This is a genomic window from Mesorhizobium sp. MC2-1-1 (assembly GCF_057597255.1).
Map to the genome: position 1 here is coordinate 4,348,506 of NZ_CP195205.1, position 54,952 is coordinate 4,403,457.

Annotated in this window: 59 protein-coding genes and 1 pseudogene (2 of these 60 only partly in view); 31 read left to right on the plus strand and 29 right to left on the minus strand. The window is 64.3% G+C overall.

Going from position 1 to position 54,952, the window contains the following annotated elements:
- From ACR64R_RS21510 to ccmA, 4 genes are all read right to left on the minus strand, one after another.
- On the minus strand, window positions 1-54 hold the 5' end (the start) of the coding sequence (locus tag ACR64R_RS21510; RefSeq protein WP_487358280.1) for a DsbE family thiol:disulfide interchange protein. The gene continues 525 nt to the left of window position 1, outside the view; 54 of the gene's 579 nt are visible here — the first part of the coding sequence; its start codon is at window positions 52-54; its stop codon lies beyond the left edge, outside the window.
- Entirely contained in the window at window positions 51-218 is a 168-nt protein-coding gene (ccmD, locus tag ACR64R_RS21515; protein ID WP_487358281.1) for a heme exporter protein CcmD, read from the minus strand. The genes ACR64R_RS21510 and ccmD overlap by 4 nt, the downstream gene beginning before the upstream one ends.
- 214 nt (window positions 219-432) lie before the next feature.
- Window positions 433-1,098, minus strand: coding sequence for a heme exporter protein CcmB (gene ccmB / locus ACR64R_RS21520; RefSeq protein ID WP_487358282.1), 666 nt, complete (start codon window positions 1,096-1,098; stop codon window positions 433-435).
- A gap of 211 nt (window positions 1,099-1,309) precedes the next feature.
- Window positions 1,310-1,915 (minus strand): heme ABC exporter ATP-binding protein CcmA, encoded by a 606-nt coding sequence (gene ccmA, locus ACR64R_RS21525; protein WP_487358283.1) that lies wholly within the window; start codon window positions 1,913-1,915, stop codon window positions 1,310-1,312.
- A 284-nt stretch (window positions 1,916-2,199) separates the two neighbouring features.
- Here ccmA and acnA point away from each other — a divergent pair, with 284 nt between their 5' ends.
- Window positions 2,200-4,890, plus strand: coding sequence for an aconitate hydratase AcnA (gene acnA / locus ACR64R_RS21530; protein ID WP_487358284.1), 2,691 nt, complete (start codon window positions 2,200-2,202; stop codon window positions 4,888-4,890).
- Window positions 4,891-4,973: 83 nt separating this feature from the next.
- Here the strand turns inward: acnA and ACR64R_RS21535 are convergent, their stop codons facing one another.
- Window positions 4,974-5,666, minus strand: a complete 693-nt coding sequence (locus ACR64R_RS21535; RefSeq protein ID WP_487358285.1) for a ceramidase domain-containing protein — start codon at window positions 5,664-5,666, stop codon at window positions 4,974-4,976.
- Window positions 5,667-5,851: 185 nt separating this feature from the next.
- Here ACR64R_RS21535 and ACR64R_RS21540 point away from each other — a divergent pair, with 185 nt between their 5' ends.
- Together ACR64R_RS21540 and ACR64R_RS21545 are read left to right on the plus strand one after the other, a co-directional pair.
- Window positions 5,852-6,640 (plus strand): DUF1223 domain-containing protein, encoded by a 789-nt coding sequence (locus ACR64R_RS21540; RefSeq protein ID WP_487358286.1) that lies wholly within the window; start codon window positions 5,852-5,854, stop codon window positions 6,638-6,640.
- Window positions 6,641-7,073: 433 nt separating this feature from the next.
- Entirely contained in the window at window positions 7,074-7,460 is a 387-nt protein-coding gene (locus tag ACR64R_RS21545) for a DUF2794 domain-containing protein (RefSeq protein WP_487358287.1), read from the plus strand.
- Window positions 7,461-7,556: 96 nt separating this feature from the next.
- Here ACR64R_RS21545 and ACR64R_RS21550 read toward each other — a convergent pair whose 3' ends face one another.
- The 4 genes from ACR64R_RS21550 to ACR64R_RS21565 all read right to left on the minus strand — a co-directional run bounded on the left by ACR64R_RS21550 (window position 7,557) and on the right by ACR64R_RS21565 (window position 12,467).
- Entirely contained in the window at window positions 7,557-8,129 is a 573-nt protein-coding gene (locus ACR64R_RS21550) for an N-acetyltransferase family protein (RefSeq protein WP_487358288.1), read from the minus strand.
- Between the two features lie 118 nt (window positions 8,130-8,247).
- Window positions 8,248-8,988: a Bax inhibitor-1/YccA family protein gene (locus ACR64R_RS21555; protein ID WP_487358289.1), complete on the minus strand. Its 741-nt coding sequence runs from the start codon at window positions 8,986-8,988 to the stop codon at window positions 8,248-8,250.
- Window positions 8,989-9,228: 240 nt separating this feature from the next.
- Window positions 9,229-11,769: an ABC transporter permease gene (locus ACR64R_RS21560; RefSeq protein WP_487358290.1), complete on the minus strand. Its 2,541-nt coding sequence runs from the start codon at window positions 11,767-11,769 to the stop codon at window positions 9,229-9,231.
- Window positions 11,769-12,467, minus strand: a complete 699-nt coding sequence (locus ACR64R_RS21565; RefSeq protein WP_487358291.1) for an ABC transporter ATP-binding protein — start codon at window positions 12,465-12,467, stop codon at window positions 11,769-11,771. Before ACR64R_RS21565 ends, ACR64R_RS21560 begins: the two co-directional genes overlap by 1 nt.
- An 82-nt stretch (window positions 12,468-12,549) precedes the next feature.
- Between ACR64R_RS21565 and ACR64R_RS21570 the strand changes: the two genes are divergently transcribed.
- Entirely contained in the window at window positions 12,550-13,293 is a 744-nt protein-coding gene (locus ACR64R_RS21570) for an arylesterase (protein WP_487358292.1), read from the plus strand.
- Between the two features lie 36 nt (window positions 13,294-13,329).
- Window positions 13,330-13,923: an RNA 2',3'-cyclic phosphodiesterase gene (thpR, locus tag ACR64R_RS21575; RefSeq protein WP_487358293.1), complete on the plus strand. Its 594-nt coding sequence runs from the start codon at window positions 13,330-13,332 to the stop codon at window positions 13,921-13,923.
- On the opposite strand, the gene ACR64R_RS21580 is transcribed toward thpR, so the two are convergent.
- Window positions 13,830-14,339: a low molecular weight protein-tyrosine-phosphatase gene (locus ACR64R_RS21580; RefSeq protein ID WP_487358294.1), complete on the minus strand. Its 510-nt coding sequence runs from the start codon at window positions 14,337-14,339 to the stop codon at window positions 13,830-13,832. The genes thpR and ACR64R_RS21580 overlap by 94 nt on opposite strands.
- 110 nt (window positions 14,340-14,449) lie before the next feature.
- Here ACR64R_RS21580 and ACR64R_RS21585 point away from each other — a divergent pair, with 110 nt between their 5' ends.
- From ACR64R_RS21585 to ACR64R_RS21595, 3 genes are all read left to right on the plus strand, one after another.
- On the plus strand, window positions 14,450-14,743 hold the full coding sequence (locus ACR64R_RS21585) for a 4a-hydroxytetrahydrobiopterin dehydratase (protein WP_487358295.1): 294 nt from the start codon (window positions 14,450-14,452) through the stop codon (window positions 14,741-14,743).
- An 85-nt stretch (window positions 14,744-14,828) separates the two neighbouring features.
- Window positions 14,829-15,191: a YkvA family protein gene (locus ACR64R_RS21590; protein WP_487358296.1), complete on the plus strand. Its 363-nt coding sequence runs from the start codon at window positions 14,829-14,831 to the stop codon at window positions 15,189-15,191.
- 361 nt (window positions 15,192-15,552) lie between these two features.
- A complete protein-coding gene (locus ACR64R_RS21595) occupies window positions 15,553-16,059 on the plus strand; it encodes an invasion associated locus B family protein (RefSeq protein ID WP_487358297.1) in 507 nt (168 codons plus the stop codon).
- 65 nt (window positions 16,060-16,124) lie between these two features.
- On the opposite strand, the gene ACR64R_RS21600 is transcribed toward ACR64R_RS21595, so the two are convergent.
- Both ACR64R_RS21600 and ACR64R_RS21605 read right to left on the minus strand, forming a co-directional pair.
- Window positions 16,125-17,474 carry a chloride channel protein gene (locus tag ACR64R_RS21600; protein WP_487358298.1) on the minus strand — a complete coding sequence of 450 codons (1,350 nt, stop codon included), beginning with the start codon at window positions 17,472-17,474 and terminating at the stop codon, window positions 16,125-16,127.
- A gap of 176 nt (window positions 17,475-17,650) precedes the next feature.
- Window positions 17,651-17,950, minus strand: coding sequence for a hypothetical protein (locus tag ACR64R_RS21605; RefSeq protein ID WP_487358299.1), 300 nt, complete (start codon window positions 17,948-17,950; stop codon window positions 17,651-17,653).
- Between the two features lie 332 nt (window positions 17,951-18,282).
- Here ACR64R_RS21605 and ACR64R_RS21610 point away from each other — a divergent pair, with 332 nt between their 5' ends.
- From ACR64R_RS21610 to ACR64R_RS21635, 6 genes are all read left to right on the plus strand, one after another.
- Entirely contained in the window at window positions 18,283-19,713 is a 1,431-nt protein-coding gene (locus ACR64R_RS21610; RefSeq protein ID WP_487358300.1) for a DHA2 family efflux MFS transporter permease subunit, read from the plus strand.
- A 193-nt stretch (window positions 19,714-19,906) separates the two neighbouring features.
- A complete protein-coding gene (locus ACR64R_RS21615; protein WP_487358301.1) occupies window positions 19,907-21,316 on the plus strand; it encodes a glycosyl hydrolase in 1,410 nt (469 codons plus the stop codon).
- A gap of 192 nt (window positions 21,317-21,508) precedes the next feature.
- Window positions 21,509-22,741 carry a dual-specificity RNA methyltransferase RlmN gene (rlmN, locus tag ACR64R_RS21620; protein WP_487358302.1) on the plus strand — a complete coding sequence of 411 codons (1,233 nt, stop codon included), beginning with the start codon at window positions 21,509-21,511 and terminating at the stop codon, window positions 22,739-22,741.
- On the plus strand, window positions 22,738-23,205 hold the full coding sequence (locus ACR64R_RS21625) for a hypothetical protein (RefSeq protein WP_487358303.1): 468 nt from the start codon (window positions 22,738-22,740) through the stop codon (window positions 23,203-23,205). The genes rlmN and ACR64R_RS21625 overlap by 4 nt, the downstream gene beginning before the upstream one ends.
- A gap of 136 nt (window positions 23,206-23,341) precedes the next feature.
- Window positions 23,342-24,583 carry an MFS transporter gene (locus tag ACR64R_RS21630; RefSeq protein ID WP_487358304.1) on the plus strand — a complete coding sequence of 414 codons (1,242 nt, stop codon included), beginning with the start codon at window positions 23,342-23,344 and terminating at the stop codon, window positions 24,581-24,583.
- Window positions 24,584-24,813: 230 nt separating this feature from the next.
- Window positions 24,814-25,410 (plus strand): GNAT family N-acetyltransferase, encoded by a 597-nt coding sequence (locus ACR64R_RS21635; protein WP_487358305.1) that lies wholly within the window; start codon window positions 24,814-24,816, stop codon window positions 25,408-25,410.
- A 10-nt stretch (window positions 25,411-25,420) separates the two neighbouring features.
- On the opposite strand, the gene ACR64R_RS21640 is transcribed toward ACR64R_RS21635, so the two are convergent.
- Both ACR64R_RS21640 and ACR64R_RS21645 read right to left on the minus strand, forming a co-directional pair.
- A complete protein-coding gene (locus tag ACR64R_RS21640; RefSeq protein ID WP_487358306.1) occupies window positions 25,421-26,095 on the minus strand; it encodes an outer membrane protein in 675 nt (224 codons plus the stop codon).
- Window positions 26,096-26,198: 103 nt separating this feature from the next.
- Window positions 26,199-26,840 (minus strand): LysE family translocator, encoded by a 642-nt coding sequence (locus ACR64R_RS21645; protein ID WP_487358307.1) that lies wholly within the window; start codon window positions 26,838-26,840, stop codon window positions 26,199-26,201.
- A gap of 181 nt (window positions 26,841-27,021) precedes the next feature.
- Here ACR64R_RS21645 and ACR64R_RS21650 point away from each other — a divergent pair, with 181 nt between their 5' ends.
- Both ACR64R_RS21650 and ACR64R_RS21655 read left to right on the plus strand, forming a co-directional pair.
- On the plus strand, window positions 27,022-28,245 hold the full coding sequence (locus tag ACR64R_RS21650) for an argininosuccinate synthase (protein WP_487358308.1): 1,224 nt from the start codon (window positions 27,022-27,024) through the stop codon (window positions 28,243-28,245).
- Between the two features lie 172 nt (window positions 28,246-28,417).
- On the plus strand, window positions 28,418-28,882 hold the full coding sequence (locus ACR64R_RS21655; RefSeq protein WP_487358309.1) for a hypothetical protein: 465 nt from the start codon (window positions 28,418-28,420) through the stop codon (window positions 28,880-28,882).
- A gap of 92 nt (window positions 28,883-28,974) precedes the next feature.
- On the opposite strand, the gene ACR64R_RS21660 is transcribed toward ACR64R_RS21655, so the two are convergent.
- On the minus strand, window positions 28,975-29,772 hold the full coding sequence (locus ACR64R_RS21660; RefSeq protein ID WP_487358310.1) for a lytic murein transglycosylase: 798 nt from the start codon (window positions 29,770-29,772) through the stop codon (window positions 28,975-28,977).
- Between the two features lie 444 nt (window positions 29,773-30,216).
- Here ACR64R_RS21660 and ACR64R_RS21665 point away from each other — a divergent pair.
- From ACR64R_RS21665 to rpsP, 6 genes and pseudogenes are all read left to right on the plus strand, one after another.
- A pseudogene (locus tag ACR64R_RS21665) lies at window positions 30,217-31,315 on the plus strand (zinc-binding metallopeptidase family protein).
- Window positions 31,316-31,382: 67 nt separating this feature from the next.
- The gene (locus ACR64R_RS21670; protein ID WP_487358311.1) at window positions 31,383-31,988 is read left to right on the plus strand and encodes a DUF1236 domain-containing protein; all 606 of its coding nucleotides are present in this window, start codon (window positions 31,383-31,385) and stop codon (window positions 31,986-31,988) included.
- Between the two features lie 144 nt (window positions 31,989-32,132).
- Window positions 32,133-33,083 (plus strand): CPBP family intramembrane glutamic endopeptidase, encoded by a 951-nt coding sequence (locus tag ACR64R_RS21675; RefSeq protein WP_487358312.1) that lies wholly within the window; start codon window positions 32,133-32,135, stop codon window positions 33,081-33,083.
- Window positions 33,084-33,469: 386 nt separating this feature from the next.
- Complete coding sequence (ffh, locus tag ACR64R_RS21680; RefSeq protein ID WP_487358313.1) at window positions 33,470-35,062, plus strand: signal recognition particle protein; 1,593 nt, start codon at window positions 33,470-33,472, stop codon at window positions 35,060-35,062.
- Window positions 35,063-35,069: 7 nt separating this feature from the next.
- Window positions 35,070-35,396, plus strand: coding sequence for a chorismate mutase (locus tag ACR64R_RS21685; RefSeq protein ID WP_487358314.1), 327 nt, complete (start codon window positions 35,070-35,072; stop codon window positions 35,394-35,396).
- Between the two features lie 47 nt (window positions 35,397-35,443).
- Window positions 35,444-35,839 carry a 30S ribosomal protein S16 gene (gene rpsP / locus ACR64R_RS21690; RefSeq protein ID WP_487358315.1) on the plus strand — a complete coding sequence of 132 codons (396 nt, stop codon included), beginning with the start codon at window positions 35,444-35,446 and terminating at the stop codon, window positions 35,837-35,839.
- Window positions 35,840-35,906: 67 nt separating this feature from the next.
- On the opposite strand, the gene ACR64R_RS21695 is transcribed toward rpsP, so the two are convergent.
- From ACR64R_RS21695 to ACR64R_RS21705, 3 genes are all read right to left on the minus strand, one after another.
- Window positions 35,907-36,170, minus strand: a complete 264-nt coding sequence (locus ACR64R_RS21695; protein ID WP_487358316.1) for a YMGG-like glycine zipper-containing protein — start codon at window positions 36,168-36,170, stop codon at window positions 35,907-35,909.
- Between the two features lie 112 nt (window positions 36,171-36,282).
- On the minus strand, window positions 36,283-36,693 hold the full coding sequence (locus ACR64R_RS21700) for a DoxX family protein (RefSeq protein ID WP_487358317.1): 411 nt from the start codon (window positions 36,691-36,693) through the stop codon (window positions 36,283-36,285).
- Between the two features lie 127 nt (window positions 36,694-36,820).
- Entirely contained in the window at window positions 36,821-37,726 is a 906-nt protein-coding gene (locus tag ACR64R_RS21705) for a bestrophin family protein (RefSeq protein ID WP_487358318.1), read from the minus strand.
- A gap of 247 nt (window positions 37,727-37,973) precedes the next feature.
- Here ACR64R_RS21705 and ACR64R_RS21710 point away from each other — a divergent pair, with 247 nt between their 5' ends.
- On the plus strand, window positions 37,974-38,387 hold the full coding sequence (locus ACR64R_RS21710) for an ACT domain-containing protein (RefSeq protein WP_487358319.1): 414 nt from the start codon (window positions 37,974-37,976) through the stop codon (window positions 38,385-38,387).
- On the opposite strand, the gene ACR64R_RS21715 is transcribed toward ACR64R_RS21710, so the two are convergent.
- On the minus strand, window positions 38,384-38,836 hold the full coding sequence (locus ACR64R_RS21715) for an N-acetyltransferase family protein (protein ID WP_487358320.1): 453 nt from the start codon (window positions 38,834-38,836) through the stop codon (window positions 38,384-38,386). The genes ACR64R_RS21710 and ACR64R_RS21715 overlap by 4 nt on opposite strands.
- Before the next feature lie 270 nt (window positions 38,837-39,106).
- The gene (locus ACR64R_RS21720; protein ID WP_487358321.1) at window positions 39,107-40,141 is read right to left on the minus strand and encodes an aspartate-semialdehyde dehydrogenase; all 1,035 of its coding nucleotides are present in this window, start codon (window positions 40,139-40,141) and stop codon (window positions 39,107-39,109) included.
- Window positions 40,142-40,559: 418 nt separating this feature from the next.
- On the opposite strand from ACR64R_RS21720, the gene ACR64R_RS21725 reads away from it, so the two are divergent.
- Entirely contained in the window at window positions 40,560-42,434 is a 1,875-nt protein-coding gene (locus ACR64R_RS21725; RefSeq protein ID WP_487358322.1) for a DEAD/DEAH box helicase, read from the plus strand.
- Between the two features lie 147 nt (window positions 42,435-42,581).
- On the opposite strand, the gene leuB is transcribed toward ACR64R_RS21725, so the two are convergent.
- The 5 genes from leuB to leuD all read right to left on the minus strand — a co-directional run bounded on the left by leuB (window position 42,582) and on the right by leuD (window position 46,376).
- Window positions 42,582-43,685, minus strand: a complete 1,104-nt coding sequence (leuB, locus tag ACR64R_RS21730; protein WP_487358323.1) for a 3-isopropylmalate dehydrogenase — start codon at window positions 43,683-43,685, stop codon at window positions 42,582-42,584.
- A gap of 132 nt (window positions 43,686-43,817) precedes the next feature.
- Window positions 43,818-44,168 carry a VOC family protein gene (locus ACR64R_RS21735; RefSeq protein ID WP_487358324.1) on the minus strand — a complete coding sequence of 117 codons (351 nt, stop codon included), beginning with the start codon at window positions 44,166-44,168 and terminating at the stop codon, window positions 43,818-43,820.
- Between the two features lie 9 nt (window positions 44,169-44,177).
- Entirely contained in the window at window positions 44,178-44,561 is a 384-nt protein-coding gene (locus ACR64R_RS21740; protein WP_487358325.1) for a RidA family protein, read from the minus strand.
- Window positions 44,562-44,779: 218 nt separating this feature from the next.
- Window positions 44,780-45,700 (minus strand): Ivy family c-type lysozyme inhibitor, encoded by a 921-nt coding sequence (locus tag ACR64R_RS21745; RefSeq protein WP_487358326.1) that lies wholly within the window; start codon window positions 45,698-45,700, stop codon window positions 44,780-44,782.
- Window positions 45,701-45,770: 70 nt separating this feature from the next.
- Window positions 45,771-46,376, minus strand: a complete 606-nt coding sequence (gene leuD, locus ACR64R_RS21750; RefSeq protein WP_041009887.1) for a 3-isopropylmalate dehydratase small subunit — start codon at window positions 46,374-46,376, stop codon at window positions 45,771-45,773.
- A 162-nt stretch (window positions 46,377-46,538) separates the two neighbouring features.
- Here leuD and ACR64R_RS21755 point away from each other — a divergent pair, with 162 nt between their 5' ends.
- The 4 genes from ACR64R_RS21755 (at window position 46,539) to ACR64R_RS21770 (ending at window position 48,357) form a co-directional block, all read left to right on the plus strand.
- On the plus strand, window positions 46,539-46,964 hold the full coding sequence (locus ACR64R_RS21755) for a GNAT family N-acetyltransferase (protein ID WP_487358327.1): 426 nt from the start codon (window positions 46,539-46,541) through the stop codon (window positions 46,962-46,964).
- An 86-nt stretch (window positions 46,965-47,050) separates the two neighbouring features.
- The gene (locus ACR64R_RS21760; protein ID WP_487358328.1) at window positions 47,051-47,371 is read left to right on the plus strand and encodes an ArsR/SmtB family transcription factor; all 321 of its coding nucleotides are present in this window, start codon (window positions 47,051-47,053) and stop codon (window positions 47,369-47,371) included.
- Window positions 47,368-47,817: an SRPBCC family protein gene (locus ACR64R_RS21765; protein WP_487358329.1), complete on the plus strand. Its 450-nt coding sequence runs from the start codon at window positions 47,368-47,370 to the stop codon at window positions 47,815-47,817. The genes ACR64R_RS21760 and ACR64R_RS21765 overlap by 4 nt, the downstream gene beginning before the upstream one ends.
- Before the next feature lie 45 nt (window positions 47,818-47,862).
- Window positions 47,863-48,357: an SRPBCC family protein gene (locus ACR64R_RS21770; RefSeq protein WP_487358330.1), complete on the plus strand. Its 495-nt coding sequence runs from the start codon at window positions 47,863-47,865 to the stop codon at window positions 48,355-48,357.
- Window positions 48,358-48,415: 58 nt separating this feature from the next.
- Here ACR64R_RS21770 and ACR64R_RS21775 read toward each other — a convergent pair whose 3' ends face one another.
- On the minus strand, window positions 48,416-48,904 hold the full coding sequence (locus ACR64R_RS21775; protein WP_487358331.1) for a hypothetical protein: 489 nt from the start codon (window positions 48,902-48,904) through the stop codon (window positions 48,416-48,418).
- On the opposite strand from ACR64R_RS21775, the gene ACR64R_RS21780 reads away from it, so the two are divergent.
- Both ACR64R_RS21780 and ACR64R_RS21785 read left to right on the plus strand, forming a co-directional pair.
- Entirely contained in the window at window positions 48,903-49,169 is a 267-nt protein-coding gene (locus ACR64R_RS21780) for a hypothetical protein (protein ID WP_487358332.1), read from the plus strand. The genes ACR64R_RS21775 and ACR64R_RS21780 overlap by 2 nt on opposite strands.
- A 492-nt stretch (window positions 49,170-49,661) precedes the next feature.
- On the plus strand, window positions 49,662-50,441 hold the full coding sequence (locus ACR64R_RS21785) for a DUF72 domain-containing protein (protein ID WP_487358333.1): 780 nt from the start codon (window positions 49,662-49,664) through the stop codon (window positions 50,439-50,441).
- Here the strand turns inward: ACR64R_RS21785 and ACR64R_RS21790 are convergent.
- From ACR64R_RS21790 to ACR64R_RS21800, 3 genes are read right to left on the minus strand one after another with little or no spacing between them, the layout of a single operon-like run.
- Entirely contained in the window at window positions 50,390-51,556 is a 1,167-nt protein-coding gene (locus ACR64R_RS21790) for an NAD(P)/FAD-dependent oxidoreductase (RefSeq protein ID WP_487358334.1), read from the minus strand. The genes ACR64R_RS21785 and ACR64R_RS21790 overlap by 52 nt on opposite strands.
- A 23-nt stretch (window positions 51,557-51,579) precedes the next feature.
- Window positions 51,580-53,079, minus strand: coding sequence for a sensor histidine kinase (locus ACR64R_RS21795; protein WP_487362513.1), 1,500 nt, complete (start codon window positions 53,077-53,079; stop codon window positions 51,580-51,582).
- A 59-nt stretch (window positions 53,080-53,138) separates the two neighbouring features.
- Window positions 53,139-53,837 carry a response regulator gene (locus tag ACR64R_RS21800; protein WP_487358335.1) on the minus strand — a complete coding sequence of 233 codons (699 nt, stop codon included), beginning with the start codon at window positions 53,835-53,837 and terminating at the stop codon, window positions 53,139-53,141.
- Window positions 53,838-54,233: 396 nt separating this feature from the next.
- Here ACR64R_RS21800 and ACR64R_RS21805 point away from each other — a divergent pair, with 396 nt between their 5' ends.
- On the plus strand, window positions 54,234-54,952 hold the 5' portion of the coding sequence (locus ACR64R_RS21805; RefSeq protein ID WP_487358336.1) for an HpcH/HpaI aldolase/citrate lyase family protein. It continues 160 nt past the right edge of the window; 719 of the gene's 879 nt are visible here — the first part of the coding sequence; it begins with the start codon at window positions 54,234-54,236; its stop codon lies beyond the right edge, outside the window.

Consider the following 54,952-nt stretch of genomic DNA (forward strand, 5'->3'; position numbering starts at 1 on the left):
CAGAAGCACGAACAGGCGGCGGCGCGGTGCCGGAGCTTCGGTTTCGAGGCTCATGACTTGCCCCCCTTGTCGGAGCGTCGCCGCACCCCGGCCGCTTCCAGCGCCGCGAGCTCGCGCTTGCGTGCCCGCTGGTCGAGCAGGATCCACCCTATCAGCCCCGCGAGCACGAAGGCCGTGATGGCGTAGGCGGCGGTGACGAACAGGGCATGCACGCTCATGTCAGCCGCTCCTGCCCCGTGCCGATCGTTCCAATCATGTCTTCTCTCAAGGCGTTTCGCCGCTTCACAGAACCGGCGATCAGCTCCATTTCCTTGTCCTGACGCAATTCCGAATGGAAAAACCGCTCATGCTTTTCCTGGAATTGGTCTAGCTCCGCCGCGGCTCTCCCGCAATTTGCCGCGGCGCCGCGGCGAAATGAATGTCCTCGTCGCATCAATCCGTCCCATGCCGTAACGCCAGCGCCGCCGCCGCGGGTCCGATCACGGCAAGAAACAGCGTCAGCGCGGCAAGAATGAGGAAAGGCTGCAGGAACGGGGCCGGATCGGCCACGGCGCCATAGCTTGCCGAGACGCCGAAGATCAGCACCGGGATGGTGAGCGGCAGCACCAGAACGGAGATCAGCAGCCCGCCGCGCGGCAGGGCCACCGCGACCGCGGCGCCCGCGGCTCCGATGAAGGTGATGGCCGGCGTGCCGACGAGAAGGGTGAGCGCCGTGGCGCCGATGCCTACCGGCTCCATATTCATGAACAGACCGAGCAAGGGAGCGGCGACCACCAGCGGCAGCACGCTGCCGGTCCAGTGCGCCAGGCATTTGGTCAGTACCGTCAGCGCCAGCATGTGACGGTCGCTGTTGAGCACCAGGAGGTCGAGCGCGCCGTCCTCGCGATCGGCCTGGAACAGCCGGTCGAGGCCGAGCAGGCAGGCGAGCAAGGCCGCGATCCACAGAATCGCCGGGCCGATGCGCGACAGGAGGTTGAGGTCCGGTCCGACGCCGAACGGGATGGTGACGATGACGGCGAGGAAGAAGATGATCCCGATCAAGGCGCCGCCGCCGGCGCGAATGGAGAGGCGGATATCGCGCAGGAACAGGGCCCACATTATGAAGCGGCCCCCTGGTTAGGTGTGCGTTGCTTCGCGCCCCCCTGCGTCCTGCCGGACATCTCCCCCACAAGGGTGGAGATCGGCTGTTTCAACGCCTCGCCGAATCTTCCGACGTTGGCGGCTGGCGAAATCACCGGCGACGGCTGATCTCCCCCCTTGTGGGGGAGATGTCCGGCAGGCCAGAGGGGGGCGCCGTAGAGCAGCGACATCAGTGACCTACCCTCATTTGCAGCTCACGCGCCCCCGCCAGCCCCAGCGGCAGATGCGTCGCCGCCACCACGATCCCTCCATCCTCGAGATGCCCTCGCATCAATCCCGCGAATCGTTCCTCCGAGGCCTTGTCCAGCCCCGCCGTCGGCTCGTCGAGCAGCCAGACCGGCCGGCGGCTGACCAGGAGCTTGGCGATCGAAGCACGTCGCCTTTGCCCGGTCGAGAGATAGCCGAACGGCAGATGCCCGAGCCCGCCGAGCGCCACCGTTTCGAGCGCTTCTTCGACGCTCAATCCGGCCTCGTCCTGAAACGCGCGCCAGAAGCCGAGATTCTCCTCGACGCTGAGCGCCGTCTTCATCGCATTGGCATGGCCTAGATAATGCGAAGCGGAGGCGACCGTCGGGAAAGCCTCGCCGCCTTCGAATCGGACCTTCCCCTCGAAGGCCGGCAACAGGCCGGCGATTACCCTCAGTAGCGTCGATTTGCCCGACCCGTTCGGACCCGTGACGACAAGCGCTTCGCCACCGTCCAGCGCGAAGCCGATATTGGAAAAAACCGGCTCGCCGCCCCGCTCGCCGCCCAGATTTTCGGCGATCAGCCGCATTCCTTGCCCGTCCCGGAAGCACCGTTTAGCGGCCGTTTCCGGCTCACGCAAATTCGTCTTTCGACTGTCTAGAACTATTCCGGGAAATTCTCTATATGCGGTTCATCCGTGCCAGCGGTCAGCGCGGGATCAGAATTAGCGCCGAACCAGCGCACGCGCCGCCTTGAACGGCTCGGGTTGCTTGGGAGCGGACAGCGGAAATGGCCGTACCCGCACCTTTGCGCGTGATTGCATGCCAACGGCGTCCGTTCCCTTTCAGGCTGAACAGACAAGGACGGATCGCCGTGACGAAATCCCTCGATAGTTTCAATTGCCGCCGCACCCTGACCGCAGGTGGCGCGGATTATGTCTATTTCGACCTCGTCGAGGCCGAGAAGAACGGTCTCACCGGCATCGCCGCGCTGCCCTATTCGATGAAGGTGCTGCTGGAGAATCTGCTGCGCAACGAGGATGGCCGTTCGGTCACCAAGGAATCTATCCAGGCGGTCGCCGCCTGGCTGACCGACAAGGGCACCGCCGGCGTCGAGATCGCCTATCGCCCGGCCCGCGTGCTGATGCAGGATTTCACCGGCGTTCCGGCTGTTGTCGACCTCGCGGCCATGCGCGACGGCATCAAGGCGCTGGGCGGCGACCCGGAGAGGATCAACCCGCTGGTGCCGGTCGACCTGGTCATCGACCATTCCGTCATCGTCGACGAGTTCGGCACGCCGATGGCCTTCGCCCGCAACGTCGAGCTCGAATATGAGCGCAACGAGGAGCGCTACAAGTTCCTGAAATGGGGCCAGCAGGCCTTCCGCAACTTCCGCGTCGTGCCGCCCGGCACCGGCATCTGCCACCAGGTCAACCTCGAATATCTGGGACAGGTGGTGTGGACCAACGCCGAGGACGGTGAGACCGTCGCCTATCCGGACACCTGCGTCGGCACCGATTCGCACACCACCATGATCAACGGCCTCGGCGTCCTCGGCTGGGGCGTCGGCGGCATCGAGGCCGAGGCCGCGATGCTCGGCCAACCGGTCTCGATGCTTCTGCCCGAGGTCATCGGCTTCCGCCTCACCGGCAAGCTCAAGGAAGGCGTCACCGCCACCGACCTCGTGCTTACCGTCACCCAGATGCTGCGCAAGAAAGGCGTCGTCGGCAAGTTCGTCGAGTTCTTCGGCCCCGGCCTCTCCAACATGACGCTGGCCGACCGCGCCACCATCGGCAACATGGCGCCGGAATATGGCGCGACCTGCGGCTTCTTCCCGGTCGACGCCGAAACCATCCGCTATCTCACCATGTCGGGCCGCGAGGAAAAGCGCATCGCCCTGGTCGAGGCCTATTCGAAGGCACAAGGCATGTGGCGGGACACCGGCTCGGCCGATCCGGTCTTCACCGACCTGCTCGAGCTCGACCTCGGCGATGTCGTGCCGTCCATGGCGGGCCCCAAGCGCCCCGAGGGCCGCGTCGCCCTGCAGGACGTTTCGGCCGGCTTCGCCAAGGCGATGGAGACCGAATACAAGAAGGCCGCCGAGATTTCGAAGCGCTACGCCGTAGAGGGCACCGGCTATGATCTCGGCCATGGCGACGTCGTCATCGCCGCCATCACGTCGTGCACCAACACATCGAATCCGAGCGTACTGATCGGCGCCGGCCTGCTCGCCCGCAACGCCAACCGGCTCGGCCTGAAGCAGAAGCCCTGGGTCAAGACCTCGCTTGCCCCCGGCAGCCAGGTGGTGGCCGAGTATCTGGAAAAGTCCGGCCTGCAGAAGGAGCTCGACCAGATCGGCTTCAACCTGGTCGGCTTCGGCTGCACCACCTGCATCGGCAATTCCGGTCCGCTGCCGGCGCCGATCTCCAAGACGATCAACGACAAAGGCCTGATCGCCGCTGCGGTGCTCTCCGGCAACCGCAACTTCGAAGGCCGCGTCTCGCCGGACGTGCAGGCTAACTACCTCGCTTCGCCGCCGCTGGTGGTGGCGCACGCGCTGGCCGGCACGGTGACCAGGGACCTCACCACCGAACCGCTCGGCGAGGGCAGCGACGGCAAGCCGGTCTATCTCAAGGACATCTGGCCGACCTCGGCCGAGATCCAGGAGTTCATCGAGAAGAACGTCACGCGCGAGCTCTTCGCCCGCAAATACGCCGACGTGTTCAAGGGCGATGCTCATTGGCAGAAGGTCAAGGTGCCGGAAGGCCAGACCTATGCCTGGGACGACCACTCGACCTATGTGCAGAACCCGCCCTATTTCGCCGGCATGGGCCGCACCTTCGGCAAGGTCGGCGACATCAAGGGCGCGCGTGTGCTCGGCCTCTTCGGCGACAAGATCACCACCGACCACATCTCGCCGGCGGGTTCGATCAAGGCCGCCTCGCCGGCCGGCAAGTACCTCACCGAGCATGGCGTCGGCGTCGCCGACTTCAACCAGTACGGCACGCGGCGCGGCAACCACGAGGTGATGATGCGCGGCACCTTCGCCAACATCCGCATCCGCAACCACATGCTGGGCGAGAACGGCCGCGAGGGCGGCTACACGATCCACTATCCCTCGAAGGAGGAGATGTCGATCTACGACGCGGCGATGGAGTATAAGAAGGAAGGCGTGCCGCTGGTCATCTTCGCTGGCGTCGAATACGGCAACGGCTCCTCGCGCGACTGGGCGGCCAAGGGCACGAACCTGCTCGGCGTGCGCGCCGTCATCGCCCAGTCCTTCGAGCGTATCCATCGTTCGAACCTGGTCGGCATGGGCGTCATCCCCTTCGTCTTCGAGGATGGCACCTCATGGGCCTCCCTCAATCTGAAGGGCGACGAGCTGGTCGAGATCGACGGCCTGGACGCCATCAAGCCGCGTCAGAAGATGGTCGCGAAGGTCACTTATGGCGACGGCACGGTGAAGAATGTGCCGATCATCTGCCGTATCGATACGCTGGATGAGCTCGACTACTTCAAGAACGGCGGCATTTTGCAGTACGTGCTGCGGGATCTGGCTGCTTAGCGGCGAGGGAAAATGGCAATAGGCAGTAGGAACGGGACAGCCTACTGCCTACTGCCTACTGCCTACTGCCTACTGCCTACTGCCTACTGCCTACTGCCTATTGCCTGCTGCCTGGCCTTCGGCGCCCCGAACCGTGCTGTCGCCGCCAGCAGCACGGCCAGCATCAGCCCGTTGAAGACGTGCCAGAGGAAATGCGTGCCGAGCGGGAAGCTGGCGCAGACCAGCGGATCGATCATGCGGCAGATGACCGAGACGACGAAGATCGCCGACCCGATGAGATTGTACCAGCCGGCCCGGTTGCCGGTGGCCGCCACCCACGCGCCGAAGAAGGCGAGCGCCAGGAAGGGCGGCAGATAGCTCGTGGTTCCGTTGGAAGCCTGGCGCAGCCAGTCCGGCACTGCATAGGTGACCAGCCCCGCCACGACATAGAAGGCGACGAAGACGACGATCGCCTTGCCCCATTCCATGCCGAGGAAACGCCGCAGGTTGAACAGCGTGTAAGCGAGTGTGAAACCGGCGATCGGCAGGATGTCGAGCCAGATCGTGCCTTTGGTGGCGAAGGTGTGGAACAGGGTCGAACCGATGCCGATCGCCACCACCCACCAGGCCAGCACTTCGGCGAAGGTGCCGGTCTGGTATCGCCGCACCTGCCGGACGCCCCACAGTCCCGCCCCAATGAAAACCAGGTTGGTCAAAGCATTTGCCGGCTCTGCCCAAAGTCCAGGGCCGGTCCGTTCACAATAGAGATCGACAGGAGCCAGGAGAGTTTGCCACATGGTGAGGATGCTGCCTCCGAATCGAACCAAGCCGTGAAATGCAACGACCTATTCTAGTGCCCCCCTTACCTGAGGTTGCAACCGCAAAATTTCACCGCAACGTGACTTCCCGTTGACTGCCGCTTCTGCCACATATTTTAGCAATCAGAACAAGGCCGGCGTCACCGGCGGGAATTGGAAGAGTCATGGCATTTCGAGGACGATTGCGGCTTGCGGCAGTAGCGCTGGCCGTTACGGCGTTGGGCGGAGTGGCCCTTGCAGCCGAGCCTGAAAAGGCCGCGACCGGCAAGTCCCAAACCGACAGGCCGTTAGGCGTGGTCGAATTGTTCACCAGCCAGGGCTGCAGTTCCTGTCCGCCCGCCGACGAGTTCTTCGCCGAGCTTGCCGGCAAGGACGATATTGTCGCGCTCGCCTATCACGTCAATTACTGGGACTATCTCGGCTGGCAGGACACTCTGAGCACCAAGGAGAACACCGAGCGCCAGTATGATTACATGCGCGCCTTCGGCAGCCGCTCGGTCTACACGCCGCAAGCTGTCATCAATGGCCGCAGCCATGTCAACGGCGCCAGCCGCAAGGAAGTCAACGGGGCGCTGGCCCGGATGGACAGGGCAGGCGAAGGCATGCGCGTCCCCATCAAGGTAAGCCGCACCAGCGACCGTGTCATGATCGACGCGGGCGATGCCGGCAACGGCCCCAGCGACGCCCATCTGGTGATCGTCTATTTCGATGCGCCGCAGATGGTGAAGATCGGCCAGGGCGAAAACAGCGGCCGCAGCCTGACCTATTGGAACGCCGTCTCCGACATCCAGACCGCCGGCATGTGGCACGGCAAGGCGCAGCGTTACGAGCTGCCGATGACAGAAATCGCCAAGAAGGGGGGCTGCGCGGTGCTGTTGCAGTCCGTCGGCAAGGACGGCATCCCCGGGCCGATCCTCGGCGCCGCCTTTATCCGCAAGCCCGACGAACTTTAGCGGCCTTTTTTACCTTCTCTCGCAAGCGAGAAGGGAAAATAAAAAACCGGCGTCAGCTTGCTTCTGACGCCGGTCATTCAGGTTTTGGGATCGTCGCACCTGATTTTTCCAAGGAAAAACCGAGGTTGGTTCGATCCGACGCTGACCCGTGGGCGGGGGGCTTGGGGTTTACGAGCCGGTGCCGGACCGAACCGTCTCAGGCAACGCAGGTAAAATCGTCGGACATTGGGGCATGAGCGCGGATTATTTGTGGCGAGATTGCGGCGAAGCATCACCAATTCCAACATGCGTTTTGCAAACGTGACTGGACGTTTGGGAAATAGCCCGACCGCGCATCTGCCCGGCTGGCACCCGCAATTCCATCGTGCCCTTGCAATTCCATGACGAAAGCGCGAACCTTGGCCGGCGCATGATTCACTCGAAGGATCGAGGCATGACCGATCACAGCGGCGGGACGGAGGATGGGAAAGCATCCGGAATATTGATCCCGTTGCACGAGGCGCGCAGGGCTCGCCTCGACCAGCCGGTGCGATTCGAGCGGCGCGAACTCGACCAGATCCTGCGGCTTTACGGACGCATGGTGGCAGCCAATGAATGGCGCGACTATGCGATCGACCATCTCACTGATCGCGCTGTCTTTTCCGTCTTCCGCCGGGCAAGCGAAGTGCCGTTGTTCCAGATCGTCAAGGACCCGAAGCTGGCGCGCCGGCAAGGCGCATTCGCCGTAATCGCCGCCGGCGGCCGCATCCTCAAGCGCGGCCAGGAACTCGGCCGCGTGCTTGGGGTATTCGATGCGAAGCTGAAGCTCGTGGAAGCTTGACCTGCGAGATCGAAGGGGAACTGAAGAACTCAGGCGCCAGACGCCTGACGTAAGCCTCAGTTCTTCAATTCTTCACTTCTGCAATTCCCGTTTTACTCATCTCCCTGCGAGCCGGAACTTCCGCTCCGGCAGCGAATCAGGATCGGGCGGCAGTGTCGCGCCGCCATTCAGCGAAAGCTGCATGAACACCGTATCCAGCCAGCGCCCGTGCTTGTAGCCTGAGCCTTCCAGTCGCCCTGAATGACGGAAGCCCAGCTTCTCGTGCAGCCGCACCGAAGCGCTGTCGGCGTGGCCGTCGCCGATCACCGCGATGATCTGGCGGAAGCCCGCCGCGCGCGCCGTCTCGATCAGCGCCTGCATCAGCAGCGAGCCCACGCCCTGCCCCTTGGCCTCGGGCGCGACATAGACCGAATCCTCGATGACGAACCGGTAGGCGGGGCGCGGCCGGAAAGGTCCAGCATAGGCATAGCCGAGCACGACGCCGTCCTTATCCGCCACGAGATAGGGAAAGCCGCCGGCCGCCAAGCTGTCGAATCGATTGCCCATCTCGGCGCGGCTGGGCGGCTCCAACTCGTAGCTCGCCGTGCCGTGCGCGACCGCATCGGCATAGATTTCCGTGATTCGGTCGAGGTCGGCCGGAGTGGCGGCCCTGATCGCAATATTGCTCATAATCTGTGCAGTCTGATCCACTGCTTCGATAACAGCAGAGGGCTGCAAAAAAGAAAAGGGCGACCGTTGGGCCGCCCTTCGCAAAGTCTGTGGTCCAATGGGACCGGGTAAACCAACCTTAGCGGCGGTCGCCCATGAACTGCAGCAGGAACATGAACAGGTTGATGAAGTCGAGATAGAGGCGAAGCGCGCCCATGATGGCCTTACGGCCGGCAACATCGGCGACATCACCCTCGAAATACATCTCCTTGATCTTCTGCGTGTCGTATGCGGTGAGCCCCGCGAACACCAGCACGCCGATCGCGGAGATGGCGAATCCAAGCGCCGACGACTGCAGGAAGATGTTGATCAGCATCGCGATCAGCAGGCCGATCACGCCCATGATCAGGAACGAGCCGAACGCCGACAGGTCGCGCCTGGTCGTGTAGCCGTAGAGCGACAACCCGCCGAAGGCCGCGGCCGTGGCGAAGAAGGTCTGGGTGATGCTGGTGCCAGTGTAGACGAGGAAGATCGTCGATAGCGACAGGCCGACAAGGCCGGCATAGACCCAGAACGTGGTCTGTGCCGCACCCACGCTCATCGACTGGATGCGGAACGACAGGAACATCACGGCGGCGAGCGGCGCCAGGATGACGACCCAGCGGAACGCGCTTGCATAGATAAGCTGGCCGAAACCGGTGAGCTGGCCGTCGCCCGTGACGGCGAGATGGAACGCGCCCCAAGCGGCAAGGCCGGTAATGAGCAGGCCAAGCCCCATCAGGTTATAGACTTTGATCATGTAGGCGCGCAGGCCCTGATCGATTTCGACGCGCGCGCCCGAGGCGACGCCCGTCTGGTAGTTGCGAATGGGATCAGCCATTGGAATCCTCTGTTGCTTCTGCCCCGTCCGGTGACAGGCCCTCCCGGAGCGATCTCGGGGGCCAGGCGCCGCTGGCGGGGCTCCAGCATGCCTGATGCGAAATATGATGGTTCTTGACGTCAAGAACAAGACGGTAACGGGCCGTAACGCTTTGTGAGAAGGCAAAAAGCCGGTTTTCGGGCATTCAGCCTGGCATTCTTACAGAGATTTAACCAGGCGTACCGCTGGAAGCCCCCTCCATCAGAGGTCTCGCAGCACAGGCGCCGCCTTGTGGCCGAGAACCCGCCAGGTCCCGGCAAGGCCGATACCGACGGTGACCGCCAGAGAAACCACGATCGTCGCCACCGCCACTTCCGGCATGAAATGCGATGGCAGCGTCATGATATGGGCGACCACGAACCAGGCGGCGACGCCGCCGGCAGCCAGTGCGAACAGCGCGGTCGCAAGGCCGATCAGCGCATATTCCAGCGAGAAGGCCGTGATCAGCGTCCGCCGCGTCGCGCCGAGCGTCTTCAGCACCACCGCGTCATGGATGCGCGCCCGGTTGCCGGCGGCCAGGGCGCCGGAAAGCACCAGCACCGAGGCGATCAGCGCCACGCCGGCGGCGGCGCGGATCGCCGTGCCCAACTGCGCGACCAGGCGGTTGACGACATCGAGCGCGTCCTTGACGCGCACAGTCGTGACCGCCGGAAAAGCGCGTGTGACGGCATTGAGCAGCCTTGCGTCGTCGGCCGTGGTGGCCTGTTTGTCGGTCAGCGTCGCCAGCCAGCCATGCGGCGCCCCGGCAAAGGTGTTGGGCGAGAACACCATGACGAAGTTGATGCCCATCGTCTCCCATTGCACCTGGCGGAAATTGGCGATCTTCGCCGTGACATTGCGGCCAAGCACATTGACGGTGACGGTGTCGCCGATCTTCAGCCCGATCGCCTTGCCTTCCTCGGCCGAGAACGACACCAGCGGCTCGCCGGAATAATCCCGCGGCCACCACGCGCCTTCCGTCAGCGTCGCATTGTGCGGCTGGTTCGCGTCATAGGTCAGGCCCCGGTCGCCACGGAGCACCCAGGCGCCGTCGGCCGGGATCTTCACCTTGTCGACCTCGACGCCGTTGAGCGCCATGATGCGCCCGCGCAGCATCGGCACCTTGACCAGCGTTCCTCTAGGCGCCTCCTTGCCGACAAGGCTTGCGAAGGCGTCGACGTCGCTGCTCTGGATGTCGACGAAGAAGAAGTTCGGCGCCCGTTCCGGCAGGCTGCCGGAGATCTGCCGCCTGAGATTCCCGTCGATCAGCGCCAGCGTCACCAGCAGCGTCAGCCCGAGCCCGAGCGACAGCACCACCGAAGGCGTCAGCGCGCCTAGCCGATGGATGTTGCCAAGCGCCAGCCGCAGCGAAACGGAGCGCACGCGCGGGCTCTTCCTGGCCGCCCATTGCACGAGCATAGCCACCAGCCGCAGCACCAGGAAGGCAAAGACCGTCGCGCCGACGAAGATCGAGGCGATGCGGGTGTCGTTGGCCGAAAGGATCGCCAGCGCCGCCAGCGCGACGACGATGGCAAGTGCTGAGCCGGCATAGGGCAGGCGCGGCAGGCCGCGGCTCTCGAACCCCATTTCGCGGAACAGCGCGGTTGCCGGCACGTCGCGGGCGCGGCCAAGCGGCAAAAGCGCGAAGGCCAGTGTCACCAGCAGGCCGAACAGCGCCGCCATGGCAAGCGCGCCAGGATAGAAACCGCCTTGCGCCGGCACTGGAATGACCGACTGCAGAAGCGCGCTCGCCACGAAGGGCATCGCGGCGCCCAGGATCAGCCCGAGCACGATGCCCAAGCCTGCGATCAACAGGATCTGCACCAGATAGACCGTGAAGACGAAGCCGCCCGAGGCGCCGAGGCTCTTGAAGGTGGCGATGACGCCGCGCTTGCCGTCGAGATAGGCGCGTACCGCATTCGCGACGCCGACTCCGCCCACCACCAGCGCCGTCAGCCCGACCAGGGTCAGGAACTGCGAGAAGCGCTCGATATTGGCCGATAGCGCGGGGGCGGCGTTGCCGCGCGTGCGGATCGACCAGCCGGCCTGGGGGAAATCCTTCGCTGCCTCGGCCTGGATGTCCTTGATCCGCGCCTCGGAAGCCCCGTCGGGCAGCCGCACCTTGTAGGCGTTCTCGACCAGGCTGCCCGGCTGCACAAGGCCGGATGCGGCGAGGCCCTCGCGCGAAATCATTAGCCGCGGCGCGAAGCCGAAGCCGTCCGACACCGCATCCGGCTCGCTGACCAGCCGGGCCCTGAGCTCGAACGTTGCGCTGCCGAGCTTCAGCCTGTCGCCGATGCGAAGATGAAGCCGCTCGAACAGAAGGTCGGGCGCGGCGGCGCCGAACACGCCGGACCTTTCGCCGAACAATCTCTCTCTCGGCAACGCCGGATCGGTCTCCAGCACGCCATAGAGCGGATAGGCGTCGTCGACGGCCTTTGCCTCGACAAGCGCCTGGTCGGACCCGTCCTCCAGCCGCGCCATCGAGCGCATGACGGAAGTCTGCGAAACCATGCCGAGGCCCTTGATGAAGCCGAGCCCGGCGTCGGAAGCGTTGCGCTGGTTGACCTGGAAGCGCAGATCGCCGCCAAGAAGCGTCTGGCCCTGATCGGCGACGCCGGCGCTGATCGCCTGCGCCACCGAATTGACGCCGCCGATCGCCGCGACGCCGAGCGCGATGCAGGCGAGGAAGATCATGAACCCCGAGAGGCCGCCGCGCATCTCGCGCAAGGAGAAGCGGATGGCGAGCTTCAATGTGCGCATCAGGCCGGCACCGTCACCGGCCGCGGCGTGTCCTCGATCCGCCCCGAGCGCATCGACACCTGGCGCGCGCAACGCGCGGCAAGCACCGGATCATGCGTGACCAGCACCAGCGTCATGCCGCGCTCCGCCGCCTTGGCGAACAGAAGGTCGGCGATCTGCTTTCCCGTCGCCTGGTCGAGATTGCCGGTCGGCTCGTCGGCGATGAGGATGCGGGGCGAGGGCGCCAGCGCCCGGGCGATCGCCACGCGCTGCTGCTCCCCGCCGGAAAGTTCGCCCGGATAGTGCGTCACGCGCCCGCTCAGGCCGACCGCCGCGAGCTCGCGCGCGGCCACGCCGAACGGATCGGCATGGCCGGCAAGCTCGAGCGGCACCGCCACGTTTTCGAGCGCCGTCATGTTTGGAATGAGGTGGAAGGACTGGAAGACGATGCCGATGTTTCGTCCCCGAAACGATGCGATCTGATCCTCGCTTTTGCCGTTGATGAGCTCGCCGGCGATCCGGACCGTGCCCGAATCGACCCTTTCCAGGCCTGCAAGAACCATGAGCAGCGTTGACTTGCCCGAACCGGACGGGCCGACAATGCCTGTGGCTTGCCCCGCCGCCACGTCGAGGCTGACGCCCTTCAGCACATGGACGGAGGACGCGCCCTGGCCGAGCGTCAGCGATACGTCCCTCAGCGCGATGACGGCTTCTGTCACGATGAAAGCGCCCTATATGTGGGAAAAGGAGACGGCCTGTGTCTCCTTCCTTGGATTGTTCCGGTCATATGGGGCTCGCCGCATGGCATTCAAACACCGTTTCGCCGCAGGCCCCGTCGTTTTCGCAGTCTCTTTGCTTTTCCTCGCCGTTTGCGCCGCCCTTTCGCCGGCGCGCGCCGCCACCTTCACCATCGTCGGCTTCGGCGACAGCCTGACGGCGGGCTTCGGACTTGGCCCCGGCCAGGGTTTCACCGACAGGCTGCAGGCGGCGCTTAAGGCGAAGGGCCTGGACGTCGCCGTCGCCAATGCAGGTGTCTCCGGCGATACGTCGAGCGGCGGGCTGGCGAGGCTCGACTGGTCGGTGCCGGACGGCACAAGGCTGGTGATCCTCGAGCTCGGCGCCAACGACATGCTGCGCGGCGTTCCGCCCGAGATCACCGAGAAAAACCTCGACGCCATGCTGGTCAAGCTGAAGCAGCGCAATATTCCGGTGCTTCTGGCGGGCATGCGCGCGGCGCCCAATCTCGGCGCGGACTATCAGAAGGCCTTCGACGCCATATATCCGCGGCTTGCCGAAGAATATGGCGTTCCGCTCTATCCGTTCTTCCTCGACGGCGTTGCGGGCCATCCGGACTGCAGATCGAAGACGGCATGCACCCCAACTCCAAGGGGGTCGACGTCATGGTCGAACGCATGCTGCCGGTCGTCGAGAAGGCCATCGCCGCCAATGGCGGCCCGTCATGAGTCCGCAATGCCACGCTTTCCGCTGGGGAAACATTGTGGACAACAAACCGCTTGCCCCGCGCTTATATCGATGATTCGCTAGGGCCGAGAGTTTCGATTCGAGGACAGGAGGCTTCACATGCCACGTCTTTTCACCGCCCTCGAAATTCCGCGTGATGCCGCTCTCTCCTTGTCCCTGCTCCGGGGCGGGCTGCCCGGAGCGCGCTGGATCGATGTCGAAAACTACCACCTGACGCTGCGCTTCATCGGCGATGTCGAGGGCCATGTCGCCGACGAGATCGCCAATGCCCTCGACCGCGTCCGCCGGACGTCCTTTCCCTTGACGCTTTCCGGCGTCGGCGCCTTCGGTGGAAAGAAGCCGCATGCCGTGTGGGCCGGCGTGTCGGCCTCGCCCGACCTGACGGCGCTGCAGGGCGAGATCGACCGCATCTGCCAGCGGCTCGGCCTGCCGGCCGATCCGCGCAAGTTCTCACCGCATGTGACGCTGGCGCGCCTGCGCAATGCGAGCCCGCTCGATGTCGCGCAATATCTTTCGGCGCGCGGCAATTTCGCGGCGCTGCCCTTCCGTGTCGGCCGCTTCGTCCTGATGTCGTCGCGCGATTCGGTCGGCGGCGGCCCTTACATCGTCGAGGAGGCCTGGCCGCTGGACAGCGAACCGCTGGCCTCGAGCCGCTTCGCCAGCGCCTCCGACGCCTCGCGGATCATGCGGTAGACCGACGCGAAGGCCTCGGCGCCCTCATAATAGGGATCGGGCACGTCTCGGGCGTTTCCCGTCGCGAAATCCAGATAAAGATGCACCCGGTCGCGCGCCGCTACCGGCGCCAGCGCCTTGAGGTCGCGCACATTGGCCCTGTCCATGCCGAGGATCAGGTCGAAGCGCGTAAAATCCTGCGCGAGCACCTTGCGCGCCCGCTGTCCTGAAATGTCGACGCCGTGCTTTGCGGCCACCGCGATCGAGCGCCGGTCGGGCTCTTCGCCCGCATGCCAGCCGCCGGTCCCGGCCGAATCGATCGCCAGGTCCTTGCTCTGCTCGGCCAAGACGGTGCGACGCACACCCTCCGCCAGCGGCGAGCGGCAAATGTTGCCGAGGCACACGAACAGAATGGAATTTATTGGCTCTGCGCTCATCGATCCGGCGGTTGTTTCATGCCTATTCTCATTCCCAAAACCGCTGCGCACTTTTGGGCGACATGCACTATGGTGCGGGTCATTGTTTCCCGACTAGCACAGGAACCGACATGAACAGAGAGAAACTCGATAAGGACGCTATCGCCGCGGCTCTGGCCGAGCTCGGCGGCTGGTCGCTTGCCGCAGACGGCGCTTCCATCAAGCGAAGCTTCGTCTTCAAGAATTTCTCCGAGGCTTTCGCCTTCATGACGCGCGTGGCGTTGGCCGCCGAAAAGATGGACCATCATCCGGACTGGTCCAATGTCTACAAGACCGTCGACGTGACGCTGAACACGCATGACGCTGGCGGCGTGACGGCGTTGGACATCGAGCTTGCGAAGAAGATGGACCGGTACTTCGGCTGAACTCTTGCAGGACGCTGGCGCTTTCACCACATTTTCCTCGCGGCAAGCCGACGGGCAACCATGCGCGGCAGCCAAGGAGACATGGATGACGCAAGGACCCGGTTTTGACTACTTCGGCTTCGGCGGCAAGCTTGCCGGCGAGGGCGAGGTCCGCGAAAAATTCTGGCGCACCGCCAAGAAGGCGGCGCGGCAGATTCCGTTCATGGATGAGGTTGTCGCCGCCTATTACTGCGCCATGGACAAGGACACGCCCCTGCGCGCCAAGGCCACGCTGCTTGGCGCCCTTGGCTATTTCGTCCTGCCATTCGATTTCATCCCCGACTTCGTCGTCGGCCTCGGCTACACCGACGACCTTGCCGTGCTGACCGCCGCGATCGCCGCCGTCAGCACCCATATCACGCCCGCCCACAGGCAGGCCGCCAAGGATGCACTGGCCGACAAGAGCTGATTTCGGTTGGCTTTATTCCCGCAGATCAGCGCGCGCGAAAAGACAAACTCTTGCCGTTTTCGTGGCCTCCAACTCCGCCCCGAACGTCGCGCCGGCCGCCTTTAACTGTGGCGACTGGCGCGACTGCATGTCCCTCAGAATCGCGTAGCGGGTTTGGGGTAACGGCATGCTCAAGAATAGAAACCCAAGGAACGTCGCTCGAACCTGTCGGTGTGATGTGCTTTGGGCGGGCGGTTTCCTGGGGTGAGTTCCTTTTCCTGAGGAAAATTCACCATTTGGTAACCCTGATTAAATCAAAATGAAGCGACGGCAGGACGCGAGGCGGCCCCGCCTCCGCACCATTTGGAATACGGGAAGAACGATGCGCGGATTGATTGCTACAATTTCCAGCGTGGTCCTGGTGGCCGCCTTCGCGGCCCCGGCGCTGGCGCAGCAGGCCACGAAGATCGGCCAGCACAACGCCTGGGGCACCTACAGCTATCAGTCGCAGGCCGGCAAGGTCTGCTACGTGCTGACGGTGCCCACCGACAAGCAGCCAAAGACGCTGGACCATGGCGACATGTTCTTCTTCGTCAGCCAGCGGCCCGGACAGCAGGTTTCCTACGAGCCGCAGTTCATCGCCGGCTACAACTTTCAGGAAGGCTCGAAGGCCACCGTCACCATCGACAAGAAGTCGTTCTCGATGTTCACCCGCGGCAAGTCGGCCTGGGTCGAGAACGCCGCGGAAGAGCCGGTGCTGATCGCCGCCATGAAGACCGGCACCGACATGAAGGTGCAGGCCAAGTCCGGCCGCGGCAACCCCACCTCCTATGTCTTCTCGCTGAAGGGCATCTCTGCCGCGCTGGCCTCGATCGCCAAGTGTAAATAAGCCAGGGCGGCATCTGGATTTGACGCAAGGCCGGACAATCAAGTCCGGCCTTTTTGTTTTCGCGATCAACCCTGCGCGGGCTCCGCCTCCGCCCGGCGCCGTCGGATCGCATCGGCGATGAACACCCGCGACATGGCGTGATAGAGCGGCTCGTGCGAGATCAGCCTCGCCGTGCCGTAGCCCAGCATCGCCGCGCACATCAGCGCGATCACATTGTCATGATTGCCAGTCATTTCGAGGATGATGACGAAGGCGGTCATGGGCGCCTGTACGACGCCGGCGAAATAGCCGGCCATGCCGAGCAGCGCCGCAGTCCCCGTGGCGGCGCCGAAGACCAGGCCGAGCGTGCTGCCCAGCCCGGCGCCCACCGCCAGCGACGGCGCGAAGATGCCGCCCGGAATGCCAGACACCATCGACAAGAGGCCGGCCGCGAATTTCTCGGCGAAGAAGAAGGCCGGCAGCGGCGTGCCTTCGATCGCGCCGCGCGCCTGGGTGTAGCCGGTGCCGAAGGTCAAACCTCCGGAGGCGATACCGATCGCGGCCACCGCCAGCCCGCAGATGGCGGCCACGGCCAGCGTGCGCGGCAACGGCTGCAACGCGTTCCAGCGCCGGATGCGACGCATGACCTTCAGCGCCAGTAGCGAGAACAGCGCGCCGACACCGCCGCCAATGATGCCGCAGGCGAGCACCAGCGGCCAGTCGGTGGCGAAGGCGACCGTGTCCCTGGCGATGCCGAAATAGGTATAGTTGCCAAGCAACCCGAGAGAGGCGAGGCCGGCCAGGATGACCGCCGTCAGCACCAGGCCGTTGGTGCGCGCCTCATAGGTTCGGCCCATCTCCTCGATGGCGAAGACGATGCCGGCAAGCGGCGTGTTGAAGGCGGCGGCGATACCGGCGGCGGAGCCAGCCAGGATCAGCCCGCGCGCCTGGGCCATCCCGCCCCACCGCGCCGCCTGCAGCATCAGCGAGGCGCCAACCTGGACAGTGGGGCCTTCGCGGCCGATCGAGGCCCCGCAGCCGAGGCCGACGATGGTGAGCGCGATCTTGCCGACCACCAGCCTGAGCGACAGGATGCGGCTGCGGTCGTCCTCGTCGCGCAGATGCCGCGCCGCGATCGCCTGGGGAATGCCACTGCCTTGCGATCCCGGGAAGTAGGTATGCGCCAGCCAGGCGCACAGGACGAAACCGAGCGGTGTCAGCACAAGCGGCAGGTAGAAGCGCCAGCCGCCGTCATTGCCCGTCACGACATGGAACAGCGCCTGCGCGCGGTCGGCGAGCAACGCGAACAGAACGCTGATGAGGCCGATCGAGATGGCGCCAGCCCAGAACACGAGACGCGGCTGCCAGACGCGCCGCGACACCCACATCGCCTGAGAGCGTCGCAACATACGGTATTTTCGGGATATGCCGGCCATGCCTTTCCTCGGATGACGACCTGCCCGTAGCACACTCGTCCGGCATATCAAGCCAGGGAGATCGGGCTGGTTTCACGCTTCGAGGATGATGACTGTTCCGGCTCGCGCCGGAATCCCGACTTCGGCCGGCGTCGGATATCCCGCCGGCTCTTCGCCGGCGGGAACCGCCGGCTGGCCTACATCGCCATTTTCTCGCACTCTGCCTGGGCCTTCTTGGTCGACGTGTCGATCATGAAGGCTTTGCCCTTGGCGTCGGTGATCATCATCATGCAATGCTTGATCGGCTTGGCCGACTTCATCAGGTCGGCGCCCATCTTGGCGTCCGGGATCATGGTGCCCATGTGCCCGTCCGGCATGATCGCGGTGACCTGCCCACCCTTCATCATGGTCATGGCGCCCATCGTGTCCTCGGCAAAGGCCTGCGAGGCGGAAAGACCGACGAGGCCGGCAAGAAGCGCGAACTTGATCGAATGCATCTGGAACAACTCCCATTGTTGAGGGGCATGGTCGCCCCTTTTCAGGTTCGCGGGCACGTTTCGATTGGTTACGCCAACACGAACATGTGATCGGTTTTTCAGCCGACGATGGCGGTAGCCGGTCACGTTCCACTCAGGCACAAGCGGACCGGGCTCAAGATTTGTTGACCTCTGGGCCAGCCGAAATCGCTATCGCCTCGCAGCGATCGGGCCATAAAGCAGTCCGGTGCGGTGGGTCCCCAGGCCGGCCGCGCCGCACGGCATCGAAGCCGGCTTGATCGCGGGTGGCTCGCAACAGCCACCGCTTCCTGCACGACGGAACTGGCAGACTATTGGAACAGCAACTCTTTGCGACCGAGCGCGATCCGCGCCTGAAGCTGATCATCCCGTCCATCGTCGCCATCGCCTTCCTGATGGAACAGCTCGATTCCACCATCCTCACCACCGCCATTCCGGCAATCGCGCAAAGCCTCGACACCACCCCGGTCCGCCTCAATCTGGCGATCACCACCTACATCCTGACCTTGGCGGTGTTCATCCCGGTCAGCGGCTGGTTCGCCGACCGGTTCGGCGCGCGAAAAATCTTCGCGCTGGCACTCTTCACCTTCACCCTGGGCTCGGTGCTGTGCGGCGCGGCCGACAGCGTCGGCATGCTTCTGGCAATGCGCGCGCTGCAGGGCCTCGGCGGCGCCATGATGACCCCAGTCGGGCGGCTGATCCTGTTGCGGTCCTTCCCGCGCAGCGGACTGATCACAGCCATGACCTACATGACCTTGCCGGCGATCGTCGGCCCCGTTATCGGGCCGCTGCTCGGCGGCCTGCTGACCACCTACGCGTCCTGGCGCTGGATCTTCTACGTCAACGTGCCGTTCGGCTTCATCGGCATTGTCGCCGCATTGCGCTTTGTCGACGACTTCCACGCCGAGGAACCCCAGCCCTTCGACTTCGCCGGCTTCCTGATGGTGGGCGCCGGCGCTGCGCTCCTGCAGTTCGGCCTGGAGAATATCGGCAGACCGCTCATTTCCTCGATGGCCACCGCGCTGGTGCTCGCCGCATCGGTCCTGCTGCTGCTCGCCTTCGGCCGCTATGCGCGCAGCGTCGCGGCGCCGGCGGTGGATCTCACGCTCTTCCGATTTCGCTCCTTCTGGGTCGGAACGCTGGCCGGCGGTCTGTGCCGCATCGGCCTCAACGGCGCGCCGTTCCTGCTGCCGCTGATGCTCCAGGTCGGCTTCGGCATGAGCCCGGTCACCTCCGGATCGCTGACCTTCGTCGGCAGCTTCGGCGCGCTTCTGATGCGGCCGCTGCTGGCCTCGCTGCTGCGGCGCTTCGGCTTCAAGACCGTGCTGAGTGGCAGCGCGGTGGTCGGTTCGATGGCGGTGGCCGGCTTTGCCTTGCTCGACGCCGATACCCCGCATTGGGCGATCGGCCTATACGTCTTCTTCTTCGGCATCGTCCGTTCGGCGCAGTTCATGTCATCCAACACGCTGTCCTATGCGGACCTGCCCGCGGAGAAGCTCAGCCGCGCCACAAGCCTCGGCGGCGTGCTGCAGCAGCTCAGCGTCTCGCTCGGCGTCTCCATCGCCGCCATGGTGCTCGGCCTCGTCTCCGGCCAGGCGCATGCGCCCACGGCGGGACAGTTCCATTGGGCCTTCCTGCTGACGGCGGTGATCCCGCTTCTTCCGATCCCGGGATTCTTCTTCCTGCATCCCGAAGACGGTGTCCAGGTCAGCGGCCATCGCCGAAATGCCGATAGCCGCAAATAGTGCCTGGGCTGAAGACCCGGCTGTTCTTGACCACGGACCAATCTGTTTTCGGGCGTATTGACGGGCTATCGTTCCGCCCAGCCGCGCCAGGAAGGTCCTGTTATGCCCGACGGGGCGAGCGCTGCACTGTTTTGTGTCCGCTGGCCTGATTTCGCGGGACTGGAGGACACGGTCTGGACTATCGGGAATCCTCATGAGGCAAAGCAGACTTGATCGCCACGAGAAGCGCCGCCGGCCGATTGCCCGTGCGAGTGTGAGCTCCACCGTCGGCGAATGCCTGGCGATCGCTTTGCTGCTGGCCATTTGGCCTCAAGGATCCCTTGCCGAACAAAGAGCGGCCGTTCCGACTGCCGATTTTCTCGACAGCATCGGCGTCGTTACCTCGTTTCCGGACAGGGGCCAGCCTTTGGCCAAGACCATTGAGATGGTGCGCTATTGCGGCTTTCGATGGGTGAGGGCCGGCATAGAGGGACTGACCGACAACGGCCCCACGACCATGCGGACTTTCCTGGAATTGCACCGGCAGACGGGCGCCCGGCTCAGCTGGGGACTGGTGAGCGGTGGGACCGACGTTAACAAGCTGGTTGAAACCGGCAAGATACTGGCGCGGAACGATGCGCTGCTTGCCTTCGAAGGCAACAACGAACCGAACAACTGGCCTGTCGAGTATCAAGGCGAAAAGGGCGGTGGGCGCGAGTTCTCCTGGATGGCGGTCGCGAAATTGCAGCGTGACCTATACCATGCGATCAAGACAGATAAGGTGCTGGCGAAATATCATGTATGGTCCATCTCCGAACCGGGTGCGCAGCGGGACAATGTCGGCCTTCAGTTTCTTGCAATACCCCACGGCGCCGGAACCTTGATGCCGGACGGCACGCGGTATGCGGATTACGCGAATGTACACAATTATCTCTATCATCCGCATTCGCCCGACCCGGCGGACAATAAGGCGTGGGATGCCGCCGATCCCACCTTTGCATCCCGGGTCGACGGCTTGTTCGCCAACTTCGGCCTGACATGGTCGAAGTGGTTTCAGGGCTACACGCAGGAACAACTTGAAACACTGCCCCGTGTCACGACCGAGACCGGAGCCAATATCGCAGGCCGGGTGACGGAAGAGCTGCAGGGTTTGAATCTGTTGAATTTGTACCTCGCGCAGTTCAAGCGCGGTTATGCGTACACGTCGGTCTATCTGTTGCGGGACCGCACCGATGAGGCCGGCAACCAGTCGTTCGGTTTTTTCAAGCCCGATTATTCGCCCCGAAAGGCGGCGACATACCTCCACAACATCACGACCATTCTGGCCGACAAGGGCGCATTCGTACCGCCCGGCAATTTGGATTACACGATCGCGAACCAGCCCCCGACGGTTCACGATCTCCTTCTTCAGCGCAGCGACGGGACGTTCCAGCTGGTCGTTTGGGATGAGCGATTGGACGGCGAGGATCAGGTGACCGTGGACCTTGGCGTCACGAGCGCTTCGGTAAGCGTCTACGATCCGACCGTCGGCGTCGATCCCGTCCTGACGCGGAGGAATGCAACCTCGCTTGACCTTTCGCTCAGTAATCATCCTGTCGTGATCGCGATTTCCTCCGTCAGATAGTGTCCTGTCTATCCGCTCCTTGTGGGATGACTGCGTTCCGGTATCACGAGACTGTGCGTAATGCCGCAGCCTTGCGAGCGCGCCAGCGCAGCATCCAGGCCGCATGACTCCGCCGCCAAGCTGTGCTATGCGCCGCGCTTCCTTATCCGGCCCTACTGAAATCGGCCGCAAATCGCTTATATTGGCGCCACCATGACCGTTTCGCTTGACCTTACCGCTGAAGGCGTCCGTGACGCCTTGCGTCGCGCAACACCGGCCGAGAAGCCGTCGCTGATCGGCCTGACCCGCGCCGAACTCGGCGAAGCCCTCGTCGGCGCCGGCATCGTGCCGGAGCGCCAGGCGAAGATGCGCGCCCAGCAGCTCTGGCATTGGATGTATGTGCGCGGCGTCTCCGACTTCGCGCATATGTTCAACATCTCCAAGGACTTGCGCGCCGAGCTCGACAGGCATTTCACCGTCGCGCGCCCCGAAATCGTCGAGGAGCAGATTTCCGCAGATGGCACGCGCAAATGGCTGTTCCGCTTTCCGCCGCGCGGCGCCGGCCGCCCCGTCGAGATCGAGACCGTCTATATCCCCGAGGAGGGTCGCGGCACGCTCTGCATCTCATCGCAGGTCGGCTGCACGCTGACCTGCTCCTTCTGCCACACCGGCACGCAGAAGCTGGTGCGCAACCTGACAACGGAAGAGATCCTGGCGCAGCTGCTCACCGCCCGCGACCGTCTCGGCGACTTTCCCGACCGCGACACGCCCGACGGCGCCATCGTGCCGGCCGAGGGCCGCAAGGTTTCGAACATCGTCATGATGGGCATGGGCGAGCCGCTCTACAATTTCGAGGCGGTGAAGAAGGCGCTGCTGATCGCTTCCGACGGCGACGGGCTCTCCTTGTCGAAGCGCCGCATCACGCTGTCGACCTCGGGCGTGGTGCCGGAGATCGCGCGCACCGGCGAGGAGATCGGCGTCATGCTGGCGATCTCGCTGCACGCCACCAATGACGATCTGCGCGACCTGCTCGTGCCGATCAACAAGAAGTTCCCGCTGAAGGAGCTGATCGCCGCCTGCAAGGCCTATCCGGGCCTCTCCAACGCCAAGCGCATCACCTTCGAGTATGTGATGCTGAAGGACGTCAACGATTCGCTCGACGACGCCAAGGCGCTGGTGAAGCTGCTCAAGGGTATTCCGGCCAAGATCAACCTGATCCCCTTCAACCCCTGGCCCGGCACCAACTACCAGTGCTCCGACTGGGAGACGATCGAGAAGTTTGCCGACTACATAAACAATGCCGGCTATGCTTCGCCGATCCGCACGCCGCGCGGCCGCGATATCCTCGCCGCCTGCGGCCAGCTCAAGTCGGAGTCCGAGCGCATGCGCAAGGTGGACCGCCTGGCGCTGGAAGCCATGATGATAGCGGGACACGGCGAGGCGTGAGGCGCCTTATCGCCTACCTTATCCGCTTCGCCGTCATCCTGTTCGGCTATATCGTCGCCTCGCTGGCAGCGAGCGCCTTCCTCAACATCCTGGTCCTGGCGCATCTGGGCTATACGCCGGCCAACCCCGAGCCGACGGCCACCGCCTCGCTCTATTTCTCGGTGCCGTTCGTGGCGCTGTTCGTCGCCTATTTCGGCTTCATGCCGGCGGCTGTCGTCATTTTGATCGCCGAGTTGCTCGGCCGCCGCGACTGGCTGTTCTACGCGCTCGGCGGCGCCGTCATAGCCGTCGTCTTCCTCGGCTTCGTGCATAATGTCGGCGATGCCAATTTCGACGTCACTGAAACCAATGCCAGATTGGCAGTGATTGGCAGCGGCATGGTAGGGGGCATTTTTTATTGGCTTTGCTGCGGCCGCTGGGCCGGAAGCTGGCGTCGCGAGCCGCTGCGGGATCCGGATCTTTAAGCGCGATGACGAAAAGTTGCGGACTTTTCCGCAACGGATCATGCCAGAAGCCAACGACTTGAACGGGCTGCCCGAATCGAATTCGGCCGGTGCGCTTAGGATGTTTTCGGCAGGAGCGTACGACAGGAGCAGGGCCGTGGCGGAAGGCGAGATGAGTGGCGGCTCGGCCGTGGCAACGGCGCGGCTCGACAAGCCGGCCGAGCGCAGCCCTTCCGGTCTCGGCGCCGGCCTGCTGCTCATCCTCTCCATCGCCTGTGGCGTGAGCGTCGCGACCATCTATTTCCCTCAGGCCATAACGCTGCTGATTGCGTCCGAGCTGCAGGTTGCGGCGGAAACGGCGGCTCTGGTCGTCACCACCGCCCAGCTTGGCTATGCGCTGGGGTTGCTCCTGCTCGTCCCGCTGGGCGACCGGCTTCCGCATCGCCCGCTGGTCGCCACCTTGTTGACGCTGACGGCCGTGGCTCTGCTGATCGCCAGCCAGGCGCCGACGCTGTCCGTGCTGGCGCTCGCAAGCATGGTTACGGGCATCACCACCATTGTGCCGCAGATCCTGCTGCCGATGGCGGCTGGGCTGGCGGCGCCAGAGCGGCGCGGCGCGGTCACCGGGACGCTGCTCAGCGGATTGCTGGCCGGCATTCTCCTGGCGCGCACCTTCGGCGGCTTCCTTGGCGAGCATCTCGGCTGGCGAGGACCCTATATCGTCGCCGCGGCTGTGCTGTTGGTGTTCGCCGTCCTGCTCGGCCTCGTGCTGCCGAGGACGACGCCGACATCGTCGCAGCGCTACCCCTCACTGGTCGCCGCGGCCTTCATCCTGTTTCGCGACGAGCCGGAGCTGCGCCGCTCCTGCCTCTATCAGGCGCTGATGTTCGGCGGCTTTACCGCCGCCTGGACAAGCCTGGCATTGCTGCTCGGCGGACCGCTATATCACCTCGGCGGCCAGGCGGTCGGGCTGATCGCCCTGGTCGGCGCGGCAAGCGTGCTGTGCACGCCGGTCGTCGGCCGGCTGATCGACCGCAAAGGCCCCGACTTCGTCAGCCCGCTAGCCTTCGCCACGGGCATGATGGCGGCGATCGTCCTGCTCGGCGGCCAGCTTGGCGGGGCGGCGGGCCTGCTGGCGCTGACGGCTGGCATGCTGCTGCTCGATATCGCTGTCCAATCCGGCCAGACGGCCAATCAGGCGCGCGTCTTCGCGATCCGACCCGACGCGCGCAGCAGGCTCAACACGGCCTATATGACCTGCGTTTTCCTCGGCGGCAGCGGCGGCTCCTGGATCGGCGTCAAGATCTACGGCAATTGGGGCTGGCCGGGCGTCTGCGCGCTCATCGCCGTCTCCGCGGCGATCGCTCTGGCGCGGCATGCCGTGAAGATAAATCGCTGATGTCACGCCCCGCGCCATCTTCACCGGCCCCCGGGCCGGGAGCTGGCACCGCGAGCCGTTGCCCGACGCGCAACCTTGAGCTTTGCAGCCGCGCTCGCCTGGATTGATGTAACTCCGCCTTGACCGCTGCCGCATGCTCTCGCATCAGTATAGCCATGCCTAAGATGCCGCAACCGGGCGCCAAGCCCCTCGTCACCCCCCTTGCAGCGCAGGGATTGCGACCTGTCCTTGTGGACCGGTGGAGCGACAAGATCCGGATCCGCACGCTGAGGCCGGCCGACGTGACGACCGAGATCGCGGGATGGCTTACCGATCCCGCCGTGATGGAAGGATTGAATGCGCCGCAAAAGGCGATGGGCCTCGATGCCTTCCGAACCTACGTCGCAAGCTTCGACAATCTGAAGCGCAATCTCATGCTCATCTTGAGCCGGCCGGAGGACAAGCCGCTCGGCCTGGCGGTGATGGAGGTCGATCTGCGGCACCGGCTGGGCTCGCTTCACCTCGTCATCGGCGAGGCGGAGAACCGCGGCAAGAATGTTGCCTTCGAGGCCTCCGCCGTCCTGCTCAGGCACTTCTTTCGCGAGAGAAAGCTGGAGAAAGTCACCTTTCAGCCGCTTGCGCGCAACACCGCGGCCATCGCCGTTTGCGAGCGATTCGGACTACGGCTCGAAGGCACGCTGCGCGCGCACAGGATAGATGGCCGAACGGGCAATCGCCTCGATCAGATGCTCTATGCGCTGACACTCCAGGAATATGAAGAGCGTCTGAAAATGGCGGAGGCGGCAGGAGCGGTCCGCCCATATGCAGGACCGGGCCTTCCTGCCTGAGACGCCGCCCCTAAAACCGGTACGCCAAACCGAATTTGACCGTGTCTAGGGCCGGCCGAAAGCTCGCGCCGGCCGTCCCGCCCGGCCCAGGCTCGATCTTGTCGAACGCATAGTGCAGGTATTCGGCTTTCATGGACCAGTTTCGTGCGAACGCATATTCGGCGCCCACGCCGATGACCCCACCGACCTTCACGCCTGAAAAATCCGCGGTTGAACTGACTGGCGGAAAAAAGGGACTATTGTAGGTAGTTGCCTGGAAATGCCCGGCAGCCAAGCCGCCGGTGACATAGGCAAGGATTTGATCGGTCGGCGTGTAACCGGCCCTCAGCCTCGCTGTCGCAACCCAGTCGACGTCATAGGTGTAGGCTTCGCCCTTTCCGCCGGTGAACGCGGTTTCATCACCGAAGGTCGTGTCATGCATGCCGACGAAATCGAAATCGCCGACCACGCCGTAGACGAACTTCCCGTTTTGCCAATCATGCCCGGCATAGATGCCGCCGAGATATCCGTCCTTGTGGTAGCTATCGTCGAAATTGGTGGTGTCGGCGCCGAAATGCACCGAAGAGCCGGCATAGCCGCCTTCGATGCCGATATACGAGCCGGTCCAGTTGTAAGACACGTCCTGGGCATGGGCGCCGCCCATCAGCCCGACCACTGCGGCCGACGCCAACAATATGATTTTCATGCGATCCCCCGAAAGCCTGCAACCCTCTTAGCCCAGGCCGATTCGCCATCGCAATATCAAAAGACATACTCGTCGCGGCCGAGCCGACGTTGGCAAGCCGATCCTACTTCGCCTGCGCGGTCAGGATCTTGAGCGCGAAGGCCGAGAACACGCCGCCGAAAAGATAATCGACCACGCGGGTGACGCGCGGGCTGGCCTTCATCGCCGCCGCGAACTTTTCCGCCGCCAGCACCATCGGCGCCGTCACGGGGATCGAAAGCGCGATGAACATCATGCCGAGGAAGAACAGTTTACCGGACGCGTTCGGGTCGTGGGCGGAGACGAACTGCGGTAGGAAGGTCATGAAGAACAGGATGATCTTGGGGTTGAGCAGGTTCACGCCGAGCCCGGCAGCCCAGCTGCGGAACAGCGAAACTTCAGCTCCCGTTCTCTTCTCCGGCGAGAAGGCCGAGCCCTTCGTCACCGCCTGCCAGGCCAGGAACACCAGATAGCCGGCGCCGAATATCTTGAGGACGAAGAAGGCCATCGGCGAGGCGACGATCAGGGCCGACACCCCAACAACCACCAGCGTGGTGTGGATCAGCGTGCCGCAGAGCGCGCCGGCCATCGAGGCGAAGCCGGTGGCGCGCCCCTGGCTCAGCGTGCGCGACACGAACAGCGTCATGTCCGGCCCCGGCGTGATCGCCAGGATGACGGTGGCGATGGCGAACTGGAGAAGGGTCGAAGTATCGGGGATGAAGGACATGGCTCGCCCCTGCAAAGTGGATGGCGTGACCTGTAACGCGACTGTCTTGCCGTCGCCAGCATCTGCCGGCAGAAACGTCTGGCCCAGCTTCCGCCGCCGGCCTGCGCCCCTTCGTCTCTTGCGCCGGCCGGAAACGCCGTGATACCTCGCGCGCGAAACCTTTCGCGCGGAACCGCCAAAAATGTCCAAGACCAGCAACGTGAAGAAAGTCGTGCTCGCCTATTCCGGCGGCCTCGACACCTCCATCATCCTGAAATGGCTGCAGACCGAGCTCGGCGCAGAAGTCGTCACCTTCACCGCCGATCTAGGCCAGGGCGGCGAACTGGAGCCGGCGCGCCGCAAGGCCGAAATGATGGGCATCAAGGACATCCGCGTCGTCGACGTGCGCGAGGAGTTCGTCGCCGACTTCGTCTTCCCGATGTTCCGCGCCAATGCCGTTTATGAAGGCACCTATCTGCTCGGCACCTCGATCGCCCGGCCGCTGATCTCCAAGCATTTGGTCGAGATCGCCAAGGAGACCGGCGCCGACGCCATAGCCCATGGCGCCACAGGCAAGGGCAACGACCAGGTCCGCTTCGAATTGTCGGCTTACGCGCTCAACCCCGACATCAAGGTCATCGCGCCCTGGCGCGACTGGTCGTTCAAGTCGCGCACCGATCTTCTGAACTTCGCCGAGCAGCACCAGATCCCGGTGCCGAAGGACAAGCGGGGCGACGCGCCGTTCTCGGTCGACGCCAACCTGCTGCACTCCTCTTCGGAAGGCAAAGTGCTTGAAGATCCGTGGATCGAGCCGCCGGAATTCGTCCACCAGCGCACCGTCTCGCCGATGGACGCGCCCGACGCGGTCACCGAGATCGAGATCGAATTCCTGAAAGGCGATCCGGTCGCGCTTAACGGCAAGAAGCTGTCGCCGGCCACCATGCTGGCGGCGCTCAACGACCTCGGCCGCGACAACGGCATCGGTCGCCTCGACCTCGTCGAGAACCGCTTCGTCGGCATGAAATCGCGCGGCGTCTACGAGACGCCCGGCGGCACCATCCTGATCGCCGCCCACCGCGCGATCGAATCGATCACGCTCGACCGGGGCGCCGCCCACCTCAAGGACGAGTTCATGCCGCGTTATGCCGAGCTCATCTATAACGGTTTCTGGTTCTCGCCCGAGCGCGTCATGCTGCAGGCGATGATCGACAAGAGCCAGGAAGACGTCGAGGGCACGGTGCGGCTGAAGCTCTACAAGGGCAATGTCATCGTCACCGGCCGCAAGTCGAAGAAGACGCTTTATTCGGATGCGCTGGTCACCTTCGAGGACGATCGCGGCGCCTACGACCAGAAGGACGCCGAAGGGTTTATCCGGCTCAATGGACTGAGGCTGCGGACACTGGCGGCAAGAAACCGCAAACGCTGACATCCAGCCTGCGGAACTCGCCCCCGCCCCATTGAAACTCGCCGAACCGGCGATCTCGCCGGGTTTTTATTTGCTTCACCAATATAAGAAAATAGACCCCCTATAACGATATTGCAATTTGACGTTTCATCAGCTTCATCTAAGTTCCGTCATGAGATACAGGGGGTTGATAGTGAAAAATGCTATTTTTCTGTTGCTTTCGGTTGCAGTCGTCTTCGGATACCAGTTCCCGCAGGCCATGGCGGCGCCGGCGTCCAAGTTCCGTACCTGCCACGGTTTTGACGGCGCCTTCCAGATACCCGTTTCCCAGAATTGCCCATTGAGCGGCTACGCGCATGCCGACCAACCGACCAAAATGGATACCAAGCGCAATTCAAAGCCGGCTTCAGCGCCGCGGTCGTCCAAGTTCCGTACATGCAGCGGTTTTGACGGAGCCTTCCAGATACCCATCTCCCAGAAATGTCCGTTGAGCGGCTACGCGCATGCCGACCAGCCGACCCAGACGGACACGAGGCCCAGCTCAAAGCCGGCCTCGGCGCCGCGGTCGACCAAGTTCCGCAACTGCACCGGTATTGACGGTACCTTCCAGGTTCCCATTTCCCAGAAATGCCCGTTGAGCGGCTACGCGCATTATTGAGAACGGTCGTTCCGGGGATTGGATTTAGCTCCTGCCCCATAACGAAAAGCCCGGCGCTGGCCGGGCTTTTCCTTGCAGTGGATGCAATTCGATCAATTCGCGTCGATCGCTTCGGCGATGCGGGCTATGGCCTGCTGGTAGACGCTCGCGGAATTCCAGCCGGCGATCGCGCCCATATTGGCCTCGTAGCTCGCGCCGGCACGCCAGCCATGCCCCTTGAGGAAGTTGGCGGTGGAGGCCAGCGCGGTGTTCCTGTCGCGCAGGTTTCCGCTGCCGACGCCATATTTCAGCACGTTTCCAGGCAGGAACTGGGTGTGGCCGATCTCGCCATGCATGGCGCCGACCGAAGAAGCGCTGAGCGCGCCGCTGTCGACAAGCTTCAGCGCGGCGATGGCATGCGGCCTGAAATAATCCGGGCGGCGGCAGTCATAGGCCAGCGTCACGATCGCCGAAACCGTGTTCTGGTTGCCCATCGAGGCGCCAAAGCCGGTTTCCATGCCCCAGATGGCGAGCAGCACGCCGGGCGGCACGCCATAGGTGCGCTCGATATTGGCGAACATCGCGGCGTTTGCTTTCTTCAGCGCACGGCCTCGGGAGATGATCACGGATGCGCCGCGCCGCTGCATGAATGCTTCCACCGAGCCGCTGAACGCCTTGTGGATCGCCCGGTCGGCCGCGATCGTCCTGGTCGCGTAGGTAGCACCCGCCAGCGCGGACAGGCCCTTCTGGCCGACACCTTCTGCTCTGGCCTCGCCGGCAAAATCCTGTTTCCAGGCGTCAAAGCCGGCGCCGTTCTTACCGCAGCTCGGAGCTGCCTCGGCGCCTGCCGCCAGCGCCAGCGTCGCCACCACCGCCGCCGCGAAAATCCTTCCCTTGGCAAGAAATGCCATCTCGTTCTCCTGATTGCCTGAATCACGTCCCGGTTGTGAATTTGCCAGCGAAACGCCCGGTTGTCACCGCCTCGCTGGGGACGTGACATCCGACATCGGCGAAAGAAGGGCAATGCGCCTGCAATCCGGCAACAGGTAGCTGGCTTGCCTCAAGAAGGCCGTTGATGCCGCAATCATCGGCGCCGGATCTGCCGCGGCAAAAGTGATCCGTCGGACAGTCTCTTCTCGAAGGCAATGGGCCGGGTCGATCGCCCCGCCTGGACCAGCGACCGACATTTCGGCGTCGTTAACCCTATGCCGCTTCTTTGGCGGCGGCGTTAGACTCTCGGGCGAAAGCGTGGCCCGGCAGTCGTCTCCCGGCCTCCGACGAAGTAGACCGGAACGCCGGAACGCCGGCGGGCGTTAGGGGCGAACCCACGCTCGGTTCCATGGGGTTGATGACGCATGAAGCTGTTCGATTGTCCAAACTGCGGCCACCGCCTCTATTTTGAAAACGCCCAGTGCCTGAGCTGTTCCAGCCTGGTCTTCTACGACCCGGAGCAGGCGAACTTCGTGCTCGGCGGCACAAGCGGCGTTTTTCAATGCGGCAATGCCGATGAATGCGCCTGCAACTGGCGGGCCGAGAACGGCCGGACTTTCTGCCGCGCCTGCGCTCTCAACCAGGTCATTCCCGATCTGTCGATCGACGGCAACCGCCAGCGCTGGATACGCGTCGAAGCGGCGAAGAGGCGCGCCATCTATTCTATGCTCGCCCTCGGCCTGCCGGTTATGCCCAAGGCCGATGCGGGCGACGAGTTCGGTCTGGCCTTCGACTTTCTCGCCGACCCGATCGGCGCGGGTCCAGGCGGGGAACGCATTCTGACCGGCCATGACAACGGATTGATCACGCTCAATGTCGCCGAGGCCGATTCCGCCGAGCGCGAGCGCCGACGCGTCGAAATGGGTGAAAACTACCGCACCTTGCTCGGCCATTTCCGCCATGAGCTCGGCCACTATTACTGGGATCGGCTGATCCGTGACGATCCGGCATGTCTTTCGGCTTTCCGCGCGCTCTTCGGCGACGAGCGGAGCGATTACGAGCAAGCCTTGCAGACCTACTACGCCAACGGCGCGCCGCCGGACTGGCAGCAGCGCCACATCTCTGCCTACGCCACATCCCATCCCTGGGAGGATTGGGCCGAGACCTTCGCGCACCACCTTCACATCACCGACACGCTCGAGATGGTCCATGCCCTGAATCTTCCGCTAGGCCGGCTGGAGACCGTGGGCGACGGCGACCTGCCGCGCGCCGATACAGATGGACATTTGCAGCCGGCGCCTTCAGATCCCGAGCCGGTATCGGAGGCCTTCGAGAAAACCCTGGCCCGCTGGCTGGTGCTTTCGGAAGCCTCTAACTCGATCAACCGTTGCATGGGATTGCCGGATCTCTACCCCTTCGTGATTTCGCAGGTGACGGCGCAAAAACTGGCCTTCGTGAACGATCTTCTTACCGACGCTCCGAACAAAGCCCGGAACAATTCGTGAGCCGGCAGGAGCGTTTTAGCCGGAACGCATGGACCTTTGTTTCGTTTCCAAGCCCGAGGGAGCGTTGAAAACGGAGTGAGAAAACCATGAAACGCGTGTTGTTTCCGGCGCTTGCCGGTGCGCTGCTTGCAATGTCCGGTGCCGCTTTCGCCGATACCCCGGTACAGGCGGTGACCGACTTGAATGTCCGCGCCGGCCCCGGCCCGCAATATCCGGTCATCGGTGTGATCGCGGCCGGCCAGTCCGCCACGCTCAATGGCTGCATCGAAGGCAGCAAATGGTGCACGATCGCCGAAGCAGGCGGCAAGGGTTGGATATATTCCGACTATGTGACGGGCGATTTCGGCGGCAGCCGCGTCGTGGTGACCCGTCGCCCGGCCAGCGCCGATATCGCCGTCGTCGCCCCGCCGACAGATGATCTCTACACCACCGATAGCTACACCGGCGCCATTGTGTCGAACGACGACGCCATCGAGTCGATCGGCAGGCCACCGGCCGAGGTTGGCACCTACGTCAGCGAGCACCGGGTCGACCCGGTCTATCTCGACGGCGAGGTGGTGACAGGTGCCACGCTGCCCGACACGGTCGAGTTGCGTGAGATCCCCGATTACCGGTATCGTTACGTCTATGTGAACAACCAGCCGGCGCTGGTCGATCCGGGCACGCGGCGCATCGTCTATGTCATGCGCTGATCGGGCCCGATAGCTGTCAAAAGAACGGCCGCCATCGATGGCGGCCGTTTTTCAAGCTTTTGCGATCGGGCCGCGCGCGGTAATTTCGTGGTAACTGCGATCTCCTAGACCGATGTGGTGGAAAGACTTCGGCAGGGGAGCCGCTTGACGATCGAGAATGCCGCCTTCGAGCGTTATCGTCGCTCGCCGAACGAGAAGACCAATTTGCCGCGACTGTTCTTCGGCACGGGGATCGTCGTCGCCTTCTGGATGGCGATGACGGCCCTGGTGCTGTTCGCCGGCACCTATGTCTACATCGTCTGGCGGCTTCCCGGACCCTCGACCGGGCGCTACATGCAGGATTTCCTGGCATCGCCCACCGGCATCCTCAGCGCGCTGACCTCCTTTGCCGGCATCTGGATCGGCCTGTGGGTGGCAATGCGCTTCGTGCATGGCGAGCCGCTGCCGGCACTGTTCGGCTTCAGCCGCCGCATCGCCGGCGGCGATTTCCTCAAAGGGCTGATCGCTGTCCTGATCACCTCGCTGTTCTCCGAGGTGCTGCTCTATTGGCTGCAGCCGGAGATCGCGCGCGGACCGATAGCGTTCTCATCCTGGCTGCTCTTCCTCATTCCGATCGTGTTGCTCGCCTTCCTGCAGACCTCGTCGGAGGAAATGCTGTTTCGCGGCTATCTGCCGCGCGGCCTCGCCTATCGCTTCAAGAGCCCGCTGATATGGGCGGTGCTGCCGGGGCTGCTGTTCACCTCGCTGCATTGGAATTCGGCTTCGACCTTGGCGATCAATGCCTGCGTCATGGTCTCTATCGGCGCCTTTGCCCTGCTGCTCACGCTCTTGGTCTATGTCACCGGCAATCTCGGCGCCGGTTTTGGCGCACATCTCGGCAACAACCTGACCGGTTTCCTGCTGATCTCGCACCAGGAAGGCTACAATGGCTTCGCCTTGCTCAACGCCAAGCCGCTCGAGGGCCCCGACTGGACCAATCTGGACGCCGTCCTTATCGCCGCGATCGGCATCGTCAGCACGCTTTTGACGATGCTCTTGCTTTTGCACCGGCGCTCGCCGCTTCGGGTCGGAACGAACAACCGAGACTCGCTGTGAGGGTTCTCGAATCTCCGCGTTCTGGCCCGGCTTTGGGCTCGAGCCTTGACTCCGTCGCCGATTTCCTGTCTAGAGCCGCTGAATTCCGCGACGAGTTTTCTTTCGCGAAAGCCGACCAGGACGCCGAAGCCTCTTTGAGGCGGGTGCTGTAAAGAGATCCTGGAGGCCAACACCCGGCAGCGCGATGCGCCCCCGGGTGCTTTTTGGCTTTGCGCTTTTGCTTGGCGACTTGCCGCGGACGCACTACCTCTCGGGCATCCGCAGGTGCCAGGGAAAAGGAAGAACAATGTTTGAATCACTCCAGGAACGCCCAAGAGGCGTGGAGGGCCACAGGCCCGACAGGGATCAGCATGAATCTAAGGCGCTCTCGCACCGCGGTCTGATCAATGTTTGAGTCCCTGCAAGAGCGCCTTGGTTCGATCCTGAACGGCCTGACCGGTCGCGGCGCGCTGTCCGAGGCGGATGTCTCGGCGGCGCTGCGCGAGGTGCGCCGAGCGCTGCTCGAGGCCGACGTGGCGTTGGAAGTGGTTCGCTCATTCACCGACAAGGTGCGGGAGAAGGCGGTCGGCGCCGCGGTGCTGAAGTCGATCAAGCCCGGACAGATGGTCGTCAAGATCGTCCATGACGAGCTGGTCGACATGCTCGGCGCCGAGGGCGTGGCCATCGACCTCAATGCGCCGGCACCCGTCGTCGTCATGATGGTCGGCCTGCAGGGCTCGGGCAAGACGACGACCTCGGCCAAGATCGCCAAGCGGCTGACCGAGCGCCAGAACAAGAAGGTCTTGATGGCCTCGCTCGACACGCGGCGTCCCGCCGCGCAGGAGCAATTGCGCCAGCTCGGCGAGCAGACCAAGGTCGCGACGCTGCCGATCATCGCCGGCCAGAGCCCGGTGGACATCGCCAAGCGCGCCGTGCAGGCGGCGAAGCTCGGCGGCCATGACGTCGTCATCCTCGACACCGCCGGCCGCACCCATATCGACGAGCCGCTGATGGTCGAGATGGCCGACATCAAGAAGGTGTCGAGCCCTCACGAGATCCTGTTGGTCGCCGACTCGCTGACCGGCCAGGATGCCGTGAACCTTGCCAAGAGCTTCGACGAGCGCGTCGGCATCACCGGCCTCGTGCTCACCCGCATGGACGGCGACGGCCGCGGCGGCGCCGCGCTTTCGATGCGCGCCGTCACCGGCAAGCCGATCAAGCTGATCGGCACCGGCGAAAAGATGGACGGGTTGGAGGAATTCCATCCCAAGCGCATCGCCGACCGCATCCTCGGCATGGGCGACATCGTCAGCCTTGTCGAAAAGGCCGCCGAGACCATCGACGCCGAGCAGGCGGCGGCGATGGCCAAAAAGATGCAGTCGGGCAAGTTCGACCTGAACGACCTCGCCCAGCAGCTTCAGCAGATGTCGAAAATGGGCGGCATGGGCGGCATCATGGGCATGATGCCCGGCATGGGCAAGATGAAGGACCAGTTGGCCGCCGCCGGCCTCGACGACAAGATGTTCGGCCGCCAGCTCGCCATCATCTCCTCGATGACCAAGGCCGAGCGCGCCAATCCCGATATCCTCAAGCATTCTCGCAAGAAGCGCATCGCCGCCGGCTCAGGCACCGACGCGGCCGAAATCAACAAGCTGCTCAAGATGCATCGCGGCATGGCCGACATGATGAAGGCGATGGGCGGCAAGGGCAAAGGTGGCGGCCTCATGCGCGGCATGATGGGCGGCCTGGCCTCGAAGATGGGCCTCGGCGGCATGATGCCCGGCGGCATGGGCATGCCGGATCTTTCCAAGATGGATCCCAAGCAGCTCGAGGCCCTGCAGAAGCAGGCGCAGGCCGCCGGTCTCGGCAAGGGCATGCCGGGCGGCTTGCCCGGTGGACTTCCCGGTGGCGGCGGATTGCCGGGCCTGCCCGGCGGCATGAAGCTTCCGGGTCTTCCCGGCCTGGGCGGCGGGCTGCCCGGCTTGGGCAAGAAGAAGTGAGGGGGCGATGAACGAGGAGAAGGACATGGCCGACGCACGCGCCGTCCTGGCTGGCTACCGCGCTTCGATCGACAACATCGACGCCGCTCTCATCCATATGCTGGCCGAACGCTTCCGCTGCACCAAGGCGGTCGGCGTACTGAAAGCCGAGCATGGCTTGCCGCCCGCCGATCCGGCGCGCGAGCAGCAGCAGATCGCTCGCCTTCGCCAATTGGCGAAGGATGCGAATCTCGACCCCGATTTCGCGGAGAAGTTCCTGAACTTCGTCGTCCGCGAAGTCATCCGTCATCACGAACAGATCGCCGCTAACAACGGCGTGACGAAAGCCGGCTAACCAGCCGTACACATACCAACGAAATCAGAGCTTTTAGGAGATAGACAATGGCACTGAAAATCAGACTTGCCCGCGCGGGCTCGAAGAAGCGTCCTTACTACCACGTCGTCGTTGCCGACGCCCGTTCGCCGCGCGACGGCCGCTTCATCGAGTCGCTGGGTTCCTGGAACCCGCTGCTGCCCAAGGACGGCGAGCGCGTCAAGGTCGACGCCGACCGCGTCAAGCATTGGCTGTCGCATGGCGCCCAGCCGACCGACCGCGTGCTGCGCTTCCTCGATGAGGCCGGCATCGCCAAGCGCGAGGCCCGCTCGAACCCGAACAAGGCCCTGCCCGGCAAGAAGGCGCAGGAACGCGCCGCGCTGCTGAAGAAGGCCCAGGAAGACGCGGCGGCTGCCGCCGCTGCGGCGACCGCAGCCCCGGCCGAGGCCGCCACAGCCGAGTAATTAACGGTCCTCTCGCTTGCGAACGGCGGGCAAGTGCCCGCCGTTTTTGTTGGACCTTGACTGTTTATCAATAGCCGGACGGGCAGCGCGCCACATAGACGCGCCCGTAGCGGTCGCGATAGCGGCACTGGCCGCTTTCGCTGGCATGGCCGATCAACGCGCCGGCCACCGCGCCAACCGCGCCGCCGACCACCGCACCCTGCACCGGATCACCTGCCACGGCGGCACCGACCGCCGCGCCGCCAAGGCCGCCGATCGCGGCGCCCTTTTCTGTTTGCGAACAGGCGCCCAGGGCCATGGTCAGCGCCAGAATGGTCATTGCTTTCTTCATAATCGTTCCTCTCTCACGCGGGTCGCCGTCCTCGCCGCCATCGCATAAACTCACAAACGGCTAATTTGATCCCAACAGGAAGCAAGATTGCGGGCTGCGCCTTTTTCCGGCTCTATCGGCGGAACGGGATCAGCGCGCGTATCCTTGGGTCGCGCAGATAGAGCCCGCCCCACAGGATGATGCCGAGATAGACACCGAACAGCGTGTGCGAGAACAGCGGATTGCCGATCCGCACATGCGTCGAGATCGCCCCGCCCATATAGGCGGTGAGCAGGATGGCGCCGAGCACGGATGTTCGCGGGATGGCGTAGAGTGCGGTCGAGATCAGCCCCACGACCCCGATCAGGCGCGCGACATTGGGCTCGGCCGGCCAGCCGAGTTCGCTCATCGTCTGGGTGACGATATCGAGCGGTGGCAGCTTGATGGCGCCATCGAAGGTCATGAACAGGACAATGACGGCGCTGAGCGCGCGTCCGGTCCACAGGGCGCCGTTCGAGACAGGGGCGGCTTCGAAAATGCTCACGGATGTTCCCTCCAAGGTTCTAACGCCGGCTGCCTGCCGGGTTCGGTCCAAGGACGAGCGACTGCGCTGCGATCCTACACGGCCGGCGTTTCGCCCGTTGACCCGTGGGACGGCGATGCAGCCTGGCCTACGAAAAATAGAACTTGTCGGCCGCGATCATCTTCGGCGGCGTCTCGTCCAGCGCCTCGAACACGGAAATCTCGCAGACGCGGCAGAGACCGTCCAGCGCCAGGTCGTTGGCTTCGATGCCAAACGGGTCCTCGAGCTCCTCCGACAGCGCGTCGAGGCCGAAGAAGGTGTAGGCTATCAGCGCCGTGAACAGCGGCGTCGCCCAGCCCGTGGTCGAAACCAGGCCGAACGGCAGAAGCAGGCACACGACATAGGCCGTGCGGTGCAGCAGCAGCGTGTAGGCGAAGGGCAGGGGCGTTCCGGCGATGCGCTCGCATCCGGCCTGGATGGCGGCGATCGCGGCCAGCCTTTCGTCGAGGATGCGGAAGCCGATCGGATCGAGCGTGCCAGCTTCGCGCCGCGCACTGGCGCGCCGTCCCATGCGCCGGAGCATGTCGTCCGCCGGATTGGTGCGGGCGGCCGCCTTGTCGACTTCGTCGCCGATGAACGCGCGGGCGTCCTTTATGCTGTCGATCCGGCGCAATTGCCCGCGCAACAGATGACAGAAGGCAAGCGCTTCCATGAGAAGCGCGCGCTGTTCGGCACGGTCGCCGATCAGGCTGGTGGCGGCGCGCGCCAGGTTGCGGATCTCGAAAACCAGCGCGCCCCAGAGCTTGCGCGCCTCCCACCACCGGTCGTAGGCGGCGTTGTTGCGGAACGACAGATAGATCGACAGCGTCACGCCGACGAGGCCGAAAGGCGCGATGTTGAAGGCGCTGAGATCGAGCTGAAACTGCCGCGCCAGCACCAGGATGAACGCCGAATAGATGGCGAAGCCGAAGATCTGCGGCAGGATGCGCGGCACCACCGAGCCGCGCATGATGAAAAACAGCTGCAGGAATGTCGGGCGCGGACGGACGATCATCGGTGAACCTTTGCGAACCGTTATGTCTCTACGGCGATAACGCACCCGCGGCTGGGCCGCCAGCGACATCGCCATGTCGTCCCGGCGGCTGCGGGCCGGGCTGTGGACGTTTCAGGCAGGGCCGCCGAACGTCGCCCACAGCAATTCGAGGTAGGGCGATTCAGGTTCGGCGACTTCATCGTGGCCACCCGGCCGGAATTGCGTCAAGAAAAGAAAACAAGTCCACCCGCACCCGGGGAAGGAAGACATGAGCGGCGAGATAAACCTGCAAAAGCTGCTGGCATCGATGACGCCGCGGCTTCACCCGGAAGTCTATGTCTTCACGACCTTGCCGCCCGGCGCACCCTTGCCAGAGGGCCTGGTGCCGGTCATGCGCTTCATCGAACGCGAGGGTACGACGCTGATCCTGGCCGAGAGCCACGCGAAGGCAGCCGGTTTCCTCGGCACGTTCCGCTGCCGGATGATCACGCTCGACATCCATTCCTCGCTTGAAGCCGTCGGCTTCCTGGCCGCCATCACGACGCGGCTGGCGGCGGCCGGCATGGGCGTGAATCCGGTCTCGGCCTTCTATCACGACCATCTGTTCGTGCCGGCCGAGCGGGCGGAGGAAGCATTGGCTATCTTGCATAAGCTTGCGGCGCAAAGCGGCGGCGGAACTTAGCGCCTGAGCACATAGAGGATATCCGGCAGGCCTTCCTCATTGGCCGAGCCGTCACCGAAGGCTTCGGCACGAAAACCGCGGCGCTCGTAGAACCGGCGCGCGCCGGTATTGGCCTGGAAGCAGTGAAGCTTGACGTGAGACATGTCGACAGTGGCCTCCGCAAGCAGCCGGCTGCCGATGCGCCGGTCGGTCCAGGCGGGATCGAGATAGAGCTGCTCGATCCAATCACCGTTGACGGCGATGAAGCCGACAATGCGACCGCCGGTTTCGGCGACCGTCACTTGCTGATTGGGCAAAAGGATGTCGCTGACGAAGAACAGGTCTTCCTCCGGCGTATGCAGCACCGGCATCCACTCGAACGAATTGAGCGACGCGCGCAGGAGCTTGGCGATGGCGGTGGCGTCCGAGCTTGTAGCTGGGCGCAGCGTGATTTCGGCGCGATCGCTCATAGGCCGGCGCTGCCCTTCATCCGCCCTTCGGGCACCTTCTCCCTGCTGAACGGGGAGAAAGAAGGGGCGCCCCCGGCCGAAGACCGAGCCCGCGACTGCGGGCCGCCGGCTTTCCGGGGCCCCGCGGAGGCCCAGCCGCTCCAGCGGCGGTGCGGCCGTGAGCGAAAACAAACGGCCGTCAGGCCGAGCCCGCGACCGCGGGCCGCCGGTCGTCCGGCGCCCCCGCGGAGGCCCAGCCGCTTCAGCGGCGGTGCGGGCCGTGAGCGAGATTTAGGCCGCCTTCTTCTTCGGCTGGATGAGGCCGCGCTCGACCAGCAGCTCGGCGATCTGGATGGCGTTCAGCGCCGCGCCCTTGCGCAGATTGTCGGAAACGATCCACATCGACAGGCCGTTGTCGACGGTCGAATCCTCGCGGATGCGCGAGATGAAGGTTGCGTCCTCGCCGGCCGATTCCAGCGGCGTGATGTAGCCGCCGTTCTCCCGCTTGTCGAGCACCTGGCAGCCCGGCGCCTCGCGCAGGATCTCGCGCGCCTCGTCCGCCGTGATCGGCTTTTCGAACTCGATGTTGACCGCTTCCGAGTGGCCGATGAACACCGGCACGCGCACGCAGGTCGCCGTCAGCTTGATCTTGGGATCGAGTATCTTCTTGGTCTCGGCCACCATCTTCCACTCTTCCTTGGTGGAGCCGTCGTCGAGGAAGACGTCGATATGCGGGATGACGTTGAAGGCGATGCGCTTGGTGAACTTCTTGACGTCGACCTGGTCGGCGACGAACACGGCGCGGGTCTGCGTGAACAGCTCGTCCATGCCTTCCTTGCCGGCGCCGGAGACCGACTGGTACGTGGCCAGGACGACGCGCTTGATGGTGGCGGCGTCATGCAGCGGCTTCAGCGCCACGACGAGCTGCGCGGTCGAGCAGTTCGGGTTGGCGATGATGTTCTTGCGCGTAAACAGCGAGATCGCGTCCGGGTTCACCTCCGGCACGATCAGCGGCACGTCCTGATCGTAGCGGAAGGCCGACGAGTTATCGATGACGACGCAGCCCTGCTTGCCGATCTTGGGCGACCATTCCTTGGAGACGTTGCCGCCGGCGGACATGACGCAGAGGTCGGTGTCGGAAAAGTCGTAGGTGTCGAGCGCCTTGACCTTCAGCGTACGGTCGCCGAAGGACACCTCGGTGCCCTGGCTGCGCCGCGACGCCAGCGCCACGACCTCGCTGACCGGGAAGCCGCGCTCGTCCAGAATGTTGAGCATTTCGCGGCCCACATTGCCCGTGGCGCCGACTACCGCAACCTTGAAACTCATCTGATATCTCCTGTCCCTCTCCGCTTGGTTGCTTGGAGAAAACCCGCCGGCCTCATGCGGGTTCCGTCCCCCGGGCCGTACCCGGGAGAGGGTGGTTAGGCCAAGGGAATCACACCGTTTTGGTGGTGGTTTTGGCCGTAGTTTTGCTGGAACGAGGGAACGCGCCGAAGCGCCCGGCCCGATGTTGTGCATCGCGGCTGGGTGCGTCGAATGCAAGAAGAGCCATCAAAAGGCCGCGCATCGAATAACGATCCCGTTCGACGCGGGCTTTTACGCGGTTTGGGAAAAGAGTCAATCGGCGCCTGCTCTGTACAATGTCGGTCGCAGGAAGTACGAACGCCGAAATACCGTTTGGCTGGCGCAGTGCCGGCCTTGTGCTCCACGACGAGCGCAGAACTCCGAATTCCGAAAGAACAAGATGTCCAGTTTCGAAACCATCGTGCCTGCGCTCGCAGAGGCGCTGCGAAATCGCGGTTATGCCACGCTGACGCCGGTGCAGAAGGCGGTGCTTGGGCCGGAGCTCGGCGAGGCCGACGCGCTGGTTTCGGCGCAGACCGGCTCCGGCAAGACCGTCGCCTTCGGCCTTGCGGTGGCGCCGACCCTGCTTGGCGGCGCCGAGCGCTTCGCCGCTGCCGGCCCGCCGCTGGGACTTGTCGTGGCGCCGACGCGCGAACTGGCGCTGCAGGTGCGGCGCGAGCTCGAATGGCTCTACGAACTGACCGGCGCGCATATTGCTTCCTGCGTCGGCGGCATGGACATGCGCACCGAGCGGCGCGCGCTGGAGCGGGGCGCCCATATCGTAGTCGGCACGCCGGGCCGGCTGCGCGACCACATCACGCGCGGCGCGCTCGACATGTCATTCTTGAAGGCCGTCGTGCTGGACGAGGCCGACGAGATGCTCGATCTCGGGTTCCGCGAGGACCTCGAATTCATCCTCGACGCGGCACCCGCAGAGCGCCGCACGCTGATGTTCTCGGCCACCGTGCCGCGGTCCATCGCCACGCTGGCGCAGGGCTATCAACGCGACGCCGTGCGCATAACCGCCGGCGGCGAGGAAAAGCAGCATCTCGACATCGAGTACCGCGCGCTCTCGGTCGCGTCGGCCGACCGCGAGAACGCCATCATCAACGTGCTGCGCTATTATGAATCCGCCAACGCGATGGTGTTCTGCAATACGCGCGCCGCCGTCAACCATCTCACGGCGCGCTTCAACAACCGCAATTTCTCCGTCGTGGCGCTCTCCGGCGAGCTCAGCCAGAATGAGCGCAGCCACGCGCTGCAAGCGATGCGCGACGGCCGCGCCAAGGTCTGCATCGCCACCGATGTCGCGGCGCGCGGCATCGATCTGCCCAATCTCGATCTCGTCATCCACGCCGACCTGCCGAGCAACCCGGAGACGCTGCTGCATCGCAGCGGCCGCACCGGACGCGCCGGGCGCAAGGGCGTCAGCGCGCTGATCGTGCCGGGCAATGCGCGCCGGCGCACCGAACGGCTGCTCGCCAATGCCGGCCTGACCGCGACCTGGGCGAGTCCGCCATCGGCCGACGAGGTGCTGCGGCGCGATGACGAGCGCATCCTGGCCGACCCGTCCTTCGGCGAGCCGGTGAAGGACGAGGAGCGCGACTTCGCCGCGGCGCTTCTGGGACGGCACGGCGCCGAGCTGGTGGCCGCCGCCTTCGTGCGTCTTTGCCGCGGCAGCAGGTCGGCGCCCGAGGACCTGACCGAGGTTGCGCCCTTAGCGCCGTCGAAGGAAAAGTTCGCGCGCAGGGAAGAAACGCTTGGTCGCAGGGAAGAGACATCGGGCCGCCGCGACGATTTCGGCGACAGCGTCTGGTTTTCGCTGTCGGTCGGCCGCCGGCAGAGTGCCGAGCCGCGCTGGCTGATCCCGATGCTGTGCCGCACCGCCGGCATGTCGAAACGCGAGATCGGCGCCATCAAGATGCAGCCCGAAGAAACCTTCGTGCAGATTGCCGCCGATTGGGCCGACCGGTTCGTCGCCGCGATCGGCCCCGACCGCAAGCTGCAGGGAAGCATCGCGGTCAGGCGCATCGACGGTACGCCCGACCTGTCGCGCGCCGGCTACCAGCCGCCGAAGCCGGACAAGAAGCCACATCGCGGCAAGCGGACCTTCGACCAGGGCGCGGCCGAAGGTGCCCGCAAGCCGAAATTCGAGAAGCCAGCCGATCAGCGGCCAGCGTTCGAGGGAAAGCCCTGGGCCAGCAAGCCAGGCAAGGCGAAATTCGACAAGGCCGGACCAGCCAAGCACAAAAAACCGAAGAAGCGGCCGGCTTAGCCGTCTGCGACGTCCGCCGTTGCCCGGCAGACGTCGACGGCATTGCCTAGAGCAATTCCAGGAAAAGTGTGAGCGGTGTTCTGTCCAGAATTGCGTAAAAACAAAGAGATAGGGCGTTTCGCCGTTTCCGTGAGACGATGAAACTCACTAGCCCAGGAACTTGGCGATGATGGCGTCGCCCATCTGGACCGTGCCGACTTCGGTCATGCCTCCCGACATGATGTCTTTCGTGCGAAGCCCGTCGTCGAGCACGGCGGCGATCGCCGCTTCGAGCTTGTCGGCTTCCGCCACCATGCCGAAGGAATAGCGCAGGCACATGGCGAAGGAGGCGATCATCGCGATCGGGTTGGCGATGCCCTTGCCCGCGATGTCGGGCGCCGAGCCGTGCACCGGCTCATAGAGCGCCTTGCGCTTCTTGGTCTTGGAATCCGGCGCGCCGAGCGAGGCCGAGGGCAGCATGCCGATCGAGCCGGTCAGCATGGCGGCGATGTCGGAGAGCATGTCGCCGAACAGATTGTCGGTGACGATGACGTCGAACTGCTTCGGCCAGCGCACCAGCTGCATGCCCCCGGCGTCCGCCAGCATGTGGTCGAGCTTGACGTCGCTGTATCTGGCCTTGTGCGTCTGGGTGACGACCTCGTTCCACAGCACGCCCGACTTCATGACGTTGCGCTTTTCCATCGAGGTGACGTGGTTGCGCCGCGTGCGCGCCAGCTCGAAGGCGACGCCCGAGATGCGCTCGATCTCGAAGGTGTCGTAGACCTGCGTGTCGATGCCGCGCTTCTGGCCGTTGCCGAGGTCGATGATCTGCTTCGGCTCGCCGAAATAGACGCCGCCGGTGAGCTCGCGCACGATGAGAATATCGAGCCCCTCGACCACCTCCTGCTTGAGCGAGGAGGAGGCTGCGAGCGCCGGGTAGCAGATCGCGGGCCTCAGGTTGGCGAACAGCTCCATGTCCTTGCGCAGCCGCAGCAGGCCGGCCTCGGGGCGCACCTCGTAAGGCACGGCATCCCATTTCGGCCCGCCCACGGCGCCGAACAGCACGGCGTCCGCCGCCATCGCCTTTGCCATGTCGGCGTCGGAGATCGCCGCGCCATGCGCGTCGTAGGCGCAGCCGCCGACCAGCCCCTCGTCGGTGGCAAAGCCGCTGCCGAGCTTGTCATTCATGGCCTTGATCAGCTTCTTCACCTCGGCCATGGCCTCGGGGCCGATACCGTCGCCGGCGAGCAGGAAGAGATTTTTCGAAGCCATGGAGAACCGTCCCAATAGTATCTGGAGAAACCGCGGCCTTGCTAAACGCCAACCGGGCTGTGCGCAAGAGGACGAGCGCCGAGATGCTTCCCTGCGCTGTCGCGCCAACATCTCGCAGCAGGCGGTAGCGCACTACCGATGCGACAGGATATTCACCAGCCTGCCGAACGGGTCGCGCACATAGAAGCGCCGCACGCCCCAGGGCTCGTCGGCCGGGCCGTATTCGATGGCGAAGCCGGCCTTCCTCATCCCGGCAAGCGCCGCGTCGACATCATCGACCTCGATCGACAGGTCCGGCACTGGCGTGTCCGATCCGCCTTGCGCCATGAAGCTGACCTGCACGGGCATGCTTTCTCCGGAGCCGTAGGTGGCGATCCAGCCTTGATCCATGAGGATGTCGAGGCCAAGCACGTCGCGATAGAAGCGCTTCGCCGCCGCGATATCCTTGGTGGCGATGTTGGCCACGATGCGCCGGACCGTCATCGCGGGCTCCTATGCCCTCCGCTTGAGCGCCGTCACTTCGATCTCGATCTTCATCTCCGGCTTGTTGAGCTGGCACACGATCATCGTCGCCGCCGGGCGGATGTCGCCGAACGCCTCGCCGAGGATCGGGAAGACCACGTCAACAAAGGCCTGGTCGGTGATGTAGTAATGCGCCCGCACCACGTCCGCCATGTCGAAGCCGCCATCGGCGAGCGCCTTGGCGATTGTCGCGAGGCAGTTGCGCGTCTGCGCCTCGACCGTATCGGGCATGGTCATGGTGGCATAGTCGTAGCCGGTCGTGCCGGAGACGAAGCACCAGTCGCCCTGCACCACCGCACGCGAATAGCCGGCGGTCTTCTCGAAGGGTGAACCGGTGGAGATGAGCTTGCGCATGGAGTGCCTCGCGTTGGTTTTGTCGGCCAGTGCTTAGCAAACGGCGCGGCGCGGGTCGTGGGCCAAGCCCAGCGGAACATTGTCACGAAGGCAAGCGCAATCCTTGGAGATTGGCTGCGGCCTCCCTCCCGTCGTCATTCCAGGGCGGAGCAAGGAGCGAAGCGACGCGCGCAGACCCCGAGGATGACGAAGTCGCGATGGCCGTGCCCTACCGACCCCTAATTCCCCGAATTCTGCGCGTCGTCGTAGGCCTTCTTGATGTCCGCCGGCCAGTCCTTCACCGGTGGCCAGGCCTGGGGCTCGCCATTGTCGCCGCGGCGGGCGAAGTAGACCTTGTGGTTGGCCGGGTCGACGGCCATGAAACCGTCGTTGCCGCCGCAGTCGTGCGGCACGCAGCCGGTGGCGTAGAAGGCGCCCGAGGCAGTCTTTTCGGTGCCGCCACCAACCAGCAGGCTGGTCGCCATGTCCGGCATGTCGTTGCCGAGCAGCGCCTGGCCGGCCTTGTAGACGGCCTCGTTGTGGAAGGCGTCGATGATGTTGTCGTATTTCGACGGGTCGACATCCTTCCAGTCGGTGCCGGGTTCCGGCGTGTAGGTCAGGTTGCCGGAGGTCGTCAGCCCTCCCGTGGGCGACCATTGCAGCGCCGGCTTGGAATCGCCTGGCAGCAGATAGGGCACGAAATAGATGGCGCTGTCGGAGACGGCGGCCGGCGGCGCGCCGCATTCGTCCTGCTCGACCGTGGTGGTCTGGATTTCGCCGTCCTTCTTCCAGACGATGACCTTGGCCGGGCCACATTGATTGCCGCCGTCGCCGACATCGACGAGCGCGACGTTCACGTCGCCGATCTTGACGATCTTGTCGAAGAAGACGTCGTAGTTGCTGGCGAGCTGCTTGCCGTCATAGGACAGCACTTTTTCGCCATCCTGCTCCGGCTGCGTGATGGTGAGCTGGCCTCCCTCGAACGGGATCGGCGCCTGCTTGTCCTCATCCGAACCGGCCTGGTCGCTGCCCGATTGCTGGTCGGACGCGCCTTGATCCGTCGCCGGCTGCGTGGCCGGCGCGGTTGTCTGGGCGCTGGCGCCGACCGTGGTGAGAAGGATTACCACCGAGGCGCCGGCGGCCAGAAGCGAGCGTGTCATGACTGTCCCTCCATTCAGCCGCCACGAACCCGGCCAGCGATGGCCTGGCTTATCAGTATAGCTTAGGCGCTCAGGCCCAGGGGCGCAGCTCGGCGTTCCTCTTCTCGAACGAAGCGATCGCGCCGGCCTTCTCCATGGTCAACCCGATATCGTCGAGGCCGTTCAGGAGGCAATGGCGCTTGAAGTCGTCGAGGTCGAACTTGACCACGCCGCCGTCCGGGCCACGGATTTCCTTGGCTTCCAGGTCGATCGACAGCGTCGCGTTGGAGCCGCGCGAGGCGTCGTCCATCAGCTTGTCGAGGTCTTCAGGACTGACCGTGATCGGCAGGATGCCGTTCTTGAAGCAGTTGTTGTAGAAGATGTCGGCGAAAGAGGTCGAGATCACGCAGCGTATGCCGAAATCGAGCAGCGCCCAGGGCGCGTGCTCGCGGCTCGAGCCGCAGCCGAAATTGTCGCCGGCGACGAGGATCTGCGCCTTGCGGTAAGCCGGCTTGTTGAGCACGAAATCCGGGTTCTCCGAACCATCCTCATTGTAGCGCATCTCGGCGAACAGGCCGGTGCCGAGCCCGGTGCGCTTGATCGTCTTCAGATAATCCTTCGGGATGATCATGTCGGTGTCGACATTGACGATCGGCATGGGCGCGGCGACGCCGGTGAGCTTGGTGAATTTGTCCATGGGTACCTGCCCGTCTTCTCTCTGCGGGGATTGCTGGAGGCACGGTTTACACAAAGCGGCTGGCAAATGAAAGGCAGGTGTTGGCGGTTCGGATTGGACCATCGAACACAAGATCGGCACCTGCAGCTTTCAAAACACCGGCCGATCGGGCACCTTGGCGGCATGGCACCTGCTTCCAAAGTCCTTTACGCGAGCGAGCCAGCGCTGGATGTCGGCGAGTTCCGCCGCGTGCTGGTCGAATCCGGCCTCGGCAAGGTAAGGCCCATCGACGACAAGGCCCGGCTGCAAACCATGCTCGTCAACGCCGATCTGGTGCTGACCGCACGGCTCGACCGGCCGGATAGGCAACTGGTCGGCGTCGCACGCGGCGTGACCGACTTCTCCTGGGCCTGCTACATGTCGGACCTTGCCGTATCCAGGTCGGCGCAGGGGCTTGGCGTCGGCAAGGGCCTGATGGACGAGGCCCGCCGCCAGCTCGGGCCTTCGGTCTCGATCAGCCTGATCTCGATGCCCGACGCCATCGGCTTCTACGAGCGCATCGGCATGACGCGCATGACCGACGCCTTCTGGTTCGGTCGCCAGCGCTAGCCCTCCTGACGGGCCACGGCCCTCCATGCGGCGGCGCCCATCATGGTCGGGCTTGACATGCAACCAAATGGTTGCCTATTAAAGGCATGAGCATGGATGCCGTCTTTCGCGCCTTGGCCGACCCGACCCGCCGGCAATTGCTGGACAGTCTCCATGCAAGGAACGGGCAGACGCTGAACGCGCTCTGCGAGCACATGGATATGACGCGCCAGGCGGTGACCAAGCATTTGGCGATCCTCGAGGAGGCGAACCTCGTCACCACCATGCGCCGGGGCCGCGAGAAGGAGCACTACCTCAACCCCGTTCCGATCAACGAGATCGCCGAGCGCTGGATCGGCAAGTTCGAGCGCCGTCGGCTCAGTGCATTGAGCGACCTGAAGCAACGTCTTGAAAGGGAAGAGCCGTGAGCGAGAACAGCTTCGTCTACGTCACCTATATCCGCACCACGCCTGAAAAACTTTGGCAGGCGCTGACCGATCCGGAATTCAACCGGCAGTTCTTCCTCTGCTCCTATCAGGAGAGCGACTGGAAGGTCGGCTCGAGCTGGAAGCTGATGTTCCCGGACGGCAGCATTGCCGATTCGGGCGAGATCCTGGAGATCGATCCGCCAAGACGCCTTGTCATCAAATGGCGCAACGAATGGATGCCCGAGGTGAAGAAGGACGGCTACACGCGCTGCACCTTCACCATCGAGCCTGACGGCGAGTTGATGAAGCTCGCCGTCATCCACGAGGCCGACGGCCCGCACAGGCTGATCCCGAACGTCTCAAGGGGCTGGCCGCTGGTGCTGGCGAGCCTCAAGAGCCTGCTCGAAACAGGCAAGGGTTTCGAGCGCCCGCCGTCAAAGGGATGAATATTCGTTTCGGGCACGAGACAATCCTTGGAAGGGTGTACCTTGATGCTTCACTTGTCGTTGCCGCAAGCCATGGCGAACGCGGACACGGTCATGGCCTCGGCCGAGCTTCCCGCCGCGCCGGACGAGGTCGTCGCGGCGCTGGTCACGAGCGAGGTCGAGCGCTGGTGGGGGTCGCCCGAAACCCACTGCATGACCGGGTGGAACGCCGACCTTCGCGTCGGCGGTCGCTGGAGTGTCACAGTGCGAAGCGCGCGCGGCAGGCGCCTGCCCGCCAGCGGGAAATTCCTCGAGATCGAGACGCCGCGCCGAATCGTTCAGACCATGCGCCACGACTGGGATCACCCGGCGCTGGGCCGTCACGAAACCACGCTCGCCTATCTGCTGGAGCCGATCGCCGGCGGCACGCGGCTCACCATCTGCCATGGCGGCTTCGCCGGCTTCCCGGACGCGGCCGCCGGGCATGCCGAGAGCTGGACGCGTGTTCTTGGATGGCTGCAGCGGTATTGTGAGTGGTTAGGCTCGGCGACTTCGCGGTAGGCTTCCGTCCGGAATTGCTGAAAAACAAAAAGATAGGCACTCGCGGCCCGATTTGATCTCAAATGGAAATCAGGCGATCCTGGAGTCCGCCGAGATAGGTTTTCCAGATGTGGTCCGACAGTTGGCGACGGTAATCCGGATCGGCCGCGCGCGAGCTGTAGGAGGCGCCCCCGACATGAAAAAGAACCTCGTCATACACCTGATAATTGTCGATCTTCCCCTCGACGTTCACCGCGACGTGACTTAACCGGGCCATCTCGAATTCCCCGACGGGGTGCTTCGAATACAATACCGGCCAGTTGCCGCCTCCGGTGTCCATGCCGATGTCGAGCCGATTCCTGAAATCGAGCTTCGCATGCTCGACGGCAGCGAAATTGTAGAAGCACAGGCCGGCCCAGTAGTACCAGCGAGGCTCGTCCTCGGCTTTCTTGTACAGGTAGCTGGACTTGGCGTGCAGCGGCGTCCCGTAACCGATCTTTCGCCCGACGCGCTGCGCGATATCGATCGGCCCGACCGGGAAGCAATCGTGATCGATGAAGCCGAACATGTCTGGCTTGAGGTGCCTGACGATGTTGTGGAAGACCCAGGTCTGGGAGACGCCATGTGATCTGGAAGGGTTCGTTTCGAAATTCCTGGGCAGTCCGAAATACGCGACCCCCCGCCGCGCGCAGATCGCTTCGATCGAGGCTCGCGCTTCCCGCTTCGGCGAATTGTCGATCACCACGAGCCTTGTCCCGGTCGGGAAGACCTGCCAGGCCTTGGTGAGCACGTCGATGACCCAGGGCGTGTTGAACGCTATGGTGAAGCAGTAATTCCGATCCGGCTTTCCGCTTAGTTCCCTGGCGAATGAATGGCCCTTGGACGCGGCGCTTCCCAAAAACTGACGCCGCAGAATCTCGTGGCGGAGGCCCAACACCAGTTGGACTCCCCTTGTGCGCCGAAAATTCTCGACAGCCTTTTTAAACAATGTTTTCCCCGAGCGCCCGACGAGGCCGAGACTAGCATGGCGCGGCCGGCAGGAATCAATGTCTTTCGCCGACCGGGCTGGATATCTGCAGCCGGCCGGATTTCCGTATCGAATTGCCGTTGGGGAGGCGGAACGCCGACGCTTGTGGCTTAACTGCCCGGCAGATCAGCGATAGCACGCGGCCCCCACGACCGTTCGCGGGGTTTCCCGGACGCCGCCTCGGGACATGCCGAAGGCTGGGCGTGGGCGCCCGGGTGGCTGCGAGCCTGGCTCGGCCCGCGGGCGACTGGCCGAAGCTCTCCCTTGACCCGCGATCGCGCCTGTCCAGATTGTGGGAATGGAGAACAGACGCTGCGCCGTGGGAACCGCCGGATGGAGTATAGCGGCAGCGCATAGAGCTTCTTTCCCGGCGGCCGGTTCGCAGCTCGAACGCTATGCGGCGCGACTTTCGATCGCCGAGATCAATTCCTCCTTCTACAAACCGCATCGGCGGGCAACTTATGAGCGCTGGGCGCGCTCGGTTCCGGACCATTTTCGCTTTTCCGCAAAGATCCCCAAGACCGTGACGCATGAGCGTCGCCTGGAAGATTGCAATGATCTTCTGGACGCGTTCTTGGGTCAGGTCAAAGGGCTCGGGGCCAAGCTTTCCGTGCTTCTGACGCAGCTGCCGCCCAGCCTGCAATTCGATCTCCAGACCGCCGAAAAGTTCTTCGCCGTGCTGCGCGCAAAGACCGACAGGCGCCTGGTTTGCGAACCGCGTCACCCCAGTTGGTTCGCACCCGAAGCCGGGATCTTGCTCAGTCGCCTTCACGTAGGGCGTGTTGCGGCCGATCCCGCTCCCACGCCTGCTGCCGCCATGCCTGACGGCTGGCCCGAACTCGCCTATTTCCGCTTCCATGGCGCGCCGCACGTCTACTATTCAGAATACGAAGCTGGGCGGTTGCTGGATATTGGCGAGCGGCTTGCCGAAGCCGGCGCATCGGCCGCCGAGGTCTGGTGCATCTTCGACAACACGGCGCGCGGCCATGCGCTCGGCAACGCGCTTTCGCTCGACGCGACCGTTCGTCAGATGACGTTCAGCTCGCGGAACGCCCTTCCCTCAGCCACTCTTTCATAGCCGAATGCCCTGCAGTCCACCGTCCGGTATCCGCCATGCATGATGAGCTCCGCGATCGATTTGCCCACCGCCGGCGCCTGCTGCAGGCCGTGGCCGGAAAAACCGTTGGCGAAGAGGAAGTTTCCGACTTCGGGATGCGGCCCGATCACCGCGTTCTGGTCAAGCGTGTTGTAGTCGTAATGCCCGACCCAGCCGCGTGTCGCCTTGATCGCCTCGAAGGCCGGGATGCGGGTGGCCAAGATCGGCCAGACCACATCCTCGAACAGCGACCAGTTGACCTCGAAATCCTTCGGATCTGGCGCGACATCGCCTTCCTCCGGCTCGGCGCCGCCGGTGAGATAGACCGAGCCTTCGGGCCGCACATAGATGCCTGACGGATCGACCAAAAGCGGCATGTCGGCATATTTCTCACGCGCCTCGAAGACGAAGACGTTGCGCTTGCGCGGCTCGACCGGCAGCGCCAGCCCGGCAAAAGCCGCGACCTTGCCGGCGTTCGGGCCGGCGGCGTTGACGACGATGCCCGCCTCCAGCGTCTCGCCATTGTCGAGCGACACACCGGTGACGCGATTGCCGTCGCGCGAAATGCCAGTGGCGGAAGCCGTGATGAAATCGATCTTCTTGTCGCGCAGCGCCTTGCGGAACAGGGTCAGCAGCGCATGCGCGTCGAACCAGCCCTCGCCGCTACGGCCATAGGCGCCGGCGGCGATGTCGTCGACCGACAGCCAGGGGAAGCGGCTCGCCAGCTGTCCGGCGTCCTCCAGCACGATGTCGGCGCCCTCGGCCACTTGCGTCTCATGGTTGGCCTTGAGGATCGGCAGGCCCGCCTCGCCGGCGAGGATCAGGTAGCCGCCCTCGCGGAAACCGATATCGGCGTCGGCGCCGAAGGTTTCCTTGAGCCGCCGGAACAGTTTCAGGGTGAACTGCGACAGGCGAATGTTTTCGGGGATGGAGAATTGCTGGCGGATCGAGGCGAGCGACAGGGTCGTCGCCGCATGGGAGAATTGCGGATCGCGCTCGATCAGCGCGATCGAGCCGGTAAAACCTTCCTCCCGCAGATAATAGGCGACCGAGGACCCGACGATGGCTCCGCCGATGATGACGATGTCGTAGCGCACTTTTGTCTCCAGTTCGCCGGTTCTCAAAATCCCGGCAGATCGATCTCGAAGCGCGTGCCGCGCCCGGAGTCAACCAGCCTGATCGTGCCATCATGCGCTTTCAGGAGGGCCAGCACGATGCCGAGCCCCATGCCGGTGCCGCCGGTTTCGCGCCGCGTGGTGAAGAACGGCTCGAAGATCCTGGCGCGGTTGGCGGCCGAGATTCCGTCGCCATCGTCGCCGACATGGATCGTGACCCTGTCGCCCGCCCTTGCCGCGCCGATCGAAACCAGCCTGGCGCCGTGCCGGGCGGAATTGTCGATTAGGTTGGCGAGCACGATGCCGAGATTCTCCGCCGAGATGCCGAGCCCGATATACCCGCCGCCTTCAAGCCGCGCTTCCAGCCTGGTGTCGATCGGCAAAGATGCCAATGCGGCATGGAGCGTCGTGCTTTCGCCGCTCGGTTCCAGGTTCTCGGCCCGCGCCAGGTCGAGCAGCCGCCGCACCAGGAGATTGAGCCGCCCGGCGTCGGTGACGATGTTGTTGGAGAAACGTCGCCGTTCGGCCTCGTCCATCGCGCCGCCGGAATCGCGAAGCAGCTCGGCCGCGCCCTGGATCGCCGTCAGCGGCGATTTCAGCTCATGCGAGACATGGGTGGCGAAGGTCTGGATGCCGTCGGAGCGCGCCTGCAGCTTCTGCGCCATGTCGAGGAAGGCCGCCGACAGCGCCGCCATCTCGCGCGTGCCGTGATGGGCGAGCGGACGGATCGCCTCGCGGTCGCCCGCGGCGATGCGTTTCGTCCTCTCGATCAGCGCATAGATCGGCCGGCTGACGGTGCGGATGAACACCAGCGCGATCAAAAGCGTGCCGCTCAGTATGGCGATCGCCGCCAACGTCACCTTGCCGCGCTCGCCATAGAGATGCTTGACGATGTTGTTCGGCGTTCGCGAGAGATAGACGACGCCGGCGACCCGGCCGTCGAGTTCGACTGGCAGGGCGACGAAGACGCGCACCCTGGTGCCCCGGCTCACCGAGTATAATGGCGGCGGAGGCTGGTCGGGGATGCGCAGTCTCAGCTCGCTGGCGTACGCGCCGGAAAGCGCGGTCCGCACCTCCTCGACCCCGCTCAGCGACTGGCCGATCTCGCCGCCGCCGGCAATGACCACGCCGCGCGGGTCGAGCAGGCGGAAGCCGGCAAGCGTCGTCTTCTGCGTTTCATCGAGAATGCCGGCGAGCTTTGCCCCGATGGCCGCGAAGGCCGGGTCGGGGGCGGCCGGCACCGCAACGGGGCGCATCGGCATCACGTCATCCGAGGCGAGATCGAGGCGTGGCTCTATCGGTTCATAGGGATAGTTGTTGTCCCGCGCCGGATCGGCCGATATCGGCGAACCCATCTTGTCCGGGGGAATGCCGGCGGCACGCACCTGCTCCGCATAGACGGCGGCGACGACCGCGCCTTGCGCGATGAGCTCGCCCTCGGTCTGGCGGATCAGCTGGTTCTCATAGAGCCGGAAGAAGAACAGCCCGACCAGCGGCAGGGCCATGACTACGATCAGGATGGCGATGACGACGGTGGCGAGCCGCGGCCGCCACCTTTCCTTGCTCAACCACCGCATCGGCCGAGCCGGAAACCGACGCCGTGCACCGTCGCGATCGCATCCGCGCAGCCGACCGCCGCCAGCTTGGCTCGCACGTTGCGGATGTGGCTGTCGACCGTGCGTTCCGAGACATGGATGTTCGAGGCATAGGCATTGGCCATCACCGCGTCGCGGCCAAGCACGTGCTGCGGCCGGGCGAGAAAGCCTTTCAGGATGGCGAATTCGATCGCCGTCAAGGTGAACGGCTTGCCGTCGAAACTCGCCGCGTGGCTTGCCGGGACGAGCATGAGCTTGCCATGCGCGAACTCCCGGTCGTCTGTTTCTCCCTCGACTGGCGCCGGCCGCGCGCGCCGCAGGATGACATTGACGCGGGCGACCAGCTCGCGCGGGCTGAACGGCTTGGTCACATAATCGTCGCCGCCCATTTCGAGCCCGAGGATGCGGTCGATCTCTTCGTCGCGCGCCGACAGGAACAGCACCGGCACGTCGGATTTCTGCCGGAGCCTGCGGCAGACCTCCAGCCCGTCCATCTCCGGCATGCCGATGTCGAGCACGATGAGGTCGGGTGGGCGCCGCTCGACCGCCTGCAGCGCCGCCGCGCCGTCGGCGACGGCCGCCGTCTTCATGCCGGCCTTTTCCAGCGCGAAGCAGATTATCTCGCGGATATGCGGGTCGTCGTCGGCGACGAGGATATTATGCGGCATCGATCGGCGGGCCAGGTGCGTAAGGTTGGGTAACGGCAGGATTAGAGCAATTCCGTGAAAAGTGCGAAGTGCTTTTCCATATGGCGCGACCTTGGGGCGAAAGGGAGGACGCCCGCTTTGCGGGGCGGCGCTTGCGGCTCGACGAGCCACCAGCCCTCATGGATGAGCCTGCGTTGCAGTGACCGGCGGATTGTGTGAGGTGTTCGCATGCCGCCTGTCTCGCCGGCCCGTGCGGAAAGCGCGCGGCGGATTGGAGGAGGTTTTCCGCAAGGATTTGCAGATTTGGTGCAGGTCAGTCCGCCACGCGTGAAGCTGCGACCTATCCCTTCTGCGGCCGTTGAGGAGAAGATCGCTCCGCGCCTTGCCTCACCCGCCATCACCCGGCATAGATCGGCCATGACCGTCGACAGCTATCGCCCGCGCCGCTCGGTGCTCTACATTCCCGCCTCGAACGACAAGGCGCTTGCCAAGATCGGCTCCCTAGCCTGCGACGCCGTCATCATCGACCTCGAGGACGCCGTGCTGCCCGCCGAGAAGGCTGCCGCGCGTGACAAGGTCGCCGGCATTCTTGCCGGTCCCGGACGGCGCTGCGAGATTGTGGTGCGCATCAATCCTTTGGCCAGCGAATGGGGCGCCGACGATCTTCTGGCTGTCGCCAAGGCCGAGTCCGACGGCATTCTCCTGCCCAAGATCGGCACACCGCGCGACATTCTCGAGGCCGGCGACCTGCTCGACGACAATTCCGCGCCGGACAGCGTGAAATTATGGGCGATGGTCGAGACGCCCAAGGCGCTGCTCAACATCGGCGCCATCGCCGAGCTCGGCCGGGACCCGGCCTCGCGCCTTGCTTGTTTCGTCGCCGGAACGAACGACCTGGTCAAGGCGACCGGCATACTGGCGACGCCCGACCGGCGCTATCTGATGCCCTGGCTGATGCAGCTGGTGCTCGCGGCGCGCGCCGGCGGCCTCGACGTCATCGACGGCGTCGCCAATGATTTTCGCGACCTCGACGCCTTTGCCGGCGAATGCGCCCAAGGAGCGGCCATGGGCTTCGACGGCAAATCGCTGATTCATCCTGCCCAGATAGAGCCGGCGAACCGCGCCTTCTCGCCATC

Bases quoted from the DNA above. Each gene is read 5' to 3' on its own strand.
- ccmD (WP_487358281.1), bottom strand. From the start codon at position 218: ATGAGCGTGCATGCCCTGTTCGTCACCGCCGCCTACGCCATCACGGCC.
- ccmB (WP_487358282.1), bottom strand. From the start codon at position 1,098: ATGTGGGCCCTGTTCCTGCGCGATATCCGCCTCTCCATTCGCGCCGGC.
- ccmA (WP_487358283.1), bottom strand. From the start codon at position 1,915: ATGCGGCTGATCGCCGAAAATCTGGGCGGCGAGCGGGGCGGCGAGCCG.
- ACR64R_RS21535 (WP_487358285.1), bottom strand. From the start codon at position 5,666: ATGTGGCAAACTCTCCTGGCTCCTGTCGATCTCTATTGTGAACGGACC.
- ACR64R_RS21540 (WP_487358286.1), top strand. From the start codon at position 5,852: ATGGCATTTCGAGGACGATTGCGGCTTGCGGCAGTAGCGCTGGCCGTT.
- ACR64R_RS21545 (WP_487358287.1), top strand. From the start codon at position 7,074: ATGACCGATCACAGCGGCGGGACGGAGGATGGGAAAGCATCCGGAATA.
- ACR64R_RS21550 (WP_487358288.1), bottom strand. From the start codon at position 8,129: ATGAGCAATATTGCGATCAGGGCCGCCACTCCGGCCGACCTCGACCGA.
- ACR64R_RS21555 (WP_487358289.1), bottom strand. From the start codon at position 8,988: ATGGCTGATCCCATTCGCAACTACCAGACGGGCGTCGCCTCGGGCGCG.
- ACR64R_RS21560 (WP_487358290.1), bottom strand. From the start codon at position 11,769: ATGCGCACATTGAAGCTCGCCATCCGCTTCTCCTTGCGCGAGATGCGC.
- ACR64R_RS21570 (WP_487358292.1), top strand. From the start codon at position 12,550: ATGGCATTCAAACACCGTTTCGCCGCAGGCCCCGTCGTTTTCGCAGTC.
- thpR (WP_487358293.1), top strand. From the start codon at position 13,330: ATGCCACGTCTTTTCACCGCCCTCGAAATTCCGCGTGATGCCGCTCTC.
- ACR64R_RS21580 (WP_487358294.1), bottom strand. From the start codon at position 14,339: ATGAGCGCAGAGCCAATAAATTCCATTCTGTTCGTGTGCCTCGGCAAC.
- ACR64R_RS21585 (WP_487358295.1), top strand. From the start codon at position 14,450: ATGAACAGAGAGAAACTCGATAAGGACGCTATCGCCGCGGCTCTGGCC.
- ACR64R_RS21590 (WP_487358296.1), top strand. From the start codon at position 14,829: ATGACGCAAGGACCCGGTTTTGACTACTTCGGCTTCGGCGGCAAGCTT.
- ACR64R_RS21595 (WP_487358297.1), top strand. From the start codon at position 15,553: ATGCGCGGATTGATTGCTACAATTTCCAGCGTGGTCCTGGTGGCCGCC.
- ACR64R_RS21600 (WP_487358298.1), bottom strand. From the start codon at position 17,474: ATGGCCGGCATATCCCGAAAATACCGTATGTTGCGACGCTCTCAGGCG.
- ACR64R_RS21605 (WP_487358299.1), bottom strand. From the start codon at position 17,950: ATGCATTCGATCAAGTTCGCGCTTCTTGCCGGCCTCGTCGGTCTTTCC.
- ACR64R_RS21615 (WP_487358301.1), top strand. From the start codon at position 19,907: ATGAGGCAAAGCAGACTTGATCGCCACGAGAAGCGCCGCCGGCCGATT.
- rlmN (WP_487358302.1), top strand. From the start codon at position 21,509: ATGACCGTTTCGCTTGACCTTACCGCTGAAGGCGTCCGTGACGCCTTG.
- ACR64R_RS21640 (WP_487358306.1), bottom strand. From the start codon at position 26,095: ATGAAAATCATATTGTTGGCGTCGGCCGCAGTGGTCGGGCTGATGGGC.
- ACR64R_RS21645 (WP_487358307.1), bottom strand. From the start codon at position 26,840: ATGTCCTTCATCCCCGATACTTCGACCCTTCTCCAGTTCGCCATCGCC.
- ACR64R_RS21650 (WP_487358308.1), top strand. From the start codon at position 27,022: ATGTCCAAGACCAGCAACGTGAAGAAAGTCGTGCTCGCCTATTCCGGC.
- ACR64R_RS21660 (WP_487358310.1), bottom strand. From the start codon at position 29,772: ATGGCATTTCTTGCCAAGGGAAGGATTTTCGCGGCGGCGGTGGTGGCG.
- ACR64R_RS21670 (WP_487358311.1), top strand. From the start codon at position 31,383: ATGAAACGCGTGTTGTTTCCGGCGCTTGCCGGTGCGCTGCTTGCAATG.
- ffh (WP_487358313.1), top strand. From the start codon at position 33,470: ATGTTTGAGTCCCTGCAAGAGCGCCTTGGTTCGATCCTGAACGGCCTG.
- ACR64R_RS21685 (WP_487358314.1), top strand. From the start codon at position 35,070: ATGAACGAGGAGAAGGACATGGCCGACGCACGCGCCGTCCTGGCTGGC.
- rpsP (WP_487358315.1), top strand. From the start codon at position 35,444: ATGGCACTGAAAATCAGACTTGCCCGCGCGGGCTCGAAGAAGCGTCCT.
- ACR64R_RS21695 (WP_487358316.1), bottom strand. From the start codon at position 36,170: ATGAAGAAAGCAATGACCATTCTGGCGCTGACCATGGCCCTGGGCGCC.
- ACR64R_RS21705 (WP_487358318.1), bottom strand. From the start codon at position 37,726: ATGATCGTCCGTCCGCGCCCGACATTCCTGCAGCTGTTTTTCATCATG.
- ACR64R_RS21710 (WP_487358319.1), top strand. From the start codon at position 37,974: ATGAGCGGCGAGATAAACCTGCAAAAGCTGCTGGCATCGATGACGCCG.
- ACR64R_RS21715 (WP_487358320.1), bottom strand. From the start codon at position 38,836: ATGAGCGATCGCGCCGAAATCACGCTGCGCCCAGCTACAAGCTCGGAC.
- ACR64R_RS21720 (WP_487358321.1), bottom strand. From the start codon at position 40,141: ATGAGTTTCAAGGTTGCGGTAGTCGGCGCCACGGGCAATGTGGGCCGC.
- ACR64R_RS21725 (WP_487358322.1), top strand. From the start codon at position 40,560: ATGTCCAGTTTCGAAACCATCGTGCCTGCGCTCGCAGAGGCGCTGCGA.
- leuB (WP_487358323.1), bottom strand. From the start codon at position 43,685: ATGGCTTCGAAAAATCTCTTCCTGCTCGCCGGCGACGGTATCGGCCCC.
- ACR64R_RS21735 (WP_487358324.1), bottom strand. From the start codon at position 44,168: ATGACGGTCCGGCGCATCGTGGCCAACATCGCCACCAAGGATATCGCG.
- ACR64R_RS21740 (WP_487358325.1), bottom strand. From the start codon at position 44,561: ATGCGCAAGCTCATCTCCACCGGTTCACCCTTCGAGAAGACCGCCGGC.
- ACR64R_RS21745 (WP_487358326.1), bottom strand. From the start codon at position 45,700: ATGACACGCTCGCTTCTGGCCGCCGGCGCCTCGGTGGTAATCCTTCTC.
- leuD (WP_041009887.1), bottom strand. From the start codon at position 46,376: ATGGACAAATTCACCAAGCTCACCGGCGTCGCCGCGCCCATGCCGATC.
- ACR64R_RS21755 (WP_487358327.1), top strand. From the start codon at position 46,539: ATGGCACCTGCTTCCAAAGTCCTTTACGCGAGCGAGCCAGCGCTGGAT.
- ACR64R_RS21760 (WP_487358328.1), top strand. From the start codon at position 47,051: ATGAGCATGGATGCCGTCTTTCGCGCCTTGGCCGACCCGACCCGCCGG.
- ACR64R_RS21770 (WP_487358330.1), top strand. From the start codon at position 47,863: ATGCTTCACTTGTCGTTGCCGCAAGCCATGGCGAACGCGGACACGGTC.
- ACR64R_RS21780 (WP_487358332.1), top strand. From the start codon at position 48,903: ATGTCTGGCTTGAGGTGCCTGACGATGTTGTGGAAGACCCAGGTCTGG.
- ACR64R_RS21775 (WP_487358331.1), bottom strand. From the start codon at position 48,904: ATGTTCGGCTTCATCGATCACGATTGCTTCCCGGTCGGGCCGATCGAT.
- ACR64R_RS21785 (WP_487358333.1), top strand. From the start codon at position 49,662: ATGGAGAACAGACGCTGCGCCGTGGGAACCGCCGGATGGAGTATAGCG.
- ACR64R_RS21795 (WP_487362513.1), bottom strand. From the start codon at position 53,079: ATGGCCCTGCCGCTGGTCGGGCTGTTCTTCTTCCGGCTCTATGAGAAC.
- ACR64R_RS21800 (WP_487358335.1), bottom strand. From the start codon at position 53,837: ATGCCGCATAATATCCTCGTCGCCGACGACGACCCGCATATCCGCGAG.